45 protein-coding genes (2 of these 45 running past the window's edge) are annotated in these 57,671 nt (G+C 66.3%); 32 read left to right on the forward strand and 13 right to left on the reverse strand.

What is annotated here, in order from left to right:
• The 3 genes from V2S85_RS11110 to V2S85_RS11120 form a co-directional block, all read left to right on the forward strand.
• Positions 1-971, forward strand: partial view of a TonB-dependent receptor gene (locus V2S85_RS11110; protein WP_330702926.1) — the final stretch only. It extends 1,210 nt beyond the left edge of the window; the window shows 971 of its 2,181 coding nt (coding positions 1,211-2,181); its start codon lies beyond the left edge, outside the window; the stop codon is at positions 969-971.
• Positions 972-1,057: 86 nt separating this feature from the next.
• Positions 1,058-1,378 carry a DUF485 domain-containing protein gene (locus V2S85_RS11115; RefSeq protein WP_330702927.1) on the forward strand — a complete coding sequence of 107 codons (321 nt, stop codon included), beginning with the start codon at positions 1,058-1,060 and terminating at the stop codon, positions 1,376-1,378.
• Entirely contained in the window at positions 1,375-3,081 is a 1,707-nt protein-coding gene (locus V2S85_RS11120; RefSeq protein WP_419198190.1) for a cation acetate symporter, read from the forward strand. Before V2S85_RS11115 ends, V2S85_RS11120 begins: the two co-directional genes overlap by 4 nt.
• A gap of 40 nt (positions 3,082-3,121) precedes the next feature.
• Here the strand turns inward: V2S85_RS11120 and V2S85_RS11125 are convergent, their stop codons facing one another.
• Positions 3,122-3,892, reverse strand: coding sequence for an enoyl-CoA hydratase/isomerase family protein (locus V2S85_RS11125; RefSeq protein ID WP_330702928.1), 771 nt, complete (start codon positions 3,890-3,892; stop codon positions 3,122-3,124).
• A gap of 33 nt (positions 3,893-3,925) precedes the next feature.
• Positions 3,926-4,672, reverse strand: coding sequence for a glucose 1-dehydrogenase (locus tag V2S85_RS11130; protein WP_330702929.1), 747 nt, complete (start codon positions 4,670-4,672; stop codon positions 3,926-3,928).
• A 281-nt stretch (positions 4,673-4,953) separates the two neighbouring features.
• Here V2S85_RS11130 and V2S85_RS11135 point away from each other — a divergent pair, with 281 nt between their 5' ends.
• From V2S85_RS11135 to V2S85_RS11150, 4 genes are all read left to right on the forward strand, one after another.
• Positions 4,954-7,308: a TonB-dependent receptor gene (locus V2S85_RS11135; protein ID WP_330702930.1), complete on the forward strand. Its 2,355-nt coding sequence runs from the start codon at positions 4,954-4,956 to the stop codon at positions 7,306-7,308.
• Between the two features lie 63 nt (positions 7,309-7,371).
• Positions 7,372-8,454, forward strand: coding sequence for a zinc-binding dehydrogenase (locus tag V2S85_RS11140; RefSeq protein ID WP_330702931.1), 1,083 nt, complete (start codon positions 7,372-7,374; stop codon positions 8,452-8,454).
• Between the two features lie 9 nt (positions 8,455-8,463).
• Positions 8,464-9,708 (forward strand): cytochrome P450, encoded by a 1,245-nt coding sequence (locus tag V2S85_RS11145; RefSeq protein WP_330702932.1) that lies wholly within the window; start codon positions 8,464-8,466, stop codon positions 9,706-9,708.
• On the forward strand, positions 9,705-10,187 hold the full coding sequence (locus V2S85_RS11150) for a flavin reductase family protein (RefSeq protein WP_330702933.1): 483 nt from the start codon (positions 9,705-9,707) through the stop codon (positions 10,185-10,187). Before V2S85_RS11145 ends, V2S85_RS11150 begins: the two co-directional genes overlap by 4 nt.
• 54 nt (positions 10,188-10,241) lie before the next feature.
• Here V2S85_RS11150 and ribB read toward each other — a convergent pair whose 3' ends face one another.
• Together ribB and V2S85_RS11160 are read right to left on the reverse strand one after the other, a co-directional pair.
• Positions 10,242-11,384, reverse strand: a complete 1,143-nt coding sequence (gene ribB / locus V2S85_RS11155) for a 3,4-dihydroxy-2-butanone-4-phosphate synthase (RefSeq protein WP_330702934.1) — start codon at positions 11,382-11,384, stop codon at positions 10,242-10,244.
• 26 nt (positions 11,385-11,410) lie between these two features.
• Positions 11,411-13,114: a class I adenylate-forming enzyme family protein gene (locus tag V2S85_RS11160; RefSeq protein WP_330702935.1), complete on the reverse strand. Its 1,704-nt coding sequence runs from the start codon at positions 13,112-13,114 to the stop codon at positions 11,411-11,413.
• Positions 13,115-13,380: 266 nt separating this feature from the next.
• On the opposite strand from V2S85_RS11160, the gene V2S85_RS11165 reads away from it, so the two are divergent.
• From V2S85_RS11165 to V2S85_RS11175, 3 genes are read left to right on the forward strand one after another with little or no spacing between them, the layout of a single operon-like run.
• Positions 13,381-14,493 carry an LLM class flavin-dependent oxidoreductase gene (locus V2S85_RS11165; protein ID WP_271183722.1) on the forward strand — a complete coding sequence of 371 codons (1,113 nt, stop codon included), beginning with the start codon at positions 13,381-13,383 and terminating at the stop codon, positions 14,491-14,493.
• Positions 14,494-14,548: 55 nt separating this feature from the next.
• Positions 14,549-15,484 carry an SMP-30/gluconolactonase/LRE family protein gene (locus tag V2S85_RS11170; RefSeq protein WP_330702936.1) on the forward strand — a complete coding sequence of 312 codons (936 nt, stop codon included), beginning with the start codon at positions 14,549-14,551 and terminating at the stop codon, positions 15,482-15,484.
• A gap of 54 nt (positions 15,485-15,538) precedes the next feature.
• Complete coding sequence (locus V2S85_RS11175; RefSeq protein ID WP_008832712.1) at positions 15,539-16,114, forward strand: TetR/AcrR family transcriptional regulator; 576 nt, start codon at positions 15,539-15,541, stop codon at positions 16,112-16,114.
• Positions 16,115-16,202: 88 nt separating this feature from the next.
• Here V2S85_RS11175 and V2S85_RS11180 read toward each other — a convergent pair whose 3' ends face one another.
• Positions 16,203-17,339, reverse strand: a complete 1,137-nt coding sequence (locus tag V2S85_RS11180) for an LLM class flavin-dependent oxidoreductase (RefSeq protein ID WP_008832713.1) — start codon at positions 17,337-17,339, stop codon at positions 16,203-16,205.
• Between the two features lie 362 nt (positions 17,340-17,701).
• Between V2S85_RS11180 and V2S85_RS11185 the strand changes: the two genes are divergently transcribed.
• Both V2S85_RS11185 and V2S85_RS11190 read left to right on the forward strand, forming a co-directional pair.
• Positions 17,702-18,352 carry a helix-turn-helix domain-containing protein gene (locus V2S85_RS11185; protein ID WP_330702937.1) on the forward strand — a complete coding sequence of 217 codons (651 nt, stop codon included), beginning with the start codon at positions 17,702-17,704 and terminating at the stop codon, positions 18,350-18,352.
• A 53-nt stretch (positions 18,353-18,405) separates the two neighbouring features.
• Positions 18,406-19,245: an enoyl-CoA hydratase/isomerase family protein gene (locus tag V2S85_RS11190; RefSeq protein ID WP_330702938.1), complete on the forward strand. Its 840-nt coding sequence runs from the start codon at positions 18,406-18,408 to the stop codon at positions 19,243-19,245.
• Between the two features lie 155 nt (positions 19,246-19,400).
• Here the strand turns inward: V2S85_RS11190 and V2S85_RS11195 are convergent, their stop codons facing one another.
• From V2S85_RS11195 to V2S85_RS11205, 3 genes are all read right to left on the reverse strand, one after another.
• Positions 19,401-21,863 (reverse strand): TonB-dependent receptor, encoded by a 2,463-nt coding sequence (locus V2S85_RS11195; RefSeq protein WP_330702939.1) that lies wholly within the window; start codon positions 21,861-21,863, stop codon positions 19,401-19,403.
• Between the two features lie 112 nt (positions 21,864-21,975).
• Positions 21,976-22,893, reverse strand: coding sequence for a FecR family protein (locus V2S85_RS11200; protein ID WP_330702940.1), 918 nt, complete (start codon positions 22,891-22,893; stop codon positions 21,976-21,978).
• The gene (locus tag V2S85_RS11205; protein ID WP_330702941.1) at positions 22,863-23,441 is read right to left on the reverse strand and encodes an RNA polymerase sigma factor; all 579 of its coding nucleotides are present in this window, start codon (positions 23,439-23,441) and stop codon (positions 22,863-22,865) included. The genes V2S85_RS11200 and V2S85_RS11205 overlap by 31 nt, the downstream gene beginning before the upstream one ends.
• Before the next feature lie 109 nt (positions 23,442-23,550).
• Here V2S85_RS11205 and V2S85_RS11210 point away from each other — a divergent pair, with 109 nt between their 5' ends.
• Positions 23,551-25,077 carry an alkaline phosphatase D family protein gene (locus V2S85_RS11210; protein WP_330702942.1) on the forward strand — a complete coding sequence of 509 codons (1,527 nt, stop codon included), beginning with the start codon at positions 23,551-23,553 and terminating at the stop codon, positions 25,075-25,077.
• Between the two features lie 7 nt (positions 25,078-25,084).
• Here V2S85_RS11210 and V2S85_RS11215 read toward each other — a convergent pair whose 3' ends face one another.
• Positions 25,085-25,567, reverse strand: coding sequence for a hypothetical protein (locus tag V2S85_RS11215; protein WP_330702943.1), 483 nt, complete (start codon positions 25,565-25,567; stop codon positions 25,085-25,087).
• 282 nt (positions 25,568-25,849) lie between these two features.
• Here V2S85_RS11215 and V2S85_RS11220 point away from each other — a divergent pair, with 282 nt between their 5' ends.
• The 11 genes from V2S85_RS11220 to V2S85_RS11270 all read left to right on the forward strand — a co-directional run bounded on the left by V2S85_RS11220 (position 25,850) and on the right by V2S85_RS11270 (position 40,958).
• The gene (locus tag V2S85_RS11220) at positions 25,850-26,365 is read left to right on the forward strand and encodes an RNA polymerase sigma factor (protein ID WP_330702944.1); all 516 of its coding nucleotides are present in this window, start codon (positions 25,850-25,852) and stop codon (positions 26,363-26,365) included.
• Between the two features lie 76 nt (positions 26,366-26,441).
• Positions 26,442-27,419 (forward strand): FecR family protein, encoded by a 978-nt coding sequence (locus V2S85_RS11225; protein ID WP_330702945.1) that lies wholly within the window; start codon positions 26,442-26,444, stop codon positions 27,417-27,419.
• Positions 27,420-27,581: 162 nt separating this feature from the next.
• The gene (locus V2S85_RS11230; protein WP_330702946.1) at positions 27,582-30,071 is read left to right on the forward strand and encodes a TonB-dependent siderophore receptor; all 2,490 of its coding nucleotides are present in this window, start codon (positions 27,582-27,584) and stop codon (positions 30,069-30,071) included.
• A gap of 4 nt (positions 30,072-30,075) precedes the next feature.
• Positions 30,076-31,647, forward strand: a complete 1,572-nt coding sequence (locus tag V2S85_RS11235; RefSeq protein WP_330702947.1) for a PepSY-associated TM helix domain-containing protein — start codon at positions 30,076-30,078, stop codon at positions 31,645-31,647.
• A gap of 131 nt (positions 31,648-31,778) precedes the next feature.
• Positions 31,779-32,408: a TonB family protein gene (locus V2S85_RS11240; protein ID WP_330702948.1), complete on the forward strand. Its 630-nt coding sequence runs from the start codon at positions 31,779-31,781 to the stop codon at positions 32,406-32,408.
• A 134-nt stretch (positions 32,409-32,542) separates the two neighbouring features.
• Positions 32,543-33,715 carry a helix-turn-helix domain-containing protein gene (locus tag V2S85_RS11245; RefSeq protein ID WP_330702949.1) on the forward strand — a complete coding sequence of 391 codons (1,173 nt, stop codon included), beginning with the start codon at positions 32,543-32,545 and terminating at the stop codon, positions 33,713-33,715.
• Between the two features lie 127 nt (positions 33,716-33,842).
• Positions 33,843-36,128 (forward strand): TonB-dependent receptor, encoded by a 2,286-nt coding sequence (locus V2S85_RS11250; protein ID WP_330702950.1) that lies wholly within the window; start codon positions 33,843-33,845, stop codon positions 36,126-36,128.
• A gap of 66 nt (positions 36,129-36,194) precedes the next feature.
• Complete coding sequence (locus V2S85_RS11255) at positions 36,195-36,995, forward strand: hypothetical protein (protein WP_330702951.1); 801 nt, start codon at positions 36,195-36,197, stop codon at positions 36,993-36,995.
• Positions 36,996-37,163: 168 nt separating this feature from the next.
• Positions 37,164-38,225: a tyrosine-protein phosphatase gene (locus V2S85_RS11260; protein ID WP_330702952.1), complete on the forward strand. Its 1,062-nt coding sequence runs from the start codon at positions 37,164-37,166 to the stop codon at positions 38,223-38,225.
• A 163-nt stretch (positions 38,226-38,388) separates the two neighbouring features.
• On the forward strand, positions 38,389-39,948 hold the full coding sequence (locus V2S85_RS11265) for an inorganic phosphate transporter (RefSeq protein ID WP_330702977.1): 1,560 nt from the start codon (positions 38,389-38,391) through the stop codon (positions 39,946-39,948).
• A gap of 101 nt (positions 39,949-40,049) precedes the next feature.
• The gene (locus tag V2S85_RS11270) at positions 40,050-40,958 is read left to right on the forward strand and encodes a CorA family divalent cation transporter (RefSeq protein ID WP_330702953.1); all 909 of its coding nucleotides are present in this window, start codon (positions 40,050-40,052) and stop codon (positions 40,956-40,958) included.
• A 13-nt stretch (positions 40,959-40,971) separates the two neighbouring features.
• Here V2S85_RS11270 and ppk2 read toward each other — a convergent pair whose 3' ends face one another.
• From ppk2 to V2S85_RS11285, 3 genes are all read right to left on the reverse strand, one after another.
• A complete protein-coding gene (ppk2, locus tag V2S85_RS11275) occupies positions 40,972-41,886 on the reverse strand; it encodes a polyphosphate kinase 2 (RefSeq protein ID WP_330702954.1) in 915 nt (304 codons plus the stop codon).
• A gap of 214 nt (positions 41,887-42,100) precedes the next feature.
• Positions 42,101-43,717 carry an alkaline phosphatase D family protein gene (locus V2S85_RS11280; protein ID WP_330702955.1) on the reverse strand — a complete coding sequence of 539 codons (1,617 nt, stop codon included), beginning with the start codon at positions 43,715-43,717 and terminating at the stop codon, positions 42,101-42,103.
• A 23-nt stretch (positions 43,718-43,740) separates the two neighbouring features.
• Positions 43,741-46,011 (reverse strand): TonB-dependent receptor, encoded by a 2,271-nt coding sequence (locus V2S85_RS11285; RefSeq protein WP_330702956.1) that lies wholly within the window; start codon positions 46,009-46,011, stop codon positions 43,741-43,743.
• A 383-nt stretch (positions 46,012-46,394) separates the two neighbouring features.
• Here V2S85_RS11285 and V2S85_RS11290 point away from each other — a divergent pair, with 383 nt between their 5' ends.
• The 8 genes from V2S85_RS11290 to V2S85_RS11325 all read left to right on the forward strand — a co-directional run bounded on the left by V2S85_RS11290 (position 46,395) and on the right by V2S85_RS11325 (position 56,207).
• Positions 46,395-47,966 (forward strand): aldehyde dehydrogenase (NADP(+)), encoded by a 1,572-nt coding sequence (locus V2S85_RS11290; RefSeq protein WP_330702957.1) that lies wholly within the window; start codon positions 46,395-46,397, stop codon positions 47,964-47,966.
• Between the two features lie 33 nt (positions 47,967-47,999).
• A complete protein-coding gene (locus V2S85_RS11295; protein ID WP_330702958.1) occupies positions 48,000-49,784 on the forward strand; it encodes an IlvD/Edd family dehydratase in 1,785 nt (594 codons plus the stop codon).
• 77 nt (positions 49,785-49,861) lie between these two features.
• Complete coding sequence (locus V2S85_RS11300; protein WP_419198191.1) at positions 49,862-51,025, forward strand: fumarylacetoacetate hydrolase family protein; 1,164 nt, start codon at positions 49,862-49,864, stop codon at positions 51,023-51,025.
• A gap of 25 nt (positions 51,026-51,050) precedes the next feature.
• Positions 51,051-51,842 (forward strand): SDR family oxidoreductase, encoded by a 792-nt coding sequence (locus tag V2S85_RS11305; protein ID WP_330702960.1) that lies wholly within the window; start codon positions 51,051-51,053, stop codon positions 51,840-51,842.
• Entirely contained in the window at positions 51,826-52,704 is an 879-nt protein-coding gene (locus V2S85_RS11310) for an SMP-30/gluconolactonase/LRE family protein (RefSeq protein ID WP_330702961.1), read from the forward strand. Before V2S85_RS11305 ends, V2S85_RS11310 begins: the two co-directional genes overlap by 17 nt.
• 49 nt (positions 52,705-52,753) lie before the next feature.
• Positions 52,754-54,202, forward strand: coding sequence for a sugar porter family MFS transporter (locus tag V2S85_RS11315; RefSeq protein WP_330702962.1), 1,449 nt, complete (start codon positions 52,754-52,756; stop codon positions 54,200-54,202).
• The gene (locus tag V2S85_RS11320; RefSeq protein WP_330702963.1) at positions 54,199-55,068 is read left to right on the forward strand and encodes an aldose 1-epimerase; all 870 of its coding nucleotides are present in this window, start codon (positions 54,199-54,201) and stop codon (positions 55,066-55,068) included. The genes V2S85_RS11315 and V2S85_RS11320 overlap by 4 nt, the downstream gene beginning before the upstream one ends.
• A gap of 56 nt (positions 55,069-55,124) precedes the next feature.
• Entirely contained in the window at positions 55,125-56,207 is a 1,083-nt protein-coding gene (locus V2S85_RS11325; protein WP_330702964.1) for a LacI family DNA-binding transcriptional regulator, read from the forward strand.
• A 184-nt stretch (positions 56,208-56,391) separates the two neighbouring features.
• On the opposite strand, the gene V2S85_RS11330 is transcribed toward V2S85_RS11325, so the two are convergent.
• Positions 56,392-57,671: the 3' portion of an alpha-glucuronidase family glycosyl hydrolase gene (locus tag V2S85_RS11330; protein WP_330702965.1), read on the reverse strand. 823 nt of this gene lie beyond the right edge of the window; 1,280 of the gene's 2,103 nt are visible here — the last part of the coding sequence; the start codon falls outside the window, past its right edge; it ends in the stop codon at positions 56,392-56,394.

Here is a 57,671-nt window from a genome sequence, read left to right on the forward strand (position 1 = left end):
CCAACAACAGCGCCACCGGCAGGATCGGCGGCAACCTGTACGACGGCGTCGCCTACAGCGCTTCGTTCTACCCCCTGCCCGCGCTACGCAGCGCCGTGCTGCAGTGGACCGAGAAGAACCTGGGCGTCACGCTTACCGACATCGTCACGCTCGGCAAGTTCGACCTTTTGCTGGCCGCGTCGCTCAAGGACGAGAACTTCCTGAACGAACTCACCGGCAAGAAGATCACGAACGACAACGTGCTGCCGACCGCCGGCCTGACTTACCGCGTCACCCCCGATCTCTCGATCTACGCGGGCCATACCGAGAGCTTCTCGCGCGGGCAGATGGTCGCCGCCGACAGCCGCTACGTCAACGCCGGCGCGGTGCTTGCTCCGATGCGCTCGCGGCAGAACGAGATCGGCATGAAGCTGCAGAAGGGCGGCATGCTGACGACGCTGGCGGTGTTCGAGATGGACCAGCAGAACCTGATCGACGTGCCCGTCACCGATACGACCTTCCGCCGCGATGCGGACGGCAGGAACCGCTATCGCGGGGTGGAGCTGTCCATGGTCGGCCAGTTGGCCCGGCAATGGACGGTGACGCTGGGCGGCCTCTACATCGACGCGGAGCGCCAGAAGACCAATGGCGGGCTGACCGACGGCCGGTTCGTCAACGGCGTGTCCAGGTGGAGCGGCACCGCCGGGTTCGAATTCCGCCCGGTCGAAAGCCTGGGCCTGAGCGGCCGCGCCATCTACAACGGCGAGGCCTTCATCGATTCCGGCGCCAACGGCCGGACGCGCATTCCCGCCTTCGTCTCGTTCGACGCGGGCGCGAACTATCGGATGCGCCTTGCCTCCTATCCGATCAGGCTGAGCGCCAACGTCATCAACCTCGCCGACAGGAGCTACTGGATGGCCCGCGGCGGCTCGACGACGTTCGGGCTGTCGATGCCGCGCACCTTCCAGCTCTCGGTGCAGGCCGACTTCTAGGAGGCTGGGGGCGGAGTATCCTTCCACCGTGTTGCAAAAGCATCCGCCCGACCTAGTATGACCGCAAAAGCGATCGGGGAGGATACATGCCGGACGTACGGGAAGAAGCTCTGATCGCGGCGGTGGCCGCAGACGCGCGTTACCAGGCGCTGGTGAGGCGGCGGGCAACGCTGGGCTGGTGGCTGTCCGCCGCGATCTTCGCCAGCTTCGTCGGCTATCTCCTGCTGATCGCCTTCGACAAGGCATTGCTCGCCGCGCCGATCGGCCACGGCGTGACCTCGATCGGCATCCCCGTCGGGCTGGGGCTCATCCTGCTGGCCATCGCGTTGACGGGCGCATACGTGCTGCATGCCAATCGGCACCATGACGCGCAAATGGCGGCGATCCTCAAGGATCATGGCGCATGAAGGCACGGTTCGCGGCGCTCGCGGGGGGCGTCTGCGCGAGCGTCCCGCTACCCGCCATGGCCGCGGCGCTGGAGGGAGAGGCCCAGCGCCAACCCGTGAACTGGGTCGCCATCGCCATGTTCGTCGCCTTCGTCGGACTGACGCTCTGGATCACCAAGGCGGCCGCGGCCCGCACCCGCAGCGCCGCCGACTTCTACACCGCAGGCGGCGGCATCACCGGCTTCCAGAACGGCCTGGCCATGGCCGGAGACTATATGTCGGCGGCATCCTTCCTCGGCATTTCGGCGCAGATCTTCAACGATGGCTATGACGGCCTGATCTACTCCACCGGATTTCTGGTCGGCTGGCCCATCCTGCTGTTCCTGATGGCGGAGCGGCTGCGCAACCTGGGGCGCTTCACGTTCGCCGACGTCGCCTCCTATCGCTTCGCCCAGCCCCCGGTGCGCAGTTTCGCGGCGGTCAGCACGCTGCTGGTCGTCAGCTTCTACCTGATCGCGCAGATGGTCGGGGCGGGACAACTGGTCAAGCTGCTGTTCGGGCTACCTTATGCGGTGGCGGTACTGATCGTCGGCGCGCTGATGATGCTCTACGTCCTGTTCGGAGGCATGCGCGCGACGACATGGGTACAGATCATCAAGGCGGTGTTGCTGCTGGGCGGCGCCACTTTCATGGCCGTGATGGTCATGGCGCAGATGGGATTCAGCCTCGAAACCCTGTTCGCCCGCGCCGTGGAGGTGAAGACCCGGGCCGCACTTGCCGGCGGCGCGGCGGCCGGGGAAGCCGCCGAACGCGGCCGGTCGATCATGGCGCCCGGCAATTTCATCAAGGATCCCGTATCGGCGATCTCCTTCGGCCTTGCGCTGATGCTCGGCACCGCCGGCCTGCCTCACATCCTGATGCGCTTCTTCACCGTCCCGGACGCCAGGGAGGCGCGCAAGTCGGTGCTCTGGGCAACGGGCTGGATCGGATATTTCTACATACTGACCTTCATCATCGGCTTCGGCGCGATCGTGCTGGTGGGAACGCAGGGCAGTTACCTCGACGATACCGGCACCTTGCGCGGCGGCGGCAACATGGCGGCCATCCATCTCGCCCACGCGATCGGCGGCAATGCATTCCTGGGCTTCATCTCGGCCGTGGCGTTCGCGACCATTCTTGCGGTCGTGGCGGGCCTGACCCTGTCGGCGGCGTCGGCGGTCAGCCACGATCTCTACGCGACCGTGTTCCGGCAGGGGCAGGCGAGTTCGACGGACGAACTGCGCGTATCGCGGCTGACGACGCTGGCACTCGGTGCGCTCGCCGTGCTGCTCGGACTGGTGTTCGAGAAGCAGAACGTCGCCTTCATGGTCAGCCTGGCGTTCGCATTGGCGGCATCGGGCAATTTCCCGGTGCTGATCCTGTCCCTGTTGTGGAGCGGATGCACCACGCGCGGCGCCGCGTGGGGCGGGACGATCGGACTGCTGACGGCCTTCGTACTGACGCTGCTGTCACCGGCGGTATGGACCGCGACCTTCGATCTGGGGCCGGCGCCCTTCCCTTACAGTTCCGCCGCGATCTTCTCCGTCCCGGCCGGATTTCTGGCGATCTGGCTGATTTCGCGATTCGACCGCTCGCCGCGCGCCGCGATCGACAAGGCAGGCTATCCCGCCCAGCGCGTGCGCGCGGAAACCGGGATCGGCGCCTTCTCGGCAACGGAGCATTGACGCAGAGCATTGACGACCCTGCCACAGGAACCCGTCCGGCTCACCGTCCGGTCCAGACCGGCCTGCGACCCCGGGCGATGGCGGCGTCGCGTTCGCGCGCGTCGTCGCTGCCTGCATAGCTCTCGATCTCCTCGAAGCGGCTGCCCAGCGCCGCCTCGAGTGGGAGTGCCAGCCCTCTTGCGACGGCGGCCTTGGCAGCGCGGTTCGCAAGCGGAGAAGCCTTGTTGATCCTACCGGCCCAAGCCATCGCCGCATCGGACAACCCGGCAAGGGGAACCAGTTGATTGACGAGGCCGAAACGTTCGGCCGCTCTGGCATCGATCCGCTCTCCGGTGAGGATCATCGCCATCGCCACATGATGCGGCAACCGGCGCACCGCCCGGTGCACCACGCCGCATTCGCCGATGATGCCGCGGCGGGTCTCCGGCAGCCCGAACTGCGCGTTCTCCGCAGCGACGATGACGTCGGCGCACATCGCCAGTTCGAACCCCGCGCCGACGCAGAAACCCTGTACGGCGGCCACCAGCGGCTTGCTCAGGGGGACGAGCGGCCCGCCGATGCCGGTCAGGCCGCCGCCGACGGCCAGACGCGGGGCAGCCGGTCTGGCTTCGGACATGTCCGCGCCGATGCAGAAGGCCTCGTCGCCTTGCGCCGTCAGCACGACCGTCCAGATATCCGGATCCTCGTCCACCTGCCGCCAGAACCGCGAGAGCAGGACGTCCATCCCGAACGTCAGCGCATTGCGGGCATCGGGGCGATTGAGATGGACGCGCGCCGTGCGGCCTTCAACGAACAGTTCGACTTGCGCCATCGCCGCCCCCTTTCCCGCTCCCGGTCGTGACACTCAGTGAGCGAGCATGCCGGCATCGACGAGATGTTCGGCGCCGGTGATGTAGGAAGATTCGTCCGAGGCCAGGAACAGCACCAGGTTCGAGACCTCGCGCGGGTCGGCGATGCGGCCCAGCGGAATCTGCGCCAGCGCCTCGCCGCCCACTTCGTCGGTCGCCTCGACCATCATCGGGGTCTGGATGAAGCCGGGATGGACCGAGTTCACGCGGATGTTGTGCTTGCCGAACTCCATCGCGGTCGCCTTGGTCATGCCCCGTACCGCGAACTTGCTGGCTACGTAGGCAAGGCTGGGGAAGCCGTAGTTGGCCGCCATTCCCGCGATCGAGGAAATGTTCACGATCGAGCCGCCGCCCCGCTCGAGCATCGCCGGCAGGACCGACTTCATGGCCAGGAACACCGAATGCTGGTTCACCGCGCAGACGAGGTGATAGTCTTCCTCGGTCAAGTCCCTGGTATCGGCGAGCGGGCCGAGAATACCGGCGTTGTTGACCAGGATATCGACGCCGCCGAAGTTCGTCACGGCCGCGTCCACCACCGCCGGCCATTCGGCCAGCCTGGTCACATCGTGCTTCACGAAGACGGCATCGGCGCCGATCTCGTCCGCCAGTGCCTGCCCCGCCGCTGCGTTCAGGTCGGTGAGCACCACCTTGGCCCCCTGCTCGGCGAAGAGCCGGGCATGCGAAGCGCCCATGCCCCGTCCTGCGCCCGTGATGATGGCCACTTTGCCAGCGAGTCGCGCCATTTGCATTCTCCCATGCGAGTTGTCGAATATCAGCCTATTATTGATTTGGCAGACAACAGGTTGTCAAGCCCATCGCGATCATGGTCTCTCACAGATAGCGGAAATCCCGTCCGCCAAAAATCAGCGATTTACCGGTGATTTTCATGTTCGCCTCGCAAAATCCGGACAAATTCGTCCGCGCAGAAGCCTTTCCAAATTTCCGCTTGACCGCAGACTAATGGTTATTAGTTTAGAGCGAAGACCACGGGGCCTACGAGGGTCCGGGAAAGGGAGAAACTGCAATGACGTTCCGTTTCGGCGCGACCTCTACGATGGCCATCGCCACTGCGATGCTGGCGATGCCGGCTCATGCCCAGAGCGGCGCGGAGGCCGCCCAGGCCAAGGATGCCAAGCCCGAGATCGAGGAAATCGTGGTCACCGCGCAGCGCCGCGAACAGTCGCTTTCCAAGGTTCCGGTGTCGGTCTCTGCATTCAACGCCGACGTGCTTCAGGACCGCAACGTCACCAGCGAACAGGGCCTTGCGGCGCTTGTCCCCGGCCTTGTCGTCAAGAGCGGGCAGAACTCCAACCAGCTCAGCTTCACCTTGCGCGGGCAGACGCTCGATCCGTTCTCCGGCTCCAGCCCGGCAGTGCTGACCTACATCAACGACGCCCCGATGACCGAGGGCAACACCTCGACCGCCTTCTTCGACTTCAGTTCCGTGCAGGTGCTGAAGGGCCCGCAGGGCACCCTGTTCGGCCGCAACGCGACCGGCGGCGCGATCCTCTACGAGACGACCAAGCCCGGCGACGTGTTCGGCGGCTACCTCACGATCAAGGGCGGCGAGCGCAACTACATCCAGGCCCAGGGCGCCATCGACCTGCCGATCTCGGACGTCATCAAGCTGCGCCTTGCGGGAGACTACAACAAGCAGGACGGCTACATCCGCAACGTCAACACCGGCAGCACGCTGGGCGACACCGATGCCAAGTCCGGCCGCGTCACCCTGGTGATCGAGCCGTCTTCCGGGTTCAAGATGACCACCGTTGCGCAGTACAGCGACTTCGGCGGGACCGAGGGCGCCGGCGGCCTCTATTCCTACCATGCCTGCGGCGAGACCAACAACGGCTACCAGCTCACCGCGACGCTGGACTGCGTCTACGGCATGAACAGCCCCTTCGCGCCGACACTGGGCGACGGGCCGATGGGCGACGGCACCTGGCCCGGCGCGGTCGCCGGCTACCTCGCCTGGCAGCAGGCCAACCCCTACAAGGTCTGGCTGAGCTACGACCTGCCGCACAAGGCGCACACCGCCTTCGTCACCAACACCACGGAGATGGAACTGGGCGACGACGTGATGCTGAAGAACATCTTCAGCTATGCCGATGCCTTCGCCCGCACGCCCGGCATCCTTTCCGGATCGCCCTTCGGCTCGCTCAACCTCTACAACAACAGCGGTCTCGGCAACGGACCTCCGGGCGGCGAGGAATTCTCGACCAAGCGCATTTCCAACGAACTGCAGCTTCAGGGCAAGAGCGGACGCCTCGAATACATCGTCGGCGCTTACTACTCGTGGTCCCGCAAGAAGGAATACATCCCGGTCATCGTCGGATCGGAACTGGCGACGCCGCTGGCCGACATCGCCTATTATTATACCAACGACGATGAATCCAAGGCCCTGTTCGCCCAGCTCAGCTACGAACTGACCGACAAGCTGACGGTCACTGCGGGCGGACGCTATACCTGGGAGCAGATGCGCCTGCGCCAGAACCCGGGAAGCCTGTTCAACCTCGACGGCGATACCCCGCTCAAGCAGAAGGCCAACCTCAAGGATCCGAGCTGGACGTTCAACATCCAGTACCAGATCAACCCGCAGAACATGGTCTACTTCGCGCAGCGCGGTTCTTTCCGGGCCGGCGGCTTCAACGGCGCGGTCGTGCCTTACAACAACACGAACTTCTTCAAGAACGAGAACACCTACGACTTCGAACTTGGCTACAAGTTCAACGGCTACATCGGCGGCGTGGCATCGCGGGTCAACATCGCCGCCTATCGCCAGATCGTGACCGACGCCCAGCATTCGATCTACGCACTGGTGAACGGCAACCCGGCCGCATTCACCGTCAACGTGCCCAGGAAGCGCATCCAGGGCGTGGAATTCGACGGCAACTTCCGCCTGAGCGAATGGCTGGAAGTCGGGTTCTCCGGCGCCTACACCGACGCCAAGTTCACCAGGAACGTCGTCGACCTGTCCGCCGCCACCGGCGTGGCCGGACTGACCATTCCCTTCGACACTTATACCGATGCGCCGAAGTGGGCGGGCTCGGTCTATGCCGAAGTGGGGCTGCCCGTGCCTGAGAGCGCCGGTGAGGTGAAGTTCCGCACCGACGTATTCGGGCAGAAGATGACGTACTTCTCGAACAACGAAGGCTCGATCACGCCGCGCACGCAATTGCCGGGCTACGTCACCGTGGACATGCGCCTGAGCTGGAACAACGTCATGGGCAGCAACGTGACCGTCGCCGGCTACGTGAAGAACCTGTTCGACAAGCTCTACTACAACTCGGGCTACGTCGAAGGCGCCAGCGGCGGCTTCAACACCGCGATCTGGGGCGCGCCGCAGACTTTCGGCGCCGAAGTCACCTACCGCTTCTGATAGGATGCGATCCGTCCCGTCCGCCCGTGCGGACGGGACGGACGCGAAGAGAGGATGAACGTCATGCGCGGCAGGGCCACCGTACTGGTCGAGAAGAACCGCCTGGAAACCTGGGACTTGCCCATCGCCGATCCCCAGGCGGGCGGCATCCTGGTCCGTACCGTGGTGGGCGGGGTCTGCGGCAGCGACGTCCACATCGCCTCGGGCGAGGCGGGCGAGATGCCCTTCCCGATCATACTCGGCCATGAAGGCGTCGGCCGCATCGAGAAGCTGGGCGCGGGCGTCGACAAGGACTACGCAGGCATCGACGTGAAGGTGGGCGACCTCGTCGTCTGGTCGCCGATCCCGCTGTGCGGGCGCTGCTATTCGTGCTCCGTGCTGCAGCAGACCCCTTGCGAGAACACGCAATACTTCGAGCATGCGAACAAGCCGAACTGGGGCAGCTATTCCGACTATGCCTGGCTGCCGAGCGGCATGTCGTTCTACCGCCTGCCCGACCATGCCGATCCGCTGGCGGTCGCGGCATTGGGATGCGCGCTGCCCACGGTGCTGCGCGGGTTCGACCGCTGCGGCCCGATCGCGCTGAACGACGCGGTGGTGGTGCAGGGAGCGGGGCCGGTCGGGCTGTCCGCCGTGCTGGTCGCCGCGCAGATGGGCGCGCGCTGCATCGTGGTCATCGACAAGGCCCCCGCCCGCCTCGCCGCCGCGATGAAGCTGGGCGCGACGGCGACCGTCTCGCTGGACCTGCCGGTGGAGGAACGTCGCCGCGCCGTCTACGATCTCACCGGTCCGGGCGGCCCGGACGTGGTCGTGGAAGCCGCCGGCGTGCTGCCCGCCTTTCCCGAGGGTGTTGACCTGACCGGCCCGCACGGCCGCTACATCGTGCTGGGCCTGTGGGGCGCGATCGGCACCCAGCCGATTTCGCCGCGCGACCTGACGGTGAAGAACCTGACGATCGGCGGCGCTGCCTTCCCGGCGCCGCGCAACTACTATCACGCGATGCATCTCGCCGTGCGGCTGCAGGACAAGGTGCCGCTGGCGGACCTCATCAGCCACCGCTTCTCCATCGCCGATGCGGGCAAGGCGCTTGAAGCCACCCGCACCGGCATCGCGACCAAGGCCGTCATCGACCCTTCCATCGCCTGAGGACATGTCATGAGCACAGCGCAGCTTGAAAAGCACCGCAGCATCGTTCCGGGTCACGTACCCGCCCACCTCGTCCACGACGTCGACATGTTCGCGCCCGACGGCATCGAGGACGGCTTCCACGAAGCCTGGGGCCGGTTGCAACAGGACGGCATGCCAGATCTGATCTATACGCCGCTGACCGGCGGGCACTGGATCGCGACACGCGGCGAACTGATCGACGAAATCTACCGCGATCCCTCTCGCTTCTCCAGCGAGATCATTTTCCTGCCCAAGGAAGCGGGCGAGAAGTACGCCATGGTCCCCACCCGCATGGACCCGCCCGAGCACACGCCATACCGCAAGGTGCTGGACAAGGGCCTCAACCATACCGCCATCCGCCGCACCGAGGAGCAGGTCCGCCAGACCGCCGCCGAGTTGATCGACGGCTTCGTCGCCGATGGCCGCTGCGATTTCGGCAAGCAATATGCCGGGATCTTCCCCGTTCGCGTGTTCCTCGCCTTGTGCGACCTGCCCGAAAGCGACGCGCCGATGCTGGGCGAACTCGCCAACGACATGACGCGCCCGCCCGGTCGCACGCCCGGCGAACAGGCCGCCGCGCTCGACAAGGCGAACCAGGGCTTCTTCCGCTACGTCGAGCCGATCATCGCGGCGCGGCGCGGAGGCACCGGCACCGATCTCATCACGACGATGCTCAATTCCGAGATCAACGGCGCGCCGATGCCCGACGACAAGGCGCTGGGGCTGATCTCGCTGCTGCTGCTGGGCGGGCTGGACACGGTCGTCAATTTCCTCAGCTTCATGATGCTGCATCTCGCGCGCAACCCCGAGACGGTGGCGCAGCTGCGCGAAGACCCGCTGAAGCTCCAGCGCAGCGCAGAAGAGATGTTCCGCCGCTTCGGGGTCGTCTCCGATGCGCGCATGGTGGCCTGTGACATGACCTATCGCGGCGTCGAGCTGAAGAAGGGCGACATGATCCTGCTGCCGACCGCGCTGCACGGGCTCGATGCGCGCGCCAACGATGATGCCTGGACGCTCAGGCGCGGCCGCACCGGCATCGCCCATTCCACCTTCGCGCAGGGGCCGCACCGCTGCGCAGGCATGCACCTCGCCCGGCTCGAAGTGATCGTGACCTTGCAGGAGTGGCTGAAGCGCATCCCGCAGTTCACGCTCGCCCCCGATGCGAAGCCGGTGTTCCATTCGGGCATCATCGGCACCGTCGAAGGCGTACCGCTGGTCTGGGACCGCGCATGACCGCCGAGCCCAGGGAATTTCGCCGTATCCTCGGCCACTACCCCACCGGCGTCTGCGCCATCACCGCCATGGGCGAGGATGGCAGGCCGGTGGGGCTCGTCGTCGGATCGTTCACTTCGGTTTCGCTCGACCCGATGCTGGTCGCGTTCTTTCCCGACAAGTCCTCGACGACATGGCCTAGGGTTGAGGCTGCCGGCCGCTTCTGCGTCAACGTTCTGGGCGATAGCCAGCAGGCCGTGTGCAGCGCCCTTTCGGCCAAGGGCGAGGACAAGTTCGCAGGTCTCGATTTCGCGTTGTCGGCGCTCGGATCACCGATCATCCACGGCGCCCTGGCCTGGATCGACTGCGAGCTGGATACCGTGCACGAGGCGGGCGACCACTACATCGTGCTCGGCCGGGTGCGCGGGCTCGACGTGCACCATGAAGGCAGCCCGCTGATCTTCCACAAGGGTGGTTACGGCAAGATACTACCGCTCTGAAAGTTCGAGAAAGAGGGGGAACCGGCGTCTGCCGCTTCCCCCTTTTGCTGCGTCCTATCCGTCGGCAAGCCGCAGCGCCGCCACCGGTTCTTCACCGCGCAGCGCGGCGCGCGCGGTCACCGTCAGACCGAACCCTTCGAGCGCCACGAGCTTGGCCTGGCTCGACGTCAGCAACGTCATCTGCCCCACCCCCAGATCGCGCAGGATCTGCGCACCGATGCCGTAGTCGCGGGTCGCATGCGTCTCGTGATAGGTCTTGCGCCCACCGGCGACGCGGCGGGAGATCGAGGTCAGATCGGGATCGCGGACGAACACCGCTACCGCCGGGCCGGAATGGCTCGATATCGCGCTCAGGGCGCGGGGCACGTAATCGCGGTGCGCGGCGGTCCAGCCGAACATGTCCGCGGTGATGTCGACCTGATGCACCCGCACCAGCGTATCGACGTTCGGCCGCACCTGCCCCTTCACGATGGCGACATGCTCGCCGCCGTCCAGCAGGCAGCGATAGACGTGAATGGTCAGCGGCCCTTCACAGTAATGGCTCTCGAACGGCGCGCTCACGACACGCTCGACCTGCTTCTCCGAACGGCGGCGATAGGAGATCAGGTCGGCGATCGTCCCGACCTTGAGCCCGTGCTTCCCCGCGAATTCGAGAAGTTCGGGCAGGCGGGCCATCGTCCCGTCCTCGTTCATCACTTCGCAGATCACGCCGGCCGGGGTGAGGCCCGCAAGGCGCGAGATATCGACCGCCGCCTCGGTATGGCCGGCGCGCACCAGCACCCCGCCGTCGCGCGCCGTCAACGGAAACACATGCCCCGGCGATACCAGATCGGCCGCGCCGGAGTTGGGGTTCACGGCGACGAAGATCGTATGGGAGCGATCGCCCGCGGAAATTCCCGTCGTCACCCCCTCCCGCGCCTCGATGGAGACGGTGAAGGCGGTGCCGTAACCGGACTCGTTGCGGCGCGCCATGGGCTTGAGCTGCAGCTCATCCGCGCGGGCCCTGGTCATCGCCAGGCAGATCAGGCCGCGCGCATGGGTGGCCATGAAGTTGATCTGCGCGGGCGTGGCGAACTGGGCGGGGATGATGACATCACCCTCGTTTTCCCGGTTGTCCGCATCGACGAGTATGTAGGGGCGACCCTCGACCGCCTCCCGGATGATCTCCTCGATCGGAGAAACTTGAACCTCGGGCATTCCTCTCATCCTTGTGTTATGTGTCTTCACGCTCTGCTGACGGACATGTCCCAGACCAGCTTCAGCGCCTTTTCCTTGAGCTGCGCCTTCTGGACCTTGCCGGTGCCGGTCTTGGGCAGTTCCTCGTCGGTGATGAACCAGATGTCGCGCGGCAGCTTGTACGCGGCCACCTGTGCGGCGAGGAACGCCTCGATTTCGCGCGCGGAGATCGCGCTCCCCTGCGCCCGCACCACCCATGCGCAGCCGCACTCGCCATAGCGATCGTCGGGCATGCCGATGAAGAACGCTTGCGAAATGTCGGGATGGCGGGTCAGCAACTGCTCCAGTTCCTTGGGCGAGACCAGTTCGCCCCGGCTCTTGTAGAGTTCCTTGGAACGGCCGGTCAGGAACAGGTTACCGTCCGCGCGGAACTGGCCGAGGTCGCCCATCCGTATCCACCCGCCGGGCAGTAACAGTTCGGCGGTGGCGTCGGGACGGCGGAAGTAGCCCTTGCTGTTCATCGGACTGCGGCAGCACAGTTCGCCGGGGCTGCCCCAGGGCAGGTCGGCGCCGGTTTCCGGGTCGATCGTCTTGAATTCGGCGATGCGACCTCCCTGATCGGGCATGCCCGCGATGCCCGCCTCGACGATGCACCCCTGCGTTTCGGATACCACGTCGATCGGATCGCCGGGTCTTGTGCAGACGACCGTGGCGGTCACCTCGGTCTGGCCGTAGCTGGTGATGATGTCCTCGCACCCGAAGGTCGCCTGGATCCGTTTCCAGACCCAGCTCGGCGTCGGCGCGGCCGCGCTGTGGATCGCGGTGAGCGAGGAGAAGTCGTAGCTTTCCTTTTCCGCCTGTTCCAGCAGGGCGATCGTCATCGTCGGCACGCCCATCAGGTACGTCGCGCGGTGCCGCCCGATCGCGGTGAGGATCGCGTGCGGATCGAACTTCAGCAGGGGAATGATCGCCCCGCCCACCACCATGCCCGAAAGCAGCCCGACCACCAGGCCGAACCCATGGTAGAGCGGCAAGGAGAACACCGCCCGGCGCCCCTCCTCGAACGCCTGGTGATAGGCGCCCGCATAGGCCGCACGCATGAGGTTGTCGTGCGTGATGGCGACGCCCTTCGGCGATCCGGTGGTGCCGGAGGTGAACATGATCACCGCAAGGTCATCCGCCGAGACGGGCACGGCGATCTCTCCGGCATCGCCATCGCCGGCAAGCGCCTGCACGAAATCGGCCGGAGCGTCGCGATCGAACACCAGCCCGCCCTTGAGTTCGGGCGCGTCGGCGCAGGCGCCGCCCAGCCAGCCCGGCAGGACATCGTCGAGCATCGCCGGAAAATCGCGCGAGCCGAAACTGCGCATCACCACGAGCAGCGCGCACCCGGCCTCACGCACGGCATAGGCCAGTTCATCGGGCCGATAGAGCGTGTTGATCGGCACCGCCACCGCGCCTGCGCGCCAGATCGCGAAAAGCAGCGGCACCGTCATCGGGTCGTTCGCCATGACGAGACCCACGCGGTCCCCGCCCGCAATGCCGCGCGCCGCCAGCCCCGAGGCCAGCTTGCGCGACAGCGCCGCGACCGATCCGTAATCGAGCACTTCGCCGTCCGTGACGACCAGCGGACGCTCGGCAAGATCCGCCTGCGTCCAGTCGAGATAGGCGTGCAGCGTCCACGACAGCCATTCGGGATGCCGGTCGGCCATCGCCCGCCTGCGGCTCGTCACGCTGCCCATGCTCGTCATCACAACTTCTCCCTAACTCTCGTTAAATTATTCCACGACAGGTGCTGCGGTCAAGCCAGTCCGTGCGATCGCTTACGAAGCACCATAATTCGTACACTTTCGATAGAATGACGGCCTGTTTACAGGGATATTCAGGAAGACTTCCGGTCTTTTCGGGATTTGCCCGCGGGCCTCGCCAGCCCGCCTCACCCGCAAAAACAGCCTTGCATTGATCGCCTAATACATATTAGGTTGAACGCAACGAATCAAGGATTGGAGATCGAGTCATGGAAGTTGGGTTGGGGCTGACGTTTCAGAACCTGCACGATCAGGTGTCGGACGTTGACGTGTTCCGGCACGAACTTTCGCTCGCGGCGCGCGCGGAAGACCAGGGCTTCGATTCCGTCTGGACGCCGGAGCACCACTTCACCGGCTACATGATGACCCCCAACGTGCCGCAGTTCCTTTCATGGGTCGCGGGCCAGACCAAGCGCATCAAGCTGGGCACCACCGTCACCGTGCTGCCCTGGCAGAACCCGGTGCGCATCGCCGAGAGCTTCCTGCTGCTCGACCAGTTCTCCGAAGGCCGCGCGGTGCTCGGCATGGGGCGCGGCCTCGGCAAGGAAGAGTTCGACGGTTTCGGCGTCCCCATGGGCGAGGCGCGCAAGCGGTTCCGCGAATATGCGGAGGCGCTGCTGCAGGGCCTCGAAACGGGCGTGATGGAATACGACGGCGACTATCTGAAGCAGCCCCGCGTCGAACTGCGCCCGCGCCCTTATTCCAGCTATCGCGGCCGCGTCTTCGCCTCGGCCGTCTCGCCGGAGTCCGTGAAGCTGATGGCCAACCTCGACGTCGGCCTGATGATCATCGCCCAGAAGCCGTGGGACAAGGTGGACGAGGATCTCGCCACCTATCGCGACCGGTTCAAGGCGGTGAACGGCCGCAATGCGCCAAAGCCCGTCGTCGTATGCTTCATCGCCGCGAACGAGGACGCCGCCAAGGCCAAGGAGATGCGCGACAAGTACCTTGTCGAATATGCCCGCTCGACCTCGTCGTTCTACCAGTTCGGCAACAAGGAATTCGCCAACATCGAGGGCTACGAATACTACGGCGCCCTCGCCCGCAGCGTCGAGAAGCACGGGATCGAGAAGTTCAACGAATTCCTCGCCGACCTGCAGATCTGGGGCCGGCCCGAGGAAGTGGTCGAGAAGCTCAAGGTGATGAAGGAGCGTTTCGACGTGGGCAAGTTCATCATCTATACCCAGTTCGGCGACATGCCCTTCGACGTCGGCCTCGAAAACTACGAGCTGATCGCCCGCAAGGTACTCCCCGCGCTCAAGGACATCGACGTTTCGGTCGATCCGGTGGAGAGCGCGGCGGGCTTGCAAACGGCCGGCTGATCCCCGACCAGACCTGACACGCCGGGCACACGGCGAAGACCGGAGAGAATGCGCGATGATGGAAAGCGATGGCTGGCGCTGCCTGTGGGACGCCAAGGCGATCCTGGGCGAAAGCACGGTATGGGATGCCCGCGATGGCTGCATCTACTGGGTCGATATCGAGGCGCCCGCCGTCCACTGGTACGCGCTTGAAACCGGCCGCAGGCAAAGCTGGTCCACGCCCGCGTGGGTCAGCGCGCTGGCCCCGCGTGCAAGCGGCGGCTTCATCGCCTCCAGCGCCGACGGGCTGGTGCATCTCGACCCTGCCCGGCAGCTTTACAAGCCGATCCTCCACCCGATCCCCGACCCCGGCAAAGCGCGCCTCAACGACGGCGTGACCGACCGCAAGGGCCGCTACTGGACCGGATCGTGCGACACCGCGCAGTGGGACGACAGCACCACCGCCGACGACAAGGAAAGCTCGCTCAAGGACTTCGACGTGCGCAATACCGGCGAACTCTATCGCCTGGATGCGGACGGCTCGGTCTCGACGCAGGAGCGCGGCATCGTCACTGCCAACGGCCCGGCGTTCAGCCCGGACGGGCGCACCGCCTACGTCAACGATTCCATGCCGCTGGTCACCTGGGCCTACGACCTCGACGACAACGGCGAATTGTCCAACCGCCGCGACTTCCTCAACTTCACGCCCGAGGATGGCTACCCCGACGGCATGGCGGTCGATGTCGAGGGGTGCATCTGGATGGCCTTCTACGAAAGCTGGAAGCTGCGCCGCTTCGCGCCGGACGCCACCTTGCTGGAAGAACGCCAGCTACCGGTGATGCGAGGCCTGCGCCCGGCCTTCGGCGGCGCGAACCACGACCGCCTGTTCCTCGTCACCGGATCGCAGGGGTATTCCGATGCGCGCTTTGCCCAGGAGCCGCTGGCCGGCGGACTGTTCGAAATTCTCTCGCCCCCCGTCGCAGGCCTGCCGACAATTCCCTTTGCCGGATGACCCTTCCGCGCAATCGGGGCTTCCATTAGGCTACCGAACGGCTATTCGGCAGATATGAGCGACGGTGACTCCGGCAGGAAACGCATTCTCGATTCCGCAGCCTTCATTCTGCGGACCAAGGGCTTCGGCGCCGCCCGGTTGAGCGAGATCGCTCAGGGCGCGGGCATGCTGGCGCCCAGCATCTATCACCATTTCAAGTCCAAGGACGAAGTGGTCGAAGAGGTGATGCTCTCCGGCATATACCGCAATACGCGCCATATCGTCGCGAAAGTGGAAGTGCTCGGTCCCGAGACCGCACCGGTCGATCGCCTGCGCGCCGCGATCGTCGCCCATGTCGAGTTCCTGCTCTCCGGCGACGACTATTCCTCCGCCGTGGCGCGGTCGTTCGGCGATCTTCCCAGCGAGATGAAGCAGCGCGTCCTCGCCGCCTACGCGACGTTCGACAGCTACTGGCGCGACCTGCTCGTCGCCGCCAGCCCTTCCGGCAACGATGCGCAGACCACCGTGGCACGCAAGTTCCTGATCGCCATGCTCGACTCCTGCCCGAGCTGGTATCGCGCCGGACGCCTCGGCCCCACCCAGATCGCGAACCAGGCGGCCGACCTCTTCCTCGGCGGCTTCGCGCCCTGACGCCCTGACCGTCCTGCCCACCGAACATGAAAAGAGGCGCCGCGTTGCCACGGCGCCTCAGGTAGCCGGAGAGAGTCCGGGCGGATAATCAGGCGTCCGCGGTCGCGGGTGCCTTGCTGCCCTCGGGCAACTTGACGCGCGGTGCCACTTCCTTGGCCAGCAGGTTCAGCGAATGGAACCAGGGCTCCGGGTTGTCGTAATAGTCGTGCGATTCCACCTGCAGCGTGCCCCAGCCGCCGCACTGCTCGAACAGCACGTTGAGCTTGTCGACGACCGTGTCCGGCGAGCCGACCACGAAAACCTTGTCGACTAGGAATTCCAGATCGGCGTCGTTCGGGTCGATGCCGTGGTCCTTGGCGAACCCGTCCATCATGCCGAAACGCTTCCAGATCGGGATCAGATAGCGTTCGAAGCAGTAGCCGATCGGGCCTTCCATCACCTCGCGCTTGGCCTCCGCGTCAGTATCGGCGCAGAAGATGGTGTGCGAGACCGCATGGCGCGCGCGGTCGGGCGTGAAGCCGGCGGCGATGTTCGCTTCGGAATATATCTCCCAGTGACGCTTCAGCGCATCGATGCCCGAGTAGATCGAGACCGGCTTGAAGTTGCGCTCGCCGGCCAGCTTCATCGACGGGGAATTGGAGCTGAAGCCGGTCACCGCGATTTCCGGGAACGCCCCGTTCCACGGCGCAAAATCGGCCAGCATGTGCTGCTCGTCTTCCTCGGTCTCGGGCGCGTCTTCCTGCGGGAAGCCGGCGTTCCAGTACTTGCCCTCGAAGAAGAACGGCTCGCGCGCCCAGATCTTCTCCATGATCGAGAGCGATTCACGCACCATGTCGTTGAGCATCTTGGGCTCGGCGTCCTTGATGCCATGCATGTAGGACGCCTGGGGATAGGCGCCCGCGCCGATGCCCATGAAGAAGCGACCCTCCAGGATCTGCGACAGCCAGCCGACCATCACCGCCAGCTTGGTCGGGTGCTGGTGCGGCAGGATGTGGGCCATCGGCGCGAAGCTGATGTTTTCGGTCTGCAGCGCGGCGGCGGCGATGATGAGTTCGGGGTTGGGGATGTTCTCCCAGATCTGCGAGGCGTGCTCGGAGATCATCATCGTGTCGAAACCCGCCTTGTCGCAGGCGATGGAGCTTTGCACGCCCCAGTCGAAAGTCTGGCGGGCCGTGCGGCCCGGTCGCATGTAGGGGTGGAAAATAAGGCCGGTCTGCATGACCATCAGCGCTCTCCTTCTTCGTTTCTGTCCTGGTGGCCGCCCGCGAATCCGGCGAAGCAGCCTAACGAGTGATAGGCTACGGAATTTAAAACACTTGTAAAGTGAAATTCGGAGGAGCGATCGACACCGACGGCGAGCAAGCACGATGCTGTACATCGGCGGCATTCTCTTAGCATCTGCAACATAAATCGGCTGTTTAAGCCGAATTCTTGAATGCCCTGCCGCCATCAGGTCACCACAGCCAGCAACGATGCAGCGCCCCGAAAAGTCGCGGCATCAGCTTAAAACGCTTGGCATCCTTGCCATTCCTACCTCATAAGCATGTCTGTTTGCAAACAGATGACTTATTCCAAAGAGCATGCACAATGGCTGAAACTCCGCAGATCTCGCCCGATATCGACGAAGCCGACCCCAAGACGCGGCTCATCCTGACGGGCGAACGGCTGTTCGCCGAAGTCGGCATCCAGGGCGTTTCGATGCGCGAAATCGCGTCGAAGGCGGGGCAGGGAAACCATTTCGCGGTGCAGTATCACTTCGGTTCGCGCGAGGGGCTGGTCCAGGCGATCTTCGACTTCCGGATGAACCAGATGGAGCCCGGACGCGGCGCGATGATCGCCGCGCTGGAGGCGGCCGGACGCACGCGGGATGCCCGTTCGATCCTGGAGGTCATCCTGCTGCCGCAGCTCCAACTCGACGGCGGGACCAATCGCTCCTACGGCACGTTCCTGTCGCAGTACCTGCTGCATGGCGACTGGGACGAATACGGACACTTCGGCGGCGAGGCGCCGCCCCAGCTCAACCGGGCGCTCGACCTGCTGCGCCAGCGCGTCGATTACCTTCCCGCCGCCGTCGCGCAGCGCCGGCTGGTGAACGTCAGCCTGATGTTCCTGAACCTGCTGGTGCGCCACAGCCGCATGGAAACGCACGAATTTCCCGAGACCTTCGAGCACGCGCTGGAGGACACGATGGAACAGATCGTCATGGCCATGTGCCTGCCGCTCCGGCTGCAGGGCTGACGGCGACCGGGGCGGCGGACACGAAAACGAGAACGAGGACGGGAGCGAAGATGATGGACGGTACGATTGATGGAATCCGGCTGGAGCGCGGGAACGCGATCGACTGGATCGTGCTCGACCGGCCCGAAGCGGCCAATGCGTTCTCGCGCGGGATGCTCGCCCGGTTCGGCACGGTGCTGCGCGATCTCAAGGCGGACGGCGCGCCGGTGATCGGGATTCGCGGTGCCGGCAAGGGCTTTGGCGCGGGGATGGACCTGGGCCAGTACAACGCCGAGGGCAGCCCGATGGAGGACGTGACGCGCTTGTCGGGCTACGTCGATCTGTGGCGCGACATCTGGCGCCATCCCAAGCCGGTGATCGTCGCCGTGCACGGCTACTGCATCGGCGTCGCCGCCCAGATGGCAAGCTTCGCCGACATCCTCGTCGTGGCGCAGGATGCCGCGATCACCGAGCCGACCATCCCCATCGGCGGCGGCTTCATCGCGCCCACATGGGTCCATCAGGTCGGCGGACGGCGCGCCAAGGAATTCGCCTTCCTGCCGGGCAACAGCATCGACGGCCGGACCGCGGTGGAATGGGGCTGGGCCAACGCCGCGGTCCCGGCCGACAACCTGGTCGCCTGCGCCGAGGAACTGGCGTCGCGCATCGCGCTGGTCCCGCCCGGCGTGCTGGCGATGAAGAAGCGCTCGATCAACCGCGCGATGGAGGCGGCCGGATGGGACCAGGCGCTTTCCGCCATCGCCGAAAGCGACGCGATCCTGCATCTCGAACCCGAAGTCCGGCGCATCCGCGCGCAGCTTGCGACCATCGGACTGAAGGCGACTGTGGCGGAATTCCGGGGCCGGGGATCTCAGGACATCTTCACCCTGCATGGCGCCGGCTCGCCGCCATGATGCATGCCTACTGGCACGTTCGGTATGCTTTAGGTGCCGTTGAGTGCCACTCTGCGCGCGCCTGTATGAAGGCGCGACATTCCCACGATTATAGTTATATATCATTACTTTAAGCGTAGAGACGCGGCCACCGCCGCGCCTCTGCGCCGGTTTCGTCAGAATGCTACGCGAAAGCCCACGGCATAGGTCGCCGGAGCGCCCACCATACGCGCGGCGCCGTTCATTTCCGGGAAATAGACTTCGTCGGTAATGTTCCGGCCCATCGCATAGACCGACCAGCCCGCCGGGGATTCCAGCTCGATGCGCGCATTCACCAGGGTATAGGCGGGCGAGATGTTGCCGACCACCGCGTTCAGGCGGTTCGATTCCTTGCCGTGATGGAACACATTGGCGCGGCTCGATAATTTCCAGCCGCCGCCAAAGCTGTAGCTATGCACGAGGCCGACGCGGCCGGTCCACTTCGGGGCACCGGGCAGCGGATCGCCCACGGTCGCCAGCACGTCGGCGATGCGGTTCGAATTGAACTCGGTGATCCGCGAATAGAGATAAGTGCCCGAGGCATCGAGGTCGAGCTGGTGCCCGCCCGAACGCAGCACCGTCAGGTCAAGCGAACCCTCCACCCCGCGCGTCTTCGCCTTGCCGACGTTCGTGCGCCCGTTGGTATCGTTGGCCAGCCGCGTCGTCGCCTGCAGGTTGTTGAAATCGTTGGCGAAGGCATCGAGAGAGACGCGTAGCGGCCCGCGGAAATAGCGCAAGCCCGCCTCATAGGCCCAGACGGTCTCGGACTGGAACGGGTCGGTCTCGGCCAGGGTCATGATCGAGGTGCCGTCGAACCCGCCCGACCGATAGCCGCGCGCCACCGAGGCGAAGACGTTGAGATCGTCGTTGATGAACCACTGCACCGCCGCGCGGCCGGAGACGTCGCTGTCCTTGAACTGCTTGTCCCACGAGAAATTCGGCGTCGTGGCGAAGAACGCGGCGTAGTTCGAGATGCCCCAGGGATCGTCATCGACGTTGCGCCCCTTGGAATCGACCTGGTCGCTGGTGTAGCGAAGCCCGCCGGTCACCCGGACGTCGCTCACGATCTCGTAGTCGACCTGACCGAAGATCGCGCCGCTGCGGCGGCGCTGGTTGTGGATGTTGTGGTAGATCGTGCGCGCGGCCCAGCTGGTCCACTGGCTCTGGTAGTCGATCTTGTCGCTCATGAAAAAGCCGCCGACGACCCAGTTGAAGCGGCCCTGCCGTTCGTTGCGCAGGCGGGCTTCGAACGAGGCCTGGCTCAAGTCCTCGTCGAAAAGGTACTCGTACTGGGGATAGGGCGTGCCGTCGCCATTGCCGCCGACCTCGCGCTGGCTCGACTGCGCGCCGACCACCACGTCGAGGCGGACGTCGTCGTTGACGAGGTGCGACAGCTGGGCCGAAGCGCCCTGGATGTCGATGCTCTGGTCGTAGTACTTGGCCGAGTAGAACTTGTAGGGATCGCTGTCCTCGCCCGCGTTCAGGACGGTGCTGTCCTCTGCGGCGCTGACGCGGTCGTACTGGCGCGCATCGCCGCGATCGCGGCTGGCGAAAGCCTTGAGCGTAAGCGTGGTATCCGGCGTGAAGTCGATGTCGAGCGTTCCGCGCGCGGCGAAGAGATCCTTGTCGCCGAAGCCCTTGCGCTCGCCGACGTCGGTGATCGCGGGAACCTGCGACTGCACCACGCCGCCTACGCTAAGCTGGGTGCCGGCAAGATCGCCCGCGCCCATGCCGTGCATGAAGCCGCCGCCCTGGTCGGTCATGACCGCGACGCGCATGCGCACGTTGTCGCCCAGCGGGCCGCCGAAGGCCGCTTCCGCGCGAAAGCTGTCGTAGCTTCCATAACGGGCATCGACGTAGCCTTCGAAATGGTCGGTGCCGCCGCGAGTGATCGCATTGATGACGCCCGCAGTGGTGTTGCGGCCGTAAAGCGTGCCCTGCGGACCGCGCAGAACCTCGATCCGCTCGAGGTCGAACAGCGGCATGCCGAGGTATGCGTTGGAGCTCTGGTAGACGCCGTCGACGTGCAGCGCGACCGAGGGGCTGCCGTTCGGCTTGTAGTCATCCGCACCGCCGATGCCGCGGATGCTGAGCAGGCCGTAGCTTTCACCGCCAGTGCTGTAATTGATGGAAAGTCCGGGGACTTCGTCCACCAGGCTGGCGAAATCGGTGATCTTGCGCTTCTCGACCTCGTCACCCGAAACGACCGTAAGCGCCTGTGGCACCTTGGAAAGATCCTCCTCGCGCTTCTGCGCGGTGACGACGATATCGCCGTTCGCCATCACGTCGGTCGCGGCGACTTCGCGGCGCAGCGAACGCTGCTCTGCCGCGAGCGAGATCATGTTCGAACCTTCGAAAGCGATCGTCATGCCGCGCCCGGCGATCAGGCGGCGGATCGCCTCGGCGCGGGTGAAGCGGCCCTTCAGCGGCGCGGAGCGACGGCCCGCGACGACGTCGTAGGGGAATACCATCTGCACGCCCGCCTGGCGCCCGAACTCGTTGAGCGACGTCGCCATGTTCTGCGACGGGATATCGAAACTGATGGCATGATCGCGGGTATCGGCCTGCGCCGCATGAGCAGGCGCGATCGCGAGGATCATGGGAAGTGCAATTGAATGAACCGGCATGTTGCGCCCCTTCGGAAAAACCGTGTCTTCGGAAGGGAGGATGGGTGAGGTCGTGCGCACCTCCATCGCGCCGCAAAAAATTTGTTCAGCTTGCCGTAAGCATGATCGCACCGCTCTCGCTGCGATGCGCATGAATGCCGAATGAGGCTTCCAGCGCCTTCAGCAATTCCACCGGATCGGTATTGGTGAAGCGGCCGCCAAGGCGGATGCGCGACAGGCTGGGATCAGCCACCACCAGCTTGTTTTCCAGATAGCGGTTGAACTCGGCTGCGACGAAGTCGAGGCTTTCGCCCTCGAACACCAGTTGGCCGTCCTTCCAGCTTCTGGCGCGGTCGATCGCAACGGCCTCCGCCGGACGGACTGCGAGGTCGCGCCCGATGACCTGCGCCAGGGCGCCTGCCGCGACCTGCCTGCCATCGCTGCTCGCCGTGCCTTGCAGGACCAGCAGCGCCACCGTTTCAGGTTCGCGCCTGGCATTGAAGGAACCTGACCGGAGGTCGAAATGCATGCCGTTGGCGAACAGCCGCAGCGCGGGCCCGGCGGCAGTGCGGACATCGAGGCCGATCTCGCCGCGTTCCAGCCAGAGCGATCGGGTAGTCCCCTTGATGCGCCAGCTCAACCTGGTGTCGGTATTCAGCAACAAGCGCGTGCCGTCCTCCAGGACGATGCTGCGCCGTTCGCCCACGCCTGTCTCGGCATGCTCGCGCGCCGCCGCCTGCATGGCGACGGTACCACCCACGATCGCGATCCCGCCTGCCAGCACGCCGCCGCGCAGCAGGTTGCGGCGGTTCAGGCGCGAAGGCTTCGGCAGCGGTTCATGGACGACGCGCAGCGGTTCGATCTGCTCGAAGGCATCGACGACTTGCGCAAACGCGACCGCGCGCCGGGAATCGGCGGCGCGCCAGGCCTCGAAGTCCTCACGCGTCGCCGATCCGGCATCCAGTGCCGCCAGCCAGGCGGCGGCCTCTTCGATCAGTTCACTTGGTTTCGGCGGCGTTGCCATAGGCGTGAAATCGTCGGTCCTTCTGACTGCTGCGGCGGCGTTTCCTGCAATGCACAGGCCAGAATGGCCAGCCCCTTTGCAAGATGCTTCTCCACAGTGGAGACGGACAAGCCCATCCTCACCGCTATGTCGCGCGGCAACATTCCTTCGAAACGCCGCAATTGCACCACGGTGCGCGCCTGCGGGGGCAGCGTTTCCATAAGCTCCATCAGCCGCGACAACTCGATCTGCCCGGCGACGATGGCGAACTGATCCGGTGCACCGTCGGCGAAATCCATCGCCTCCATGTCCGCGAGATGCTCGAAGCGCACCACGGCAGCACGACGGTGGCGTTCATGCGCAAGGTTGCGGATGATCGTCATCACGAACCCGCGCGGATTGGCGATCTCGCGCTGCTGCGAGGCGTCGATCGCGCGGGCATAGGCTTCCTGGACCAGATCCTCGGCATCGCCGGGCGCGACGAGACGCGCGGCCTGGCGGCCGAACGCCGCGCGGTGCGGCAGCACTTCGTCGATGAACCAGCGATCTACGTCCCGCAGCCAGGTCAAGGCTTTCGTCCTTCTTCGAAACCCAGACGGGCCGTTAGAAGCACGCGATGACAGTTCCGGGACAGCTCCTGTCACATCACTGTCGGAATAGCCCGATAGCGCGGCCGCCATGCACGATTTTCCATGGCACCGCCGCGCAGTGCTCGGCGCGATGGCCGCGCTCGGTACGCAGGCCCTTCCCCGATTCGATGCGTTTGCCGCCGTTTCGGACCCGTTCGCGCTAGGTGTCGCCAGCGGCGATCCCGCTGCGGACGGCTTCGTGCTGTGGACGCGCCTCGTCGGTCCGGCCGGCGCCCCGCTTCCCCCGCGCGCCGTGCCGGTCCGCTTCGAGGTGGCCGAGGACGAGGCGTTCCACCGGATCGTGCGGACCGGCACCGCGATCGCTCGCCCCGAGGCAGCCCACAGCGTCCATGTCGAACTCGGCGGACTGCGTCCGGGGCGCACTTACTGGTATCGCTTCCATTCATTGAGCGCGACCAGCCCGGTCGGCCGCACGAAGACGGTGCCGGCGAACGCCGACCGCCTGCGCCTCGCGATGACCTCGTGCCAGCATTGGGAACTCGGCTGGTTCCGCGCCTATCGCGACATGATCGCGGCCGCGCCGGACCTCATCGTGCAGGTCGGCGACTACATCTACGAGCAGGCATACCCCGATCAGCCGAAAGTGCGCAGCTTCGGCGCCGCCGATCCCACCGACCTCGACGGCTATCGCGCACGCTACGCGCTCTATCGCAGCGACCCGGACCTGCGCGAGGCGCATCGGCTGTTCCCCTGGCTGGTGACCTGGGACGACCATGAAGTGCTCAACGACTACGCGGCCCTCGCCAACCGCGAGGGCCTGCCACCGGACGTCTTCGCCCCGCGCCGCGCCGCCGCCTATCAGGCCTACTTCGAGCATATGCCGATCCGCCCCAGCCTGTGGCGATCGCGTCCGGCTCCCAGGCTGTTCAGAGGGGTGGACTGGGGGGAACTTGCCTCGCTTTCGATGCTCGATACCCGGCAGTATCGCAGCGCGGCGGCCTGCGCCAAGCCTTACGTCGCGCGCAACGTGAAACTCGACCACTGCGCCGAGCGCCTCGGCGCTGGCCGCTCGATGCTGGGCGACGTGCAGGAAGCATGGCTCGCCGACCGGCTGAGCCGGGAGAGGCGGCCATGGACCCTGCTTGCACAAGGCGTATTCTTCGCGCCACTCGCGCTCGATGGAACGGGTGACACCTTCTGGGCGGACCAGTGGGATGGCTATCCGGCCGGTCGCGACCGCTTGCTGGACCAGATGGCGCAGCCTTCGGTCAACTGCCCCGTCGTGCTGAGCGGAGACATTCACAGCTTCTGGGTCAACGACCTGCGGCGCGGCGACGCGCATCGCGGCATCGTGGGCACGGAAATCGTCACTTCGGCGCTCGCCGCGCAATCGCCGCCGCAGGGCCGCTTCGGCGATGTCCTGACCAACAATTCCCACATCCGCTTCAGCGACGTAGACCACACCGGATACGTGCTTCTGGAAATGGACCGGCAGAGAATGACCGCGCAACTTCGCCGCATCGACGCGCATCGCCCCGATGCCCGGGCGAGCGTATTGGCGACGGTCACCCAGGATTCGCGCGCCAAGGGTCACCCAGCCACGGTCACGCCCTAGAGGCAAGTCAGTGCCGGGGAAATGCTCCGCCCACAAAGCGAAGGGCGACGCTGCGCGCCTGCATCACTTCGGCGACGACGGCCTCATTCGGCCAGCCGGCACGGGGCAGCACGGAGGTCAGGCTGCGAACGGCGCCTTTCAGGTGGATGACACATTGCCGGCGAAAATCGGGGGCACCCGCCTCGTCCTCAGCCACTTGCGAAAGGCGCCTCGCCAGCGCCGAGACGGCGGCGGCGGCGTCTTCATTCCTGCCAAGCATGAGCCAGTTTTCAGCGGCATTGGTGGTCGCGACCACCAGCATCGGCGCCGCCTCGCAGCGCATCGCGATCCCGACACATGCCAGGTCGAACAGCCGGGTCGCCTCTTGCAGGGCCGCACCGTAGAGACGGTCGGCATCGCCCCAGCGGCGGCCCGCGAAAGCCACGTTGGCGAAGCGGTTGAGGCGCCTCCAATGCCGGTCATCCAGCGGTCGATCGGAGGGCTGATGCACGAACGTTCCTTTTTGGGCTTGCATATGCGACTGCTTCGCATTAGCTTTTATTTCGTGGCTTGCTTCTCTCGTCAAGCCTCAAGCCCGAAGGAACGCTTGTCATGGGGCGTTCCTTCCATCCTGTGATCCTTGGCCGGAGCGGCTCCTTGCCTTGCTCGCTCCGGCCACTTCTTGCGATCCGGGGTAACGCACCCTTCACCGGTCGCAGTGTCTCCAGGGATGCGATGACGCTCCGCAGATCACTATTGCGAATCCTTTGCATCAAGGTTAGCCGCGCTTTCGATGCGCACCAATGCAGCCGCCCTTACCCAGATGCTGCTCAACGAGCGCGGCGCCCTTGTCCGCTTGGCGCAGCGCATCGTGGGCAGCGCGCCGGCGGCCGAAGACGTTGCCCAGAGCCTCTGGTTCCGGGTGCAACGGATCGAGGATGAGCCTCCCATACTCGACAAGCGGGCGTTCCTGTACCGGCTGGTCACCAATCTCGCCACGGACCATGTCCGGGCCGCGACCCGCCACGGGCGGATCTTCGAAAGTGGGGAACTGCCGACCGAAGTGAAGGCCGACCTGCCCTCGGCCGAAACCCGTATGGTGGACAAGGAGCGGCTGCGGCGGCTCGAAGCGGCGCTGGAGGAATTGCCGCTGCGCTGCCGGCAGGTCTTCACCTTGCGCCGCATCGACGGATTGCCCGTGCAGGAGGTGGCCGAACGGCTCGGGATCACGCCCAATGCGGTTGCGAAGCACGTACGCATCGCCGTGCGGCACTGCCATGCCAGGCTTCAGGATGATACGGACGCATGACTCGTTGCAGCGAACAGTCCCGGTCCGCGCCTGTCGAACGTCTCACCTGTGATGACCCGAAGGACACATGCCGGTGATGCCTGACACGCCCATTCCGAAGGAAATCGCCGATGAGGCAGCGCGCTGGTTCGCGGATCGCGACAGCGGCCTGCTGGAAAGCGATGCCGCGCTGAATGCCTGGCTCGACGCCGATCCTCGCCATGCGCTGGCCTTTGCGGAAATGGAGATCGTCTGGTCCGATCTCGGCGCGGCGCAAGTGCCTCGGGGCGTTCGCGCCTCCCTGGCCGCGCCGGGCACGCCCGGGATCATCGCACCGGTCTTCTCCCGGCGATGGGTGCCCATGGCGCTGGCGGCCAGCGTGGCACTGATGATCGTCGGCGGGGTGGGCGGCGGGGTGGGCGACTGGCCCACCCGTCTTCAGGCCGACGCGATGACGGCGACGGGAGAACAGCGCGCCATCGACCTGCCGGACGGTTCGCGCATCATGCTCAACACGCACAGCGCGGTGGCGATAGACTATACCGCCGGCCAGCGCGCTATCCGGCTGCTGACGGGGGAAGCCGCCTTCACCGTCGCGGCCAACCCCGCTCGGCCTTTCGTCGTCGAGGCGAACGGCGGCACGACCACCGCGCTCGGCACCCGTTTCATCGTACGCGAAGACGATGACATGACCCGCGTGACCGTCACCGAGCACCGCGTGCGCGTGACCTTCCCGATGGATCGCGGCGCGGCGGCCATCGTGGGCGAAGGACAAAGCATCACTTATGGCGGCGGCAAGGGCATGGGCGCACCGGAAAGCGGCAAGGCCGCCGATGCCGACGCCTGGACGCAGGGGCTGCTGACTTTCGAGAACCGACCGCTTGCGCAGGTCGTTTCGGAACTCGGCCGATACCACAAGGGCTATATCCAGGTCGTCGGTGCCAGAGCGCGAGACAGGCGGGTGAGCGGCGTGTTCAACGTCAACGATCCGGCGGGCGCGGTGGATAAACTGCAGGCTTCGCTGGGCCTGCGATCGATGCGAGTGACCGACAGGCTCATCTTCATCTACGACTGACCTGTCCGCTCGTGCGCAGCGGGTTCAGAAAAATGTCCGGATCGAAGTCCCGTTCGCGGCCCCTCACGCGTCAAACACATAAGAGCGCGTCGCATTAGCGAAATCGCGCTCCCATTCGCACACGATTTCCTGGGGGTTCCTTTTTCCGTGATTCCGAACTTCATGCGCCGCGCAGACCGCAGCCTCGTCATCGGCCTGCTGGCCACTACCGTCATGCTCCCGGCCGGGCTGGCCGCGATGCCGGGCACCGTCCTGGCGCAGTCGGCCGCCACTTACGACATTCCGGCAGGCTCGCTGTCCGCTGCGCTCAACCATCTGGCGCGTCAGGCGCGGATCGAACTGGTCTACGACGCCCCGCTCACCCAGGGCGTCTCCACTGCCGGGATCAAGGGCAGTTTCGGTCCCGCCGAGGCCCTCTCCCGGCTGCTCGCGGGAACCGGCCTCACCTTCCGGCAGACCGCGCCGCGCACCTATACCATCGAAAGAGCGCCCGAAGCTGCCTCCGGCGCCACCCGGCTTGGCCCGGTGCGCGTCCAGGGCAGTGATGAAGCGGCGACGGGCAGCGGCACCGACGGCGCGGCGCTGGCTCTCACCATGACCGAGGGCACGAAGTCCCTCGCCGGGCAATACGCGCAAGTCGGCGGCAAGTCCGCCGAGCGCCTGCGCGACATTCCCCGCAGCGTCACCGTGCTGACCGCGCAGGAGATCGAGGACAAGGACATCACCACCGTCACCGCCGCACTCGACCAGGTGACCGGCATCTACGTGGCCTCTTACAATACCCGCACGCCGGTGTTCTATTCGCGCGGCTTCCTGTTGCAGAACCTGACGATCGACGGCGGCAGCCCGATGCGCATGCATGACGGCCTGCAGTCGATCATCAACGGCGTCGGCCTGCCCAACCTTCTCGCTTACGACCACGTCGAGGTCATGCGCGGCGCCGACGGGCTCTATTCGGGAAACGGTGACGCCAGCGGCACCGTCAACCTTGTGCGCAAGCGCCCCACGGCCGAGCGCCAGATCAAGTTCGCCGCTTATGCCGGAAGCTGGGACAACTACCGCGCGGAACTCGACGTCGGCGGGCCGCTCAATGCATCGGGCACGCTGCGCGCCCGCGTGGTGGCGGGGTGGCAGGACGCGGATTCCTATTTCACCGGGGCCTATACCAAGGACAAGTTCGGCTACGGCATCATCGAATGGGATGCCGGGGCGCACACCACCCTCTCGGCCGGCGCCAGCTACGATGACCTGAATGCACAGAAGTACGAACGCAGCCTGGCCTGGCGCTCGGGCAGCCTCGGCACGCCGGAGAACCTGCCGATCCTGTCGAAGCGGGATTCGTGGATGCCCGAATGGGCCTACGACAAAGCCAAGACCCTGCAGTACTTCGCCAAGGTTAGCCACGATTTCGGCGCCGACTGGAACCTGACGGTCAACGTAACCCGCAGCGAGGTCGATTCCGACGAGCTTTACGGATATTACGGCATCGGCATCAATTCCGACGCCGCAGTCCCCAGCGGCTACCTCATGCGCTGGATGTCGCACGGCTATTCCAACCAGACGATGGCCGACGCGAACCTGAAGGGCAAGTTCACCCTGTTCGGCCAGCAGCACGACCTCGCCGTGGGCGCGAACTGGTCGCGCAGCCAGGCCAATTCGACCAACCCGATCGGCGGCATCGCGGGCGTGACGGTTGAGGAATACCTGACCTATTACCGCTACGCCAAGCCGACCAAGGCCGAAATCGCGACCTGGAGCGGCTATGGCGAATGGGGAAGTGTCTATAGCGAAGACGGCTGGGTCACGAGCCGCTACGGCTTCTGGGGCACGCTGGGCATGCACATTGCCGATCCGGTAAAGGTGATCGTCGGCGGCCGCTACAGCCGCAACGAGAACTTCCGTGGCCAGTCGATCGGCAAGTTCGTACCCTATGGCGCCGTCACCTACGAAGTCTCGCCCGACTGGACGACCTATGCCAGCTACTCCGAGATCTTCGAGCCGATGCAGAACATCGTGCCGATCGGCCAGTGGTACGAAGACGCCGCGAAGATCACCTTTTCCGACAAGCCGACCACCGGCCGGAACTTCGAGGGCGGCGTCAAGGGCGACCTGAAGAACGGCGCGCTGCAGGCGGCATTCTCGGTGTTCTATATCGAGAAGAACAACGTCTACGTGAACGACGAGACACAGGGCCAGGTCGTCATCGCCGGCTACGGCACCACTTATATGCAGCAGGTGGCCAAGCTCCAGACCAGCAAGGGCTTCGATGCCGAACTGAAAGGCGCACTCACCCGGAACTGGCAGATTTCCGCCGGCTACACCTTCAACGTCACCAAGAACAAGGAAGACGGCGGCGAGCCCATCCTGCTCTGGGCGCCCAAGCACTCGGCACGCGTGTGGAGCACCTATCAGCTTCCCGGCGCGCTGGCGGGGCTGCGCCTCGGCGCCGGTGTGCGCGTGTTCGGCAACTCCGACTTGCGCAAGGGTTACGCGGTGATCGGCGCCAGTGCCGACTATGAGATCGACCGTCACCTGACTCTGGGCGTCTACCTCGACAACCTCGCCAACGAGACCTACCGCGTCTCCACCAGCAGTTCGGCGACCTACGGCAATCCGCGCAATTTCATGGTGACGCTACGCGGATCCTACTGAGACCATGCCGAGCGCGAAATCTCCCGGCTTTCGCCAATCGATGGCGGCGCTGCACACCTGGACCGGACTCCTTCCGGGATGGCTGCTCTATGCAGTCTTCCTTTTCGGGACCACGGCCTATTTCCAGCAGGAGATTTCGCGCTGGATGCGCCCGGAAATGTCCGGGCCGCTATCCCTTGCCCGCGTGCTGCCCGCCGCCGATGCGCTTCTGCGGCAAAGGGCGGGCGGCGCGCGCGAATGGACCGTCTCACTGCCCGTGCGCAGCGGACAGGTGGTGCGCGTGACGTGGGCGGGGGGCCATGGCTCTGCGGCGGACGGCAAGGTGACGCTCGATCCCGCCACCGGGCGCGAAATCTCCGTACGCGATACGCAGGGTGGCAGCTTCCTCTACGGCTTTCACTACAATCTCTACGCCATGCCCCGCCTCTGGGCGCGCATCGCCGTATGCGCGGCCGCAATGGCCATGCTGGTCGCGATTCTTTCCGGCGTGGTGACGCACAAGAAGATCTTTGCCGATTTCTTCACCTTGCGGTTCAACAAGGGACAGCGCAGCTGGCTCGACAGCCACAACGTCACCGCCGTGCTGGCCCTGCCGTTCCACCTGATGATAACCTACACCGGACTGGCAGCCTTGCTGTTCACGCTGATGCCCTGGGCGATCTTCGCGAACTTCGCCGACCAGTCCACGTTCCACGACACCGCCTATCCCGATCCTCCCGCGCTCCCCGCTTCGGGAGAGGTCCGCCCGGTGATGCCGCTGCAACCTCTGGTACATCGTGCGCAGGCCGTATGGGCAAGCCAGGGCTGGAGCGGCTCTGTCGGCGGGGTCACGATCACCAATCCCGGCGACGCGAACGCTGCTGCGGCAATCCGGGCCGGCAGGGATCACCTCGGAGCGCCAGTCTCACCCCTGATCCTGTCAGCGAGCGACGGGCGGCTGCTTTACAGCGCACCGCAGGAAAGCGGCGCCCGCGGTGTGCAGAGCGTGATGATCCTCCTCCACCTGGGCACGCTTGCCGATACGTATTTGCGCTGGCTCTATTTCGCGTCGAGCGTCATGGGCACCGCGATGATCGCAACCGGGCTGGTGCTCTGGACCGTAAAGCGCCGCGCGCGTCTGCCCGATCCCGACCACCCGCCCTTCGGCTTCCGACTGGTCGAGCGGCTCAACATCGGCATGATGCTGGGCCCGATGGCAGGGATGGCCGTTTATTTCCTCGCCAATCGCCTGCTGCCGCTGGAGCTTGCCCGGCGCGACGAGCGGGAAATCGCATGCCTGTTCGCGGCATGGGGCGCCGTGATCACCTGGGCATTCCTGCGCCCTGCACCCCGGGCCTGGATCGAGATGCTCGCAGTCTGCGCCTTGCTTTACGGGCTGGTCCCTATGGTCAATGCCCTGACCACCACGCGCGGTCTGGCGCGCAGTCTTGCTGCGGGGCAATGGGTCTACGCTGGCTTCGACCTCATCATGCTCGCGGCCGCCATCGCGCTGGGTTTCGGCGCGGGGCGCCTTGCAACCCGCCGCCAACGCGCCTTGCCGCGCCGCAGCCGCGGCGCGAAGGCGGAAACGGCATGAGCGGTCCGCTCGCACGCTCCCGGCCTTGCGCTGTTCTTCACACGTCGGTCCCGCTGGCCGGACGCGCGCCCAGCCGGTATTCCGATCAGCCTCTTTCGCCCGGGACGCGTCTGGTCGGGCTGGGCGGAACCATGGGAGTCGCGCTCGTGCTTTGCGCCGGACTGTTCCTGAGCTGGCGCGGCTACACGCCTGCTCCCCCTCCCGCGAGCATCGCCGCCTTCGACGTCGCTCCGCCTGCCGCTCCGCCCCGGCCGGTGCGTGAGGTGCCGCCAGGCCCGGAGCAAGTGAAGCGAGACAAGTCCGTGACCCGGCCGGAAAGGATCGCGCCGGAACCACCGCAGATCGCGCTACCAAGCGAAAACACCGTGATCGCGGCCCTGCCCTCTCCACCGACACCACAGCCCGGCGCCCCGGTGAAGGAAACGACCGCCCCGGTCAGCACGCCCGCACCGCCCGCGCCCCGGGTGTCGAGTTCCCGGCCCACCTGGCATGGCCTCGTCCTCGGCGCGCTGGAAAAGGTGAGGCGTTACCCCCGCGACGCCCGCTTCGCGCGTCAGCAAGGGGTGCCCTACATCCGCTTCACGATGAACCGGCGCGGCAAAGTGCTGTCCGCCGTGCTCGAGCGGTCATCGGGATACCGCTCGCTCGATCAGGAGGCACTGGCCCTTCCCCGGCGTGCCGAGCCCCTGCCCCCGCCGCCCGATGACGTACCGGGAGACCCGATCGAGTTGCTCGTACCCGTCGAGTTTTTCATGCGATGATCGTCACAGCCCTGGCCTCAGGCGGCAGCGAAGGAGACATCACGCACCTTCACATGCTGCCGGTTGCGGGCAAGATGCGCTTTTTCCTTATCGTACCGGTGTAATGCGCCGGGATTGGAGATATGCCGCGTGCCATGAACTCCCGGACCATCTCCCCGAGCCGATCGAAGTCGCACGAGACGATCAACGTGGTCGATGCTGCCCGCAGCGTGATCGCGGCGAAGGGTGCGGCGGGCATGAGCCTGCGCACCGTCGCGGAGGAGGCGGGTACTTCCGTCGGCGCGATCAGCTATCGCATCGGAGACCGGGCCGCCCTGATCGCGGCCGTCGTGGACCGCGAGATCGAACTGATCGCCGAGACGCGCGCGCAGTGGCGTGTCCGTCTCGGCGACCTCGATCCCCTGGCCGCAGGCATCCTGCCTGACCTGGTCTGCGAGTGGCTGGACGAAGGCGCACGGGGACGGCGTACCTCGGCGATCGTGACCTGCGAACTCGCCCTGATGGCCAGCCGCGATCCCCGGGCGCTTCCTGCGATCGGCACCTTGCTGGGCGGGGCCGAAGGTCTCTGGCGCGATCTGCTTTCGCGATCGGCAGAAGGGGAAAGGCTGGCACGCCTGATCGCCCGGTATTGCCTCGACGAACAGGTCTTTTCGATCCTCCTCGCGGATGAGACCGACTACCGCCTCCTGCGCCATTCGACCATCCGGGGCATGCTTCGCAGAAGCCCGGCCACCGCCGATCCTGCCTCTTCATGGCACATGACCCTGATCGAGCGATTGGCCGTGCCGGCAGCAACGGCGTACGACGAAGCCTCGCCGGTCCCGAAGGGAATGAAGAGGACCATCGCCGGGCATATCGCCGATATCATCGTCAGCCACGGCGTGGGTGCCCTGTCGCATCGCACGGTGGCGCAAACGGTCGGCATCGCCACCTCCAGCGTGGCGCATCACTTCCCGGCACAGCGCGACATTCTCTTCGCCGGGGTCGAGGCCGTCTATCGCCGTCTGCGTAGCCATATCCACGCGGCTGGCGAGCGGCCGGGCAACGGTGACATCATCCGGCTCACGCATGAATGCGCGCTCGCGGCGCTGAGCGACCCGGCGTTCCGCCCTTTCGCGATCGACATGCGCCGCCGCCGTGCCGAGAACGTCCACGCCCTTTACGCCGAATGGCTGGGCATTCCCGAAAACTCCGACCGCGCACGGGTGCAGGCGATGGTCATGGCGTCGATCGGCAACGGCCTTCTCATGCTGGCCACCGAGGGCGACTGGCCGGACATGCGCGCCCTGGTCGACACTCTGCGATGAACCGTACGATCGTTTTTATACAACGTAATTTAGCTTTATAAATACAGCATAATCGTCCTGAAAGAGTCACAAACAGAGCTTAGAGGCGCGTTCCGAAGACCCCCGGTCACCAGGACGGAGCCCTCCCATGTCTGCTTTCCATCGCAAGCGTACCCTTCACCTTGTCTCGACCATTCTGGCTGGGGCGATCGCGCCCTGCTGGGCATTCGCGGCGCAGGCCGAGGAAGCCCGCGCCGCGGACGACGCGCTTCCCGAAATCACCGTGACGGCAGAGCGCCGCGCGGAAAGCAGCCAGAAGGTGCCGCTGGCGATCCAGTCGATCGATGGCGAGACGCTGGCCAGGACCGGCTACACCTCGGTCACCGACCTGCAGTACACGATGCCGGGCGTGCAGTACGATCCCACCCAGGGCGCTGCATTCCAGATCCGCGGCGTGGGCAGCACCTCCTTCGACTTTTCCAATGCCAAGTCGGTCAGCGTCGTCGTCGACGACGTGGTGATGGACGGCCAGCGCGCCAACGGCCTGACCGGGCTTGTCGATATCGATCGGGTCGATGTGCTGATGGGCCCGCAAGGGACGCTGTTCGGGAAGAATGCCACGTCGGGCGTGATCGCAGTCTCCACCACCAGGCCCAAGCTCGACGAATGGTCGCTGCGTGCCAGCGCCAGCTTCGGCGAGCATGACGAGCGCATCCTCAATGCCACGGCCAACGTGCCGCTGGGTCCGATCGCAGCCTTGCGCGTGTCCGGCTTCGACCAGGCGTTCGACGGCTTCGGTCGCAACGTGACGCTGAACCGCAAGGTCGGTTCCCAGCATGAGTACGGCGGCCGCGCCAGGCTCTATCTCGAACCCTCGGATGGCTTCAACCTGACGCTTTCGGGCGACTACGCCTATCACTGGGACAGCAGCGTGCGTACGCCGGTCTCGGGTCAATCGGCAGAGGTCACCGCGATCCTCAACGAACTGGGCGTATACCCCGGCCCCAAGAGCGCAGACACGGCAGACTCCTCGTTCGGCCAGATCGTGACCGAGGAATGGGGCACCTCGCTGCGCGCCAATGCCAAGCTCGGCGATCACGACCTGACCTCGATCACCGCCTATCGCGCCACGCGCTATGACAACTGGACCCCCGCAAGCCTCACGCCCTACGATCGCTACGCCTACATCCCGTTCAACCTGGGCCAACTGGACACCGACAAGTTCAGCCAGGAAATCCACCTCGCCTCGCCGACCGGCGGCTTCGTGGAGTACCTCGTCGGCGCGTTCTACAATCGCCTGCACGCGCGCCAGACGCAGTTGCAGTGGTCCACCGGCGGGCAGCCGCTTTACGACTCCACCGGCACGCCGCTGCCGACCCTGATCGCGCTGACCGGCGCGATCGGCGAGGACGGCAATGCCTCCCTGTTCGATTCCGTGAACGAAACCATGGCGGCATTCGGGCAGCTCAAGTTCAACTTCACCCCGCGCCTCGCCCTCACGCTCGGCGGCCGCTTCACGCATGACAACAATTCCCAGAGCATCGACTATGTCTACATCGATCCGGAACCGATCGCCGGATACACGCCCGGCTTCACCGCCTCGAGCGCCGCGCCTGCCTACGATTTCGGCCGGGTCAAGGGGAACAACTTCTCGTTCCGCATCGCACCGACCTATCAGCTGGCCGACAACGTCATGGTCTATGCGACCTATTCCACCGGCTACAAGCCGGCAGGCATCGCCTTCGTCGGCAACAAGTACGCCCCTTATGAGGACGAGACGGTCAAGGCCTGGGAGGCAGGCATCAAGTCGGAATGGTTCGGCCGGCGCCTGCGCTTCAATCTCGACGCGTTCCGTTCGGACTTCAAGGATTTCCAGGCGACGATCCTGACCCAGATCCCGGACGGCGCCGGGGGCACCATCAATGCAACGGTGATCGGCAATGCGGGCGGCCTGCGCACGCAGGGCATCGAGGGCAGCCTGGTGGTGCAGCCCATGCGCGGCCTGCAATTGTCGGGTGCGCTGACCTACACCGATGCCAAGTTCACCAGCTACGTCTACAACGCCACGACCAACTACACCGGTTCGCGCCTCACGAACTCGCCGGAATGGTCAGGTACAGCGGCGATCGATTACGATCATGAGTTCGACTCGGGGCTCGGCTTCAAGGCCCATGCCGACTATGCCTATCGCAGCGAGTACTGGACCGTCGTAGGCCAGCCGGACTACTCGCATGTGCCTGGGTACGGTCTCGTCAACGGCCGCCTCAGCGTGACCCTGCCCCATCGTCCGGTCGAGATCGGCGTCTACGCACGCAACCTGTTCGACAAGTACTTCTCGACCGGCTGGCAGCAATACGGCGCGCTGGGGCTCCTGCACTACATCTCGCCCAACGCGCGCCGCACCGTCGGCGGCTTCGTCAACGTCAACTTCTGAACGCAGGCAGGCCGGGTCGGACGTCCGGCCCGGCCTGCCGCCTATTTGCGATCCCGGAGATATTCCATGACCACTCGCCGCGCATTACTCGTCGGTGCCCCGACGGGCCTGCTGGCTGCGCAGTCCGCTTTCGCACCCTCCGCGCTGGCCGCGGCGATGGGTGGATCCGGCAGCAATGTCGGCGCCCTCGAACGGATGATGGTGAAGACGCTCGCAGGCGAACTCGGCGACCCGACCGTCGCGCGCCTGCTGGCATCGCACATCACCGAGGCAGGCTTTCGCTGGGACTATCCGACGTTTCCGGCCCGCGATGCGGACAGCGTCGTCGCCTACAGCTTCGGCTATCGTTCGGCGACCGGCAAGGTCGATCCCGACACCGGCCTCTCGGACGGCGCGGAGACGCCGGAGCCAGGGCCGGTCAACACCTTGCTGGCACAGGCGGCGCAGGCCATTGCCGCCTTGCGCCATGTACGCGTCTATGCCCAGTGGGAAATCGCGCAAGTCCTGGCCGAGCAGCACGGCATGAAAGATGTCGTCCCGATCCACCCGGCCAAGGGCCCCGACGGCAAGACGATCTACCTCAGCACCGACGGTGTCGCCAAGGCGGTGGTGGCTCATGCCGGTTCGGCACAGGCGCTGGGCAAGGTCGCGGTCGTCGGCCACCGCGACCATGTGAAACGCTGCGTGCTCGTCTCACAGGCCAATGGAATGGCCGCTGCCGCCGCGCGCGAGGTGCCATTGCCCGTACAGTACGACCCCCAGTCCGCCCAGCCCTGGACCCGCCGCCGCGACGCCTATTTGCTAAGCGACCTGATCGCGCAGCTCTCGATGACGCGCAATCGGGTCATCGCCGAGCTATCACGCTAAGCGGCGAGGCGCCCTCCCCATCAACCGCGGGCGCCTCGATCATGCCTTTCCGAAAATCCTGGTGCGATCGCCACCCTCGCTGACTGCCTGCAGGGAACGTCGCGGCCGAACTCAGCTTGTGGAAACGGATCGAACCATCTGCTTCAGCTACTGACCGGGAGAATGACAATGCGAAAGATCACCGCGACTGCCTTGATGACCGCGCTGGCGCTGATGGGATCGCCCGCCATGGCCCGGGAACTGGCGACGCTGACCCGCCTCGATGCCTCGACCGTGGAACTGAGGCGCGACGATACAGGTGTACAATCTGGCCCGATGACGGTGTGGATCAGCGCCGACACCGTGCTCGACAAGGGCGACCGGCGCTTTGCAACCGCCAGCGAGGATGCGACGCTCAAGCTGCCGATCGCGGCGACGGACCGGCGCTACGTGATCCTCGAAGGGAAAGGCGGCAAGGGCCGTACCGTCGTCGCCGAGCGCGCGCTGCCGCTGCAGCAGGGCAGCAACTTCCGCGACGTCGGCGGCTACGTCACCAAGGACGGGCATACGGTGAAGTGGGACAAGGCGTTCCGCTCGGGCGCGATGCCGCTGCTGACCGATGCGGACTATGCACTCCTCGGCCAGTTAGGCATCGGCAACGTCGTCGACTTGCGCTCGATCGAGGAGCGCGAGGTCGCGCCGGACCAGCTCGACGACAAGCTGGGGGCGCTGTTCATCGCCAACGACTATTCGCTGAAGCCGCTGATGGCGAAGATGGGCCAGGGCGGCGGCGAGAACATGTATGCCGGCATGGAAAAGATGCTGGCGCCGCAGTTCCGCTCGCTGTTTCGCCGCCTGATCGCGGACGAGGGCGCGGTAGTCTACCATTGCTCGGCCGGGCAGGACCGCACCGGCATGGCGACGGCGCTGCTCTACGACGTGCTCGGCGTCGATCGCGAGACGATCCTGAAGGACTACCACCTCTCCACCGAGCTGCGCCGCACGCAGTTCGAGATGCCCAAGGTCGATCCCAAGGACTATCCGAACAACCCGATCCTGAAGTATTACGTCGCGGGCGAGGACGGCAAGCCGCGCAAGGCGGAGCCGCTCTATACGCCGTCCGGTGCCTCGCATCTGGCGCAGTTCTTCACCTACCTCGACAAGGAGTACGGCGGTTCGGAAGCCTACCTGCGCACGCTCGGCTTCACCGATGCGGACTTCGCGAAGCTGCGCAAGACGATGCTCGACTGAAGACCGCGCGGGTGTTTCACGAGAGGCCCGGGACGGAGAAGTCCCTCCGGCCCGGGCCACTGCAACAACGGTGTCATGGAGAGATCCTAACCGGATAGCTATCCTGCTAGGAGATAGCTCCGTGAACGCAACTGCCACGGCTGGCGACTACGCCCGGCCTGATATGGAAAAAGGCCTGGGAATCGCCGGACAGCTGGGCTTCGGCGCGGCGATCCTGGCGGCGATCGGCTATGTCGCCTACAGCGTCTATGCCGATGCCAGCGCCTCGGGCATGGGCGCCATCGCGCTGCTCCCGTTCCTGCTGCTCTTCGTCGCGCTGCTCATCGCACTCGGCTTCGAGTTCGTGAACGGGTTCCACGATACCGCCAATGCCGTGGCCACGGTGATCTACACCAATGCCATGCCGGCCAATGTCGCGGTGGTGTGGTCGGGGTTCTTCAACTTCCTGGGCGTCCTGCTCTCCACCGGCGCGGTGGCTTTCGGGATCGTCTCGCTGCTGCCGGTGGAACTGATCCTGCAGGTCGGCTCCAGCGCAGGCTTCGCGATGGTCTTCGCCCTGCTGATCGCGGCGATCATGTGGAACCTCGCCACCTGGTGGCTGGGCATTCCCTCGTCCAGCTCGCACACGCTGATCGGCTCGATCATCGGCGTCGGCATCGCCAACGCGATGCTGCACGGCAAGAGCGGCACCGCAGGCGTGGACTGGAGCAAGGCGACCGAGATCGGCCAGGCGCTGCTGGTCTCGCCGCTGGTCGGCTTCGGGCTTGCCGCGCTGCTGTTCCTGGCCATGAAAGTGCTGGTCCGCAACGAGGCACTCTACCAGGAGCCCAAGGGCGATACCCCGCCGCCGCTGTGGATTCGCGCGCTGCTGATCTTCACCTGCACCGGCGTCAGCTTCGCCCACGGCTCGAACGACGGACAGAAGGGCATGGGCCTCATCATGCTGATCCTGATCGGCACCGTGCCCACCGCTTATGCGCTGAACCGCGCCGTGCCGGAAAGCTACACGCAGGAATTCCATGTCGGCGCCGACAAGGCCTATGCCGCGCTGAGCAACGGCACTGTGCCGACCATGCGCCCTGCGGACGCGCGCCGCGCCGTCACCGCCTACATCGCCGACAAGGCCTACAAGCCCGAGACCGCGCCCGCCCTCGCGGTGCTGGTGAAGGACATCGACCGCCAGGTCGTCGAATACGGCTCGCTCGCAAAAGTACCCGCCGCCGCGACCGAGAACGTGCGCAACGACATGTACCTCGCCTCCGAGGGCATCAAGCGCCTGGCCAAGGACGAAGCGGCGAACCTCGACGATACGCGGATCGAGGCGGTGAACGGCTTCAAGAAATCGCTCGATGCGGGCACCCGCTTCATCCCCACCTGGGTCAAGGTGGCGGTGGCCTTCGCTCTGGGCCTCGGAACGATGGTGGGCTGGAAGCGCATCGTCGTGACGGTGGGCGAAAAGATCGGCAAGTCACACCTCACGTACGCGCAGGGCGCCTCGGCCGAACTGGTGGCGATGGGTACGATCTTCGCGGCCGACCACCTCGGCCTGCCGGTATCGACCACGCACGTACTGTCCTCGGGCGTCGCGGGGACGATGGCCGCCAACCGGTCCGGCCTGCAGATGAGCACCGTGCGCAACCTGCTGATGGCCTGGGTCTTGACGTTGCCCTGCTCGATCCTGCTGGCGGGCGGCCTCTACGCGGTATTCTCGATGGTATTCTGATGGACGGCGCCTTGCCCGGCGCTTCCCGATCCGCGGGGAGCGCGCCTGACTTCAATGCCGGTCCAGGCCTCATATGGGGCCTGGACTTCGCCGTTGACGGCATGCGCGAAGTCGCCTCGTGCGACAGCGCCGATCGCGGCGTGTTTCGCTGGCTGCACCTCAACCTCGCCGACCAGGGCACCCGCACCTGGATCGAGCACGCGGCCCTGCTCTCGCCAGCTACGCGCGAACTGCTGCTTTCGCCGGATTCCCACCAGCGCGCGCTGGTGGACGGCGATGCGGTGTGCTGCATCCTGCACGACCTCGAACGCGATTTCGACGTCGGCGACACGGCCCGCGTGGGGGCGCTGCGGGTCATGGTCATGCCGGACCTGATAATCACCGCGCGGCGGCATCCGCTGGGCTCGGCCGATATCGTGCGCCAGCGGATCGAGGGCGGGGTACGCATCGTCGGACCCGCCAGCGCGCTGGACCTGCTGGCGGGCGGCCTCAGCCAGAACATCGACGTGGTGATCCGCCGCCTCTCGGTGGAAGTCCAGACGGCCGAGGATACCTTCCTCGAAGGCCACCGACCGCCGACCAGCCAGCAGTTGCTGGGCATCCGCCGGCGGCTCGCGCAGATCCACCGCATGCTCGACGGCACGCAGCGTGTGTTCCGCCGTCTGGAGCAGGATGACGACCTGCCCGAAAACCTGCACGCCACCGTCGAGAAACTGTCCCAGCGCATGCAGGGCCTCGATGCCGACGCGCTGGCGGTGCAGGGACAGTTACGCCTGCTCCGCGACGAACTGGACCTGCAACAGGACCAGCGCACCAACCAGAACCTCTACCTGCTTTCGGTGATGACCGCGCTCATGCTGCCCGCCACGCTGGTGACGGGCCTGTTCGGGATGAACACCGGCGGCCTGCCCTTCACCGGCGGGCATGGAACGCTGGCCGCCACGCTGGTAGCCGGCGGTACGGCGCTCGCGACCTACCTGTTCCTGCGCTCCAAGGGTTTCTTCCGCTAGCCGCAAACACCTTTCAGAACACCTGCGGCACGATCATCTCGGGCGGCACCGGGTGGCGGATATAATCGGAATTGCGCACGCGATCTGGGAGGACGACGGCCGCGCGGGGCACGTCCTCATAGGGAATCTGCTCCAGCAGGTGCGCGATGCAATTGAGACGCGCACGCTTCTTGTCGACCGCCTCGACCACCCACCACGGCGCCTCGGGAATATGCGTACGCTCCAGCATCGCTTCCTTGGCGCGGGTATAGTCCTCCCAGCGGCGGCGCGATTCGACGTCCATCGGCGAGAGCTTCCACTGCTTGAGCGGATCGTGGATGCGCATGTTGAAGCGAAACTGCTGCTCGTCGTCGGTGATCGAGAACCAGTACTTCAACAGGATGATACCCGAGCGCACCAGCATGCGTTCGAATTCCGGCACCGACCGGAAGAACTCTTCCACTTCCTCCTCGGTGCAGAAACCCATCACCCGTTCCACGCCGGCGCGGTTGTACCAGCTGCGGTCGAACAGCACGATCTCCCCGGCGCCGGGCAAATGCTGGACGTAGCGCTGGAAATACCACTGCGTGCGCTCACGCTCGTTGGGAGCCGGCAACGCCGCCACGCGGCAGACGCGCGGATTGAGCCGCTGGGTGATGCGCTTGATGGCACCGCCCTTGCCCGCCGAATCGCGCCCTTCGAAGACGACGACGACCTTCAGCCCCTTGTGCTGAACCCACTCCTGCAGGCGCACCAGTTCGTGCTGCAGGCGGAAAAGCTCCCGAAAATAGGTCCGCCGCTCGATTTGCGCGCGGTCCGGATGATCCGCCATGTCGCCCAGGAGCGCTTCGAGGCGGCTTTCGTCGATCTCCATTTCCAGCTCCTCGTCGAAGCTGTCGGCGATCTCGTCCTTGATCCGGTCCATCTCGAATGAATCCGTCAGCGACATGGCATAATTCCCTTCTGAAACACCGCCGAACCTGCAGGACACCGATGACACCGGCGTGACCGATGTGGACGGCAGCTATCTTCGGACAATACCCCAGGCCGGGAACGAAGGTCGGCGCCCGAAAGCGACAGACGAAGGGGCGTCTCCGGCCACCCTGACCGGAAACGCCCCCTGCTCTTGCTCACCGCATCGACGCGCAATGGCAAGGCTTGCGTCACGCCGTGAAGCGTCGCTCGCCCCACTTCACGGAGCGTGTTTCACTGGTCGCGCCGGCGATGGTGTGCTCGGTGATGGTCGGCATGAAGTGCCATTCGCCCTGCACCGCATCGGGCCTGACCTGCATCGAGACATAGCCGCGACGGCTCGTATCCACGAACGAAAGGCCGGGATTGGCGGCCTGCATCGCCTTGCCGAGATCGGCGGGAGGCACGGCGGGCAGATAATCCTCGTAGCCTGGCGAAGTAACCGAGTGACCCGCGTATTCGACGCCCACCGCGCTGCCGTCGAACCTCAGGTTGTTACCCCAGGCATTGTGGCTGTCGCCCGAGAGGACGACGAGATTGCAGTTCGCATCGGCGGCGGCGCGCAGCAGGCGATCGCGCGCGGCGGGGTAGCCGTCCCACGAATCCATATTGAACGGCAGGCCTGCCTTCGATGCCGCAGCGATCGCCATCAGCGCCGCCGCGACCGCGGGATCACCGCCGCTGGTGGCCAGTTGCGCGATCTCCGGCGGCGCCTTGAGCGAGCCCATGACCACCTGCTGCGCCAGCACCTGCCAGCGGGTGCCGGCTTTCGCCGAGGCCGCCATGTCCTTGTAGAGCCGCCGTTCCTGCGCAGTGCCCATGAGCGTGCGCTCAGCCGCCATCCACGGCCCGTCGCGGAAGGCGGCGAGCGCCTTCATCACGTCACCCTGCCCCTTGATCGCAGCGCCGAGATCGAGTTGCTGGCTGCGGCCCGTCAGGCGGGTTTCGGGGCGGAAAAGCGTCGCCAGCGAACCGATCTGGTAGCTTTCGTAGGGCTCGTCGGAAACCGGCATCCATTCGCGGTAGGCCTTCTGCGAAGCAGCCTTGCGCACCGACCACGGGCCTTCCTTGTCCGGCGAGTGGTTTTCCGCGCCGTTTTCATAGGAATCGTTGGCACTCTCGTGATCGTCCCACTGCGCGACCATCGGAAAGTTGCGATGCAGCGCGCGCAAGTCGGGGTCCAAGCGGTAACTCGCGAGGCGCAGGCGATAGTCGGCCAGCGTCACCGTCTCGTTCAGCGGCTCGATCGGGCGGCCCGGCATCGGCTTGTCCGGGTAATGGCCGTAGTCGTACTCGTAGAAATAGTCGCCGACATGGACGATCAGGTCGAGATCGTCGCGCCGGGCGGCGTGGGCATAGGCGTTGAACCAGCCGAACGGCAGGTTGGCGCATGAAAACAGCGCGATGCCGAAGCGGCTGACGTCGCCCACCGGCAGCGTCCGGGTGCGGCCGACCTCGCTCTTGGTGCCATCAGGCGCGATGAAGCGGTAGAAGTACCACTTGCCGGGAGCGAGACCGGTGACGGTCAGCTTGGCGCAGCAGTCATGCGCGGGAGAGGCCACGACCTCGCCGCCGCCCATGACTTTGGCGAAGGCCGTGTCCTCGGCCACCTCGCAGCGCAGCGTGGTCTCGCCGCTGCCGACGTAGCGGGTCCACAGCAGCACCGAACCGGCGGCCGGCTCGCCACTGGCGACGCCGTGCGTGAAACCGCGCGCGGTCAGGATCTGGGCGATGCCGGGCGTCGAAAGCGCGGCAAGGCCGAAAGTGCCTGCCGCAAGCAGCAGGCGGCGGTCGAGAACGAGAGTCATGGGTCTGTCCTGTCCGTGAGGGTTCAGTAGCGAGCGGTCAATTCGATGCCGTACGTGCGCGGTTCGGCGGGGATGAAGGTCGGATAGCCGAACGAGCCGCCGGTGTTGCCCGCATCGAGCAGGTACTTCTTGTCGGTCAGGTTGCGGGCATAACCGGCGACCTGGAACTTGCCCCGCATCAGCGATACGCCGCCGCGCAGGTTGACGAGAGTGACCGGATTCTGGCTGATCGCCTCGCTGTTCGGGATCTCGAAGTAGATCTTGCTCCGGTAGGTGACGCTGGGGGTCAGGAATACGCTGGTGCTATCGTTGAGCGGCGCGTTCAGGTTGAAGCCTGCCGACCACTGCCACCTGGGCTGGAGGCGGAACTTGTCACCGGCATAGACGCCGTTCGAGGCCTTGTCGTCGATGCCGCCGCTGATGAAGCCCAGGTTGCCGAACGCGCCGAGCCAGGAGGTGAAGCGCGCGTCCAGTTCGGCCTCGACGCCGATGTTGCTGGCCGAACCCGCGCTGCGGGTAACCGTGCGGCCGTCCTCGATGACCGAGACCTGGAAGTTGTCGTACTTGTCGTAATAGACGCCCAGCGAGCCCGAGAAGATGCCCGCCGACCCCTTGATCCCGCCCTCGAAGTTCCACACCGTTTCCGAAGCGATCTCATCGGCATAGGCGACGGTGCTGGCCGCATTGGGCAACTGCACCACCGGTGAGCGGCGGCCCTTGGATATGGTGGCGTAGAGGTTGATGTTCGGCGCCACGCGATAGAGCGCGTTGAAGCGCGGCAGCACCGCCGCGTAGGAGCGACGGGCGTAGACGATCTCTCCGGCGGTGTCCGGGTAGGGCAGCAGGATTGCCCCATAGATCGGCGCCACCGGCTCGTTGGAGGCGAAGCCGGAGCGGCGCTTCTCGATCAGCACGCGCGCGCCCGCGGTCAGTTCGAGCTGCTCCACCGGGGTCCACGACACGTCGCCGAACATCGACCAGGTCTGGTTGCGGCCGTAGTTCTTCGTCCAGCTGCTGTACGGCACTTGCGTCAGCAGTCCCCCGGTGACCAGCCCGGCCGTGGCCGAGGCAGGCACGCTGTTGTCGTCGGCAACGCAGCCGAGGCCGGGGATGACGTTGGCATAGCACTGCAGGAACGTGCCCAACTCGGTCGAGAACGGCACGTACTGCGACGAGTCCTCGACGAAGTAGTTCCATCCGAACGAGGCGCGCCACTTGGGATCGCTGTACGTGAAGCGGCCCTCGTGGCTGGCCTGCCAGCCCTTGGCATGCTCTGCGAATTCGAGGAACCAGGCGGCCGAACCGTCGGCGTCGAACACCTCGAGCGCGTCGAAGTTGCGATAGCCGTTGACGGTGGTGAAGTTCCAGCCATCCGCGAAATCCCAGCTCAGCGTCAGGTTGGCATCGTAGACGTCACGGTCGAGGCCCAGCTTGTCGGAGCCGAGCAGTTCGCCGGAGAGCGGCGAGCCGCCGAGGTAGGCGGCATCGTAAAGGCCGTCCACCGAAGTCGAGCCCAGGCTCTTCGACAGGAACGGCGTGCCCGAATTGCGCTGGCGATCGTAAGTGAACACGAAGTCGGCGGTGAAATCGGTGGTCGGCGTGAAGCGCAGCGAGCCGCGCAGGCCCAGCTGATCCTGCGCGTAAAGGTCGTCCTGACCGGGCGCGAGGTTCTCGATATAGCCGTCGCGCTTTTTCCACTGCCCGGCGATGCGTGCGGCGATGACGTCGTTGCCCATGTTCACGAAGCCCTCGATGCGCCGGGCGTCGAGGTTGCCGTAGGCGCCGGTCAGCGCAGCCGAAGTACCTGCCTCGGGCCTGGCGGAAACGAAGCTGATCGCGCCGATCGTCGCGGCGGTGCCGAACAGGGTTGCCTGCGGCCCCTTGGCGACTTCGACGCGATCAAGGTCGTAGACACCCTGATAGGCGCCGCGCGAACGCGAGATGTCGATGCCGTTGTAGTAGAGCGTTACGCGCGGTCCCTGCTGGGCCGAGCCGCTGTCCGAAGTGATGCCGCGGATCACGAAGCCGGGGTTGTTGGCACTCTGCACCTGGACATTGAGGCCTGGCACGTAAGCCGACAATTCGCCGATGTCGGTCACGCCGAGGTCGCGCATCCGCTCGCCACTCGCGACCGAGAGGGTGATCGGCACATCGACCGCGCGCTGTTCCACCTTCTGGGTGGTCACCACGATCTGGTTGCTGTCCGCATCGGCTTCATCCGCCAGGGCAATCGCCGGCACTGCGGCCACTGCCGTACCGGCGAGTAGCGAAGATGCATAAATCCCGAATTTCATGGAAAATTCCCCTGCGTGCCTGCGAACGGGGCAGGGCCTATCTTCCTGCGGTGAAGGTTTTGTGGCGACTGTGCATGATTGCCCGCTGGCAGGTGGCGAGGACGGCGCACCAAAGCGGGTGGATTGGATCCAACAGCGAGCGATCGAGACAAGCGCTGCGGATATCTGCCCGGCCGATATCCGCAGCCGGCCGTCAAGATACGGCGATCGCAAACAAGCCGATTGACAACCATATTAGCAAAAGATAGCGCTATCATTCTGGAGAGTGATCGCCGTTGGATGCCGCTCGGCCTCGCAGAAGGCTGATTCGGCTCGCATGAGCAGGCGATGCATTCACGCGCAAAAATCAGTGGGCCGAGGCCCATGTTCGAGAGGATGTGTACATGATTACCGGAGCCATACTCATCGGCCGCGAGGAAACCCACACGGACGCGGGCTACGCCGCCGTCGCCGCCGCGACGGGCGAGGCACTGGAACCGCGCTTCACCACTGCGGGTCTGCCGGAAGTCGAGCGCGCCTGTGCGCTGGCCGATGATGCCGCGATCCCCTTCGCCGAACTGGAGCCGGAAACCCGCGCGGTCTTCCTCGAAACCATCGCCGACGAGATCGTGGCGATCGGCGACATCCTGATCGAGCGCGCCATGGCCGAGACCGGCCTTCCCCGCGCCCGTCTCGAAGGCGAACGCGGCCGCACCACCGGCCAGCTGCGCCTTTTCGCGCAAGTGCTGCGCGAAGGCAGCTGGGCGGGCCTGACCATCGACCCTGCCCTGCCCGAGCGCGCGCCGCTGCCGCGCCCGGACCTGCGCATGCGCAAGGTCGCGCTCGGCCCGGTCGTGGTGTTCGGAGCAAGCAACTTCCCGCTCGCCTTCTCGGTCGCGGGCGGGGACACCGCCTCGGCCTTCGCGGCGGGTTGCCCGGTGATCGTCAAGGGCCACTCCGCCCATCCCGGGACCGGCGAACTGGTCGCCCGCGCGATCCAGCGCGCGGTGGCGCTGTGCCATCTGCCCGAGGGCGTGTTCTCGTACCTCCCCGCCACGCGTGAGGCGGGCACCGCGCTCGTCGCCGACCACCGCGTCAAGGCGGTCGGCTTCACCGGTTCGCGCCCCGGCGGCATGGCGCTGATGCGCACCGCCGCCGCCCGGCCCGAGCCGATCCCGGTCTATGCCGAGATGAGTTCGATCAACCCCGTCGTGCTGTTCCCCGCTGCTCTCGCCGCGCGCGCCGAAGCGCTGGGCGCGGCTTTCGTCGGCTCGCTGACGATGGGCGCTGGGCAGTTCTGCACCAACCCGGGCCTTGTCATCGCCATCGACGGGCCTGATCTCGATACCTTCCTCGCCTCGGCCTCGGCGGCGATGGGCGGCAGCGCGGCGCAGGACATGCTGACGCCGGGCATCCACTCGGCCTATGTCGAGGGCGTCAGCGCGCTGGCGGGCCACGGCGCCGTCACCACCCTCGCCCGCGGCGTCGAGCCGACCGGGCCGTACCAGGCGCAGGGCGCGCTGTTCCGTACCACGGCGGCCGATTTCCTTGCCGATCCGGCGCTGGGCGCGGAAGTGTTCGGCTCCTCCTCGCTCGTCATCACCGTCACCGACATGGCCGAGGCGCTCAAGGTCATCGCCGCGCTGGAAGGCCAGCTTACCGCCACCCTGATCCTCGACGCCGAGGACGAACCCGAAGTCGCGAAGCTGCTGCCGGTGCTGGAACGCAAGGTCGGTCGTATCCTCGTCAACGGCTGGCCGACGGGCGTGGAAGTCTGCCACGCAATGGTCCACGGCGGGCCGTTCCCCTCGACTTCGGACGGGCGCACCACTTCGGTCGGCGCCTCGGCGATCGAGCGGTTCCTGCGCCCGGTGTGCTACCAGAACATGCCCTCCGCCCTGCTTCCCGAGGGTCTTCGCGACGGCAACCCCTGGAACGCCCCGCGCCGCATCGACGGCATTCTCAAGCTCGCCTGAACGGCACTCAACGGCACCCAAAGGGTACACAAGATGACCAAGACGCCGCACCAGCGCCGTTTCCGCTCTCAGGACTGGTTCGCCGATCCGGCACGCTCGGACATGGTCGCGCTCTATCTGGAGCGCTTCATGAACTACGGCATCACGCCGGCGGAATTGCGCTCGGGGCGGCCGATCATCGGCATCGCGCAATCGGGCAGCGACCTGTCGCCCTGCAACCGCATCCACCTCGACCTCGCCAAGCGGGTGCGCGACGGCATCCGCGACGCAGGGGGCATCGCGATGGAGTTCCCGGTCCATCCGATCTTCGAGAACTGCCGCCGCCCGACCGCAGCGCTCGATCGCAACCTGGCCTATATGGGGCTGGTCGAGATCCTCTACGGCTACCCCATCGATGCCGTTGTGCTGACCACCGGCTGCGACAAGACCACGCCCTCGCAGGTCATGGCCGCCTCCACCGTGGACATCCCCGCGATCGTCCTGTCCGGCGGGCCGATGCTCGACGGCTGGCACGAGGGCGACCTCGTCGGCTCGGGCACCGTGATCTGGCGCAGCCGCCGCAAGCTGGCGGCCGGTGAGATCGACGAGGAGGAGTTCCTCCAGCGCGCCTGCGACAGCGCCCCCTCGGCGGGCCACTGCAATACGATGGGCACCGCCTCCACCATGAACGCGGTGGCCGAGGCGCTGGGCCTTTCGCTCCCCGGCTGCGCGGCGATCCCGGCGCCGTACCGCGAGCGTGGGCAATATGCCTACGAGACCGGCCGCCGCATCGTCGAGATGGCGCACGAAGACCTGCGCCCCTCGCATATCCTGACGCGCGACAGCTTCCTCAACGCGATCCGCGTCGTCAGCGCGATTGGCGGGTCGAGCAACGCGCAGCCGCACATCATGGCGATGGCGCGCCATGCGGGCGTCGAACTCACCGCCTCGGACTGGACCGAGCACGGCTACGACCTGCCGCTGATCCTCGACATGCAGCCGGCCGGGCGGTTCCTGGGCGAACGCTTCCACCGCGCGGGCGGCGTGCCCTCGATCATGTGGGAACTGCAGCAGGCGGGCGTGCTGGCACAGGACTGCCTCACCGTCACCGGCGAGACGCTTGCCGCCAACCTCGAAGGCCGCGAAGCGCGCGACCGCGAGGTGATCCGCCCCTTCGCCGAGCCGCTACGCGAAAAGGCGGGCTTCCTGGTCCTTGCCGGCAACCTGTTCGACTTCGGGATCATGAAGACCTCGGTGATCTCCGAGGAGTTCCAGAACCGCTACCTCTCGCGCCCCGGTTCCGAAGGCGTGTTCGAAGGCCGCGCCGTGGTGTTCGAAGGCGGCGACGACTACCACCACCGCATCAACGATCCTTCGCTGGAGATCGACGCCGACTGCATCCTCGTCATGCGCGGCGCCGGGCCGATGGGCTGGCCGGGCTCGGCCGAAGTGGTGAACATGCAGCCGCCGGATGCGCTCATCAAGGCGGGCGTACAGTGGCTGCCGACGCTCGGCGACGGTCGCCAGTCGGGCACGTCGGACAGCCCCTCGATCCTCAACTGCTCGCCCGAGAGCGCGGCGGGCGGCGGTCTTTCGTGGCTGCGCACCGGCGACATGATCCGCATCGACATCCGCGCAGGCACCTGCAACGCGCTGGTGGACCCGGCCGAGATCGCCCGCCGCAAGGCCGAGGACACCCCGCCGCCCGTGCCGCAGAGCCATACCCCGTGGGAGGAACTCTTCCGCGAGAAGACCGGCCAGATGGCCGACGGCGCGGTCATGGACATGGCGGTGAAGTACCAGCGCATCGCCGAAAGGACGCCGCGCCACAACCACTGAGGCAAAGCGTGCCGGGCGCTGTCCGGATTGACTTTGCGACCCAGCGTGATAGCGCTCCCATCATAGAACGAGAACGGATGCCCGACATGACCGATATCCTTTCCCCCCTTCCCGTGGACATGCTTCCGGCCGACTGGCGCGAGGGCCTGTTCCTGGGCCGCCTCGATCTTGGCGAAGGCCCGACGCCGGTGCTGCTCAGCGGCGGCGTGGCCTATGACATGAGCCTGGTCGCCGCCACAGTCGCCGATCTCGTTGACACCGGTAGCTTCGACGCGAATCAGGGCCGCGCGCTCGGTCCGGCGGAAGAGGTTCTGGCGCGCGCCACCCTGCTCAGCCCGATCGACCTGCAGTGCGTCAAGGCGGCGGGTGTCACCTTCGCCGTCTCCGCGCTGGAACGCGTCATCGAGGAACGCGCGCGCGGCGATGCCGACAAGGCGCAGGCGGTGCGCAGCGGGCTCGAGGAGCGCATCGGCGGCTCGATCCGTTCGGTCGTGCCCGGCAGCCCCGAGGCGGCGGCGCTCAAGGCCGCGCTGATCGAGGACGGCATGTGGTCGCAGTACCTCGAGGTCGCGATCGGGCCGGATGCGGAAGTCTTCACCAAGTCGCCGGTGCTTTCCACCGTGGGTTCGGGCGCGGCGATCGGCGTGCGTTCGGATTCGGGCTGGAACAATCCCGAGCCGGAAGTGGTCATCCTTTCCGACGCACGCGGCAAGGCCGTGGGCGCGACGCTCGGCAACGACGTCAACTTGCGCGACTTCGAGGGCCGCTCGGCGCTCCTGCTGGGCAAGGCCAAGGACAACAACGCCAGTTGTTCAGTCGGCCCCTTCGTGCGCCTGTTCGACGAAGGGTACACCATCGCCGACGTCGAGGACGCGCGCGTGCTGCTGCGGATCGACGGGCCGGAAGGCTTCCTGCTCGAAGGCGAGAGCCGCATGTCGGAAATCAGCCGCCCGCCGCTCGACCTGCTGCGCCAGTGCTTTTCCGAGCACCAGTACCCGGACGGCGTCGTGCTGTTCCTGGGCACGCTGTTCGCGCCGACGCAGGACCGCGACGCGCCCGGACGCGGCTTCACTCACAAGGTGGGCGACGTGGTGGCGATCTCCAGCGACCGGCTCGGCACGCTGGTCAACACCGTGACCACATCGCGTGACGCGCCTGCCTGGGAAACCGGCATCGCCGCGCTCTACCGCAACCTTGCCGCACGCGGGCTGATCGGCGCCAAGACCGAAGCGCTGGCCTGAACCTTTCCGACTTCGAAGGAATACCATGCTGACCACTGCAACTCCGGCCCCCGCGATCCAGACGGCGCGCTATCCATCGCTCGCCGGCAAGGGGGTGTTCGTCTCGGGCGGCGGCTCCGGCATCGGCGCGGCGCTGGTCGAGGCCTTCGCGCGGCAGGGCGCGAAAGTCTTCTTCGTCGATATCGCCGCCGAGCCTTCGCAGGCGCTGGTCGACGGGCTCGACGGGCAAGTGGACTTCACCCCGCTCTTCGTCGCGGGCGACCTCAAGGATCTCGACTTCGTGCAGGCGCAGGTCACGGCGGCGCATGCCGTGCTCGGCGGCCTCGACGTCCTGGTCAACAACGCGGCCAACGACGACCGCCACGCGATCGCCGACGTCACTCCCGAATACTGGGAAGACCGCATGGCGGTGAACCTGCGCCACCTGTTCTTCGCCGCGCAGGCCGCCGTGCCTTATATGGAAGCGGCGGGCGGCGGCGTGATCCTGAACTTCGGGTCGATCAGTTGGCACCTCGCGCTCGACCAGCTCTCGCTCTACCAGACCGCCAAGGCCGCGATCGAGGGCATGACCCGCGCGATGGCCCGCGAACTGGGCGAGCGCAACATCCGCGTCTGCGCGATCGTGCCCGGCAACGTCCAGACCCCGCGCCAGGAAAAGTGGTACACCCCCGAGGGCGAGCGCGAGATCCTCGACGCACAGTGCCTGAAGGCGCGCGTCCAGCCCGCCGACGTGGCGGCGCTGGCGCTGTTCCTCGCCTCGGACGACGGGCGCATGTGCACCGGCCATGAGTACTTCGTCGATGCCGGCTGGCGCTGACATGATCCCGCAGGTGGCCGTTCCGGTCGGCGCGACGCTGGGCGAAGGCCCGATCTGGGACGCCGCGCGCGGCTGCCTGTGGTTCGTCGACATCAAGGGCCACCGCCTCCACCGCTTCGATCCGGCGACGGGCGCCCTCGCCGCCACCGAGGCGCCCGAGGAACCCGGCTGGGTCGTCCCGCTGGCGGACGGTGCGCTTCTGGTCGGCGCGAAGGCGGGCATCCACCGCTTCGCGGACGATGCCTTCACCCTGCTGCACGCGGTGGAGCCGGACCTGCCCGGAAACCGCCTCAACGACGCGGCCGTCCATCCGGACGGCTCGGTGTGGCTGGGCACCATGGACAACGCCGAGGAAGCGCCGAGCGGCGGCTACTACCGTTTCCACGGCGGCGCCTGCACCGCGCTCTCCCCCGAATCGATGGTCATCACCAACGGCCCGGCGTTCTCGCCGGACGGGCGCACGGTCTATCTGGTGGATACGCTGGAGCGCACGATCCTGTCCGCCCCGGTGGGCGCGGATGGCCACCCCGGCGAAGCGCGGCTCTTCGCACGCGTCCCCGAGGGCATGGGCTATCCCGACGGGCCGGTGGTCGACAGCGCCGGCACGGTCTGGGTCGGCCTGTTCGGCGGCTGGGGCGTCGCCCGCTTCGCAGCCGACGGCACCTTCATCGGGCGCATCGACTTTCCGGTCGCCAACGTGACCAAGATCGCGTTCGGCGGCGCCGACTTGCGCACCGTCTACGCCACCACCGCGCGCAAGGGCCTGACGGACGGGCAACTCGCCGCCCAGCCCCATGCCGGCGACCTGTTCACATTCGTGGTGGACGTACCGGGGCTTCCACCGATACACCCCGCGACCTGAAGAAACACCGGGTCGCGACGACAAGCACATGGGAAGAGGACTGGATTGAATGGCTGCGGTTGATATCGGTGGCACTGAAGCCTCGGTGCATTACGACGGGAAGGTCAACATCGCCTTCGTCGCCATGATCGTCGCGGTCGCGACGATCGGCGGCTTCATGTTCGGCTACGACAGCGGGGTCATCAACGGCACGCAGGACGGCCTGGAAAAGGCCTTCGACCTCTCCAAGCTGGGGACCGGCCTCAACGTCGGCGCGATCCTGGTGGGCTGTGCGATCGGCGCCTTCGTGGCGGGCCGCCTGGCCGACGTCTGGGGCCGCCGCAGCGTGATGATGATCGGCGCCGCGCTGTTCGTCGTCAGCGCGCTCGGCGCGGGTGCGGCGACTTCCTCGCTGCTCTTCGTCATCGCCCGCCTGGTCGGCGGCGTCGGCGTCGGCGCGGCGAGCGTGCTGGCGCCCGTCTACATCAGCGAAGTCACCCCCGCCTCGATCCGCGGACGGCTCTCCAGCCTGCAGCAGATCATGATCATCACCGGCCTCACCGGCGCCTTCGTCGCCAACTGGGCGCTGGCCAAGCACGCCGGGTCGAGCACCGCGCCGCTGTGGCTGGGCCTGCCCGCCTGGCGCTGGATGTTCTGGATGCAGGTGATCCCGGCGCTGATCTATCTCGTCGCGCTGTTCCTGATCCCGGAAAGCCCGCGCTTCCTGGTCGCCTGCGGGCGCGAGGCGCAGGCCGAGGCGGTCCTGACCCGCATCTTCGGCGCCGAGACCGCCGTGAAGATGATCGCCGACATCCGCGCCAGCCTGCTCTCCATCGCCGCCGACCACCATCGCCCCAGCTTCGCCGACCTCAAGGATCCGGCGACCGGCCGCCTGCGCAAGCTGGTCTGGGCGGGCATCGGCATCGCCGTGTTCCAGCAGCTCGTCGGCATCAACATCGTGTTCTACTATGGCGCGGTGCTGTGGCAGTCGGTCGGCTTTTCCGAAAGCGACGCGCTGCTCATCAACATCCTGTCGGGCACGCTGTCGATCCTCGCCTGCCTCGTCACGGTGATGGTGATCGACAAGCTGGGCCGCAAGCCGCTGCTGCTGATCGGCTCTGCCGGCATGGCGGTGACGCTGGGCGCGATGGCGGTGTGCTTCGCCAGCGGCACGTTCGTGGACGGGCACCTGACCCTTTCCGACCAGACCGGCCTCGTCGCGCTGATCGCCGCCAACGCCTATGTCGTGTTCTTCAACGTCAGCTGGGGCCCGGTCATGTGGGTGATGCTGGGCGAGATGTTCCCCAACCAGATCCGCGGTTCGGCGCTGGCGGTCTCCGGCTTCGCGCAGTGGATCGCCAACTTCGGCATCTCGGTCAGCTTCCCGGCGATGGCCGCGGGCCTTGGCCTGCCGCTGACTTACGGGTTCTACGCGATGAGCGCCTTCCTCTCGTTCTTCTTCGTGCGCGCCATGGTGAACGAGACCCGCGGTCGCACGCTGGAGGAGATGGCGGCTTGATCCGGCTGCGTTCGGGCAGCAGCGAAGCCACGCTGCTGCCCCGCATCGGCGGAGCGATCGGCAGTTTCTCCGTAGACGGACGCGCCATCCTGCGCCCGACGCCGGAGGGAACCACCGACCCGCTGGAGACCGCCTGCTTCCCGCTGGTCCCCTACGCCAACCGCATCGCCGACGGGCGCTTCACTTTCGCCGGGCGCGGCCATGCGCTGCCGTGCAACGTGCACGGCTTCGCGCATCCGCTCCACGGCCTCGGCTGGCTGAAGGCCTGGACGATCGAGGACCAGGCCGAAGACCGCGCAGTCGTCGCCTGCAGCCACGAGGCCGATGCGCACTGGCCCTGGGACTGGTCGGCGACCCAGCGCTGCGTGCTGGAGGACGGCGCACTGCACGTCCTGCTCGAAGTGACCAACCGGGCCGCCGCGCCGATGCCCTGCGGGCTGGGCCAGCACCCGTACTTCGTACGCGATCCGGACGGGCGACTGCGCTTCGCGGCCGCAGGGGTGTGGCTCAACGATGACGGGATGATCCCGGCCCGCCGCGCCCCGGCCGACCATTTCGGCAACTTCGCGCAAGGCGCCGTGCCGCTGGCCGGGAGCCTGACCGACAACTGCTGGTTCGGCTGGGACGGCACCGCCACATGGCAGGGCGCGGCGCTGCAATCGGACGAGGCACGCTTCGTCCACGTCTTCGCGCCGCCGGAAGAGGCCTTCCTGTGCATCGAGCCCACCAGCCAGATGCCCGATGCCTTCAACCGGACCGACGACGCGGGCGGTACCGTGCTCGAACCGGGTGGCAGCGCGCGGCTCGGCATGACGATCCGCGCGTCCGGGCCGGCCAGGCCTGTTGGCCCTGACGGAAATCTGTAATAGGCGAGAGACGTGACGCGCGGGATTCTCCGGGCCGAAATGGGGGAACGGCCTGCGTGGCGGATCAGGAAACCAGGGATCAGCCATCCCGACGGCGCGGCGCGCGGCGCTCACGCGCGGCGGTGACCATCGCCGATGTCGCCGAGCGCGCCGAAGTCTCGCTGATGACCGTCTCGCGCGTGATGAACGACAAGGGCAACGTCAAGGAAGAGACCCGCGCCCGCGTCCAGAAGGCGATAGAGGAGCTGAACTATTCCCCCAGCGCCGCCGCCCGCAACCTCGCCGCCGCCGGCGAAATCCTCATCGGCCTGCTCTACGCCAACCCCAGCGCCGGGTACCTGAACGAGTTTCTCGTCGGTAGCCTGGATCAGGCCAACAAGTCGGGCGCCCAGCTCCTCGTCCAGCTCTGCGACGCCGAGGCCGAAGTAGGCGGCATCGTGCGCCGCCTGATCGGCAACGGCATCGACGGCATCGTCCTGCCCCCGCCCCTGTGTGATGACGAGACGATCCTGCAGCTCCTGCTGGACAGCGGCACGCCGACCGTGGTGGTCGCCTCGGGCAAGCCGTCCAGCGCCCTGTCCGCGGTCAACATCGACGATCTCGGCGCAGCCGAGGCGATGACCCGCCACCTCGTCGCGCTGGGACACCGGCGGATCGGCTTCATCAAGGGCAATCCCAACCAGAGCGCGGGCGCCCGCCGCCTGCAGGGCTTCCACGACGCGCTCGCCGCCAGCGGCATCGCCGTGGACGAGGATCTGATCCTGCCCGGCCTGTTCACCTATCGCTCGGGCGTGGAGGCGGCCCACCGCCTGCTGGAACGCGAACGGCCGCCGACAGCGATCTTCGCCAGCAACGACGACATGGCGGCCGCGACCGTCACCGTCGCGCACCGCCTTGGTTTCGACGTGCCCGGCGACCTGACCGTGGTGGGCTTCGACGATGCCCCGCAGGCGACCTTCACCTGGCCCGAACTGACCACGATCCGCCAGCCAATCGCCGAAATGTCGCGCACGGCGGTGCAGCTTCTGGTCGAGGAAATCCGGGGGCGCCGCGAGGGGCGCGCCGTCACGCCCTCGCACATCCAGATGCCCTTCGAGTTCATCCAGCGCGAATCGGATGCGTCCCCGCGTCAGGGGTGAACGAAGTTCCGCACCGCGCCGGATGGCACGGAGGCATCACCATCCCTCGTCATTGCGAGCGTAGCGAAGCAACCCAGGGCAGCCTTGCACCGCTCTGGATTGCTTCGCTGCGCTCGCAATGACGATCCGAGGCGGGTGAACGCCGGCCCCGCCGCGATCTCGCGCGGGCGGGGCCGGCGTTACCTCAATGCCCCGGAGCGCGGGGGAAGCGCTGGGCCTTGTACCACGCCAGATCGTGCTCCGGCGCGGGGCTGCCCTCCGGCAGCGGCAAGCCGTTGACCGACATCCAGTAGGCGAGGCTCGCATCGCGCCACCAGCGCGCTTCGTTGTGCTGGATGGCAAGATAGGTCGCGGTCTTGGACCAGCGTTCGGCGTCCACCTTGTCCTTCACGCCGTCCCACTGCTGCTGCATCTGCGCCACCGTGGCGACGCCGCGATCGTAGCGGGCGACCATCTCCTCCCACAGCGTGCGGCCCGACTTCATCTTCCAGTCCCATGGCAGATGGTGGAACCACAGCAGTTCGGTTTCCGGCGTCGTGCGCGGATCGGCGAGCATGCGCGCGACCGGCGGCGCATACTGGGCCACGGCATTGCTGCCGGTGCGGGTCCGGTCGAAGCCGATGCCGCTGCGGTCGGCCTTGTGGTAGTAGGTCGGGTTCCACTCGGGCCGGGCGAGGTCGTTCACCCACGGCCCCGGCCCGTAGTGGTGGCCGGTGTCCATCAGGTGCGCGAGCCCGAACGGGCCGGTGTAGTCGACCACCGCCTCGCGCGATTCCATCATCATCGAGACGGCGGTATCGACCACGCGCGGATCATCGCCGAACGTCTGGCGAGCCCATTCGCGGGCGAGCGCCTCGGCCGACAGCGTCGGATCCCAGGCAAGGCGGCCGAAGACGTACCAGTTGGCCTGGTTGAACGTCGAGCCCGACCAGTCACGGTCGCGCCCGATATTGGCGACGCCCGCCATGCCGGTGAGGTCATGCCCCTCCAGCGCGCCGTCGACGACTTTCGCCACCGTCGATCCCTTGCCCTTCGCGCGGGTATCCGCCTCCAGCACTTCCTCGAACAGCGGGCCGAGGTAGGCGAGGTGCGTCGCGAAACCGAGGTATTCCTTGGTGATCTGCAGTTCCAGCATCATCGGCGTCTTCGGCATCGCGCCGAACAGCGGATGGAACGGCTCGCGCGGCTGGAAGTCGATCGCGCCGTTCTTGACCTGCACCAGCACGTTGTCGGCAAACTTGCCGTCGAGCGGCTTGAACTCGCTATAGGCCTGCTTGGCGCGGTCGTCGGGGTCGGTCTCGGCGTAGACGAAGGCGCGCCACATCACCACGCCGCCATGCGGCGCGACGGCGGCGGCGAGCATGTTGGCGCCCTCGGCATGTGTCCGGTGATAGTCGCGCGGACCGGGCTGGCCCTCGCTGTTCGCCTTGACGAGGAAGCCGCCGAAGTCGGGGATCGCGCGGT

The sequence above is a fragment of the Novosphingobium resinovorum genome, assembly GCF_036352595.1.
GTDB lineage: Bacteria > Pseudomonadota > Alphaproteobacteria > Sphingomonadales > Sphingomonadaceae > Novosphingobium > Novosphingobium resinovorum_B.

Excerpts from the sequence above, each read along its gene's own strand:
- V2S85_RS11260 (WP_330702952.1), top strand. The coding sequence starts at position 37,164 with ATGCGAAAGATCACCGCGACTGCCTTGATGACCGCGCTGGCGCTGATG.
- V2S85_RS11125 (WP_330702928.1), bottom strand. The coding sequence starts at position 3,892 with ATGGCGCAAGTCGAACTGTTCGTTGAAGGCCGCACGGCGCGCGTCCAT.
- V2S85_RS11230 (WP_330702946.1), top strand. The coding sequence starts at position 27,582 with ATGCGCCGCGCAGACCGCAGCCTCGTCATCGGCCTGCTGGCCACTACC.
- V2S85_RS11265 (WP_330702977.1), top strand. The coding sequence starts at position 38,389 with ATGGAAAAAGGCCTGGGAATCGCCGGACAGCTGGGCTTCGGCGCGGCG.
- V2S85_RS11150 (WP_330702933.1), top strand. The coding sequence starts at position 9,705 with ATGACCGCCGAGCCCAGGGAATTTCGCCGTATCCTCGGCCACTACCCC.
- ribB (WP_330702934.1), bottom strand. The coding sequence starts at position 11,384 with ATGCCCGAGGTTCAAGTTTCTCCGATCGAGGAGATCATCCGGGAGGCG.
- V2S85_RS11245 (WP_330702949.1), top strand. The coding sequence starts at position 32,543 with ATGAACTCCCGGACCATCTCCCCGAGCCGATCGAAGTCGCACGAGACG.
- V2S85_RS11160 (WP_330702935.1), bottom strand. The coding sequence starts at position 13,114 with ATGACGAGCATGGGCAGCGTGACGAGCCGCAGGCGGGCGATGGCCGAC.
- V2S85_RS11250 (WP_330702950.1), top strand. The coding sequence starts at position 33,843 with ATGTCTGCTTTCCATCGCAAGCGTACCCTTCACCTTGTCTCGACCATT.
- V2S85_RS11115 (WP_330702927.1), top strand. The coding sequence starts at position 1,058 with ATGCCGGACGTACGGGAAGAAGCTCTGATCGCGGCGGTGGCCGCAGAC.
- V2S85_RS11200 (WP_330702940.1), bottom strand. The coding sequence starts at position 22,893 with ATGGCAACGCCGCCGAAACCAAGTGAACTGATCGAAGAGGCCGCCGCC.
- V2S85_RS11175 (WP_008832712.1), top strand. The coding sequence starts at position 15,539 with ATGAGCGACGGTGACTCCGGCAGGAAACGCATTCTCGATTCCGCAGCC.
- V2S85_RS11240 (WP_330702948.1), top strand. The coding sequence starts at position 31,779 with ATGGGAGTCGCGCTCGTGCTTTGCGCCGGACTGTTCCTGAGCTGGCGC.
- V2S85_RS11180 (WP_008832713.1), bottom strand. The coding sequence starts at position 17,339 with ATGGTCATGCAGACCGGCCTTATTTTCCACCCCTACATGCGACCGGGC.
- V2S85_RS11210 (WP_330702942.1), top strand. The coding sequence starts at position 23,551 with ATGCACGATTTTCCATGGCACCGCCGCGCAGTGCTCGGCGCGATGGCC.
- V2S85_RS11170 (WP_330702936.1), top strand. The coding sequence starts at position 14,549 with ATGATGGAAAGCGATGGCTGGCGCTGCCTGTGGGACGCCAAGGCGATC.
- V2S85_RS11255 (WP_330702951.1), top strand. The coding sequence starts at position 36,195 with ATGACCACTCGCCGCGCATTACTCGTCGGTGCCCCGACGGGCCTGCTG.
- V2S85_RS11315 (WP_330702962.1), top strand. The coding sequence starts at position 52,754 with ATGGCTGCGGTTGATATCGGTGGCACTGAAGCCTCGGTGCATTACGAC.
- V2S85_RS11220 (WP_330702944.1), top strand. The coding sequence starts at position 25,850 with ATGCGCACCAATGCAGCCGCCCTTACCCAGATGCTGCTCAACGAGCGC.
- V2S85_RS11305 (WP_330702960.1), top strand. The coding sequence starts at position 51,051 with ATGCTGACCACTGCAACTCCGGCCCCCGCGATCCAGACGGCGCGCTAT.
- V2S85_RS11225 (WP_330702945.1), top strand. The coding sequence starts at position 26,442 with ATGCCTGACACGCCCATTCCGAAGGAAATCGCCGATGAGGCAGCGCGC.
- V2S85_RS11295 (WP_330702958.1), top strand. The coding sequence starts at position 48,000 with ATGACCAAGACGCCGCACCAGCGCCGTTTCCGCTCTCAGGACTGGTTC.
- V2S85_RS11195 (WP_330702939.1), bottom strand. The coding sequence starts at position 21,863 with ATGATCCTCGCGATCGCGCCTGCTCATGCGGCGCAGGCCGATACCCGC.
- V2S85_RS11145 (WP_330702932.1), top strand. The coding sequence starts at position 8,464 with ATGAGCACAGCGCAGCTTGAAAAGCACCGCAGCATCGTTCCGGGTCAC.
- V2S85_RS11280 (WP_330702955.1), bottom strand. The coding sequence starts at position 43,717 with ATGACTCTCGTTCTCGACCGCCGCCTGCTGCTTGCGGCAGGCACTTTC.
- V2S85_RS11135 (WP_330702930.1), top strand. The coding sequence starts at position 4,954 with ATGACGTTCCGTTTCGGCGCGACCTCTACGATGGCCATCGCCACTGCG.
- V2S85_RS11300 (WP_419198191.1), top strand. The coding sequence starts at position 49,862 with ATGCCCGACATGACCGATATCCTTTCCCCCCTTCCCGTGGACATGCTT.
- V2S85_RS11130 (WP_330702929.1), bottom strand. The coding sequence starts at position 4,672 with ATGGCGCGACTCGCTGGCAAAGTGGCCATCATCACGGGCGCAGGACGG.
- V2S85_RS11140 (WP_330702931.1), top strand. The coding sequence starts at position 7,372 with ATGCGCGGCAGGGCCACCGTACTGGTCGAGAAGAACCGCCTGGAAACC.
- ppk2 (WP_330702954.1), bottom strand. The coding sequence starts at position 41,886 with ATGTCGCTGACGGATTCATTCGAGATGGACCGGATCAAGGACGAGATC.
- V2S85_RS11165 (WP_271183722.1), top strand. The coding sequence starts at position 13,381 with ATGGAAGTTGGGTTGGGGCTGACGTTTCAGAACCTGCACGATCAGGTG.
- V2S85_RS11270 (WP_330702953.1), top strand. The coding sequence starts at position 40,050 with ATGCGCGAAGTCGCCTCGTGCGACAGCGCCGATCGCGGCGTGTTTCGC.
- V2S85_RS11185 (WP_330702937.1), top strand. The coding sequence starts at position 17,702 with ATGGCTGAAACTCCGCAGATCTCGCCCGATATCGACGAAGCCGACCCC.
- V2S85_RS11235 (WP_330702947.1), top strand. The coding sequence starts at position 30,076 with ATGCCGAGCGCGAAATCTCCCGGCTTTCGCCAATCGATGGCGGCGCTG.
- V2S85_RS11120 (WP_419198190.1), top strand. The coding sequence starts at position 1,375 with ATGAAGGCACGGTTCGCGGCGCTCGCGGGGGGCGTCTGCGCGAGCGTC.
- V2S85_RS11190 (WP_330702938.1), top strand. The coding sequence starts at position 18,406 with ATGGACGGTACGATTGATGGAATCCGGCTGGAGCGCGGGAACGCGATC.
- V2S85_RS11290 (WP_330702957.1), top strand. The coding sequence starts at position 46,395 with ATGATTACCGGAGCCATACTCATCGGCCGCGAGGAAACCCACACGGAC.
- V2S85_RS11285 (WP_330702956.1), bottom strand. The coding sequence starts at position 46,011 with ATGAAATTCGGGATTTATGCATCTTCGCTACTCGCCGGTACGGCAGTG.
- V2S85_RS11310 (WP_330702961.1), top strand. The coding sequence starts at position 51,826 with ATGCCGGCTGGCGCTGACATGATCCCGCAGGTGGCCGTTCCGGTCGGC.